51 protein-coding genes (1 of these 51 running past the window's edge) are annotated in these 57671 nt (G+C 73.6%); 28 read left to right on the top strand and 23 right to left on the bottom strand.

What is annotated here, in order from left to right; genetic code table 11:
* Positions 1-515, bottom strand: partial view of a glycosyltransferase gene (locus tag RND61_RS13605; protein ID WP_315878177.1) — the 5' portion only. The gene continues 700 nt to the left of window position 1, outside the view; only the first 515 of its 1215 coding nucleotides appear in the window; it begins with the start codon at positions 513-515; its stop codon lies off the left edge, out of view.
* A gap of 424 nt (positions 516-939) precedes the next feature.
* Entirely contained in the window at positions 940-2118 is a 1179-nt protein-coding gene (locus RND61_RS13600) for a Cmx/CmrA family chloramphenicol efflux MFS transporter (RefSeq protein ID WP_315878176.1), read from the bottom strand.
* A 1155-nt stretch (positions 2119-3273) separates the two neighbouring features.
* On the opposite strand from RND61_RS13600, the gene RND61_RS13595 reads away from it, so the two are divergent.
* From RND61_RS13595 to RND61_RS13565, 7 genes are all read left to right on the top strand, one after another.
* Positions 3274-4146: a HipA family kinase gene (locus RND61_RS13595; RefSeq protein ID WP_315878175.1), complete on the top strand. Its 873-nt coding sequence runs from the start codon at positions 3274-3276 to the stop codon at positions 4144-4146.
* Positions 4143-4526, top strand: a complete 384-nt coding sequence (locus RND61_RS13590; RefSeq protein ID WP_315878174.1) for a DUF3037 domain-containing protein — start codon at positions 4143-4145, stop codon at positions 4524-4526. Before RND61_RS13595 ends, RND61_RS13590 begins: the two co-directional genes overlap by 4 nt.
* Positions 4527-4683: 157 nt before the next feature.
* Entirely contained in the window at positions 4684-5445 is a 762-nt protein-coding gene (gene fabG, locus RND61_RS13585; protein ID WP_315878173.1) for a 3-oxoacyl-ACP reductase FabG, read from the top strand.
* Positions 5446-5462: 17 nt separating this feature from the next.
* Positions 5463-6230: an SDR family oxidoreductase gene (locus tag RND61_RS13580; protein WP_315878172.1), complete on the top strand. Its 768-nt coding sequence runs from the start codon at positions 5463-5465 to the stop codon at positions 6228-6230.
* Between the two features lie 119 nt (positions 6231-6349).
* Positions 6350-7927, top strand: coding sequence for an ABC transporter substrate-binding protein (locus tag RND61_RS13575; protein ID WP_315878171.1), 1578 nt, complete (start codon positions 6350-6352; stop codon positions 7925-7927).
* A gap of 103 nt (positions 7928-8030) precedes the next feature.
* The gene (gene ung, locus RND61_RS13570) at positions 8031-8714 is read left to right on the top strand and encodes a uracil-DNA glycosylase (protein ID WP_315878170.1); all 684 of its coding nucleotides are present in this window, start codon (positions 8031-8033) and stop codon (positions 8712-8714) included.
* A gap of 595 nt (positions 8715-9309) precedes the next feature.
* Positions 9310-9840: a hypothetical protein gene (locus RND61_RS13565; protein ID WP_315878169.1), complete on the top strand. Its 531-nt coding sequence runs from the start codon at positions 9310-9312 to the stop codon at positions 9838-9840.
* A 31-nt stretch (positions 9841-9871) separates the two neighbouring features.
* Here RND61_RS13565 and RND61_RS13560 read toward each other — a convergent pair whose 3' ends face one another.
* On the bottom strand, positions 9872-10324 hold the full coding sequence (locus RND61_RS13560; protein ID WP_315878168.1) for a hypothetical protein: 453 nt from the start codon (positions 10322-10324) through the stop codon (positions 9872-9874).
* Between the two features lie 122 nt (positions 10325-10446).
* Between RND61_RS13560 and RND61_RS13555 the strand changes: the two genes are divergently transcribed.
* Positions 10447-11355 (top strand): Gfo/Idh/MocA family protein, encoded by a 909-nt coding sequence (locus RND61_RS13555; RefSeq protein ID WP_315878167.1) that lies wholly within the window; start codon positions 10447-10449, stop codon positions 11353-11355.
* Here RND61_RS13555 and lnt read toward each other — a convergent pair.
* From lnt to RND61_RS13535, 4 genes are all read right to left on the bottom strand, one after another.
* Positions 11276-12883: an apolipoprotein N-acyltransferase gene (gene lnt, locus RND61_RS13550; RefSeq protein WP_315878166.1), complete on the bottom strand. Its 1608-nt coding sequence runs from the start codon at positions 12881-12883 to the stop codon at positions 11276-11278. The genes RND61_RS13555 and lnt overlap by 80 nt on opposite strands.
* Before the next feature lie 373 nt (positions 12884-13256).
* The gene (locus RND61_RS13545) at positions 13257-13442 is read right to left on the bottom strand and encodes a hypothetical protein (protein ID WP_315878165.1); all 186 of its coding nucleotides are present in this window, start codon (positions 13440-13442) and stop codon (positions 13257-13259) included.
* 73 nt (positions 13443-13515) lie between these two features.
* Complete coding sequence (locus RND61_RS13540; protein WP_315878164.1) at positions 13516-14388, bottom strand: undecaprenyl-diphosphate phosphatase; 873 nt, start codon at positions 14386-14388, stop codon at positions 13516-13518.
* 104 nt (positions 14389-14492) lie between these two features.
* On the bottom strand, positions 14493-15209 hold the full coding sequence (locus RND61_RS13535) for a TVP38/TMEM64 family protein (RefSeq protein ID WP_315878163.1): 717 nt from the start codon (positions 15207-15209) through the stop codon (positions 14493-14495).
* Between the two features lie 325 nt (positions 15210-15534).
* On the opposite strand from RND61_RS13535, the gene tuf reads away from it, so the two are divergent.
* Positions 15535-16713 (top strand): elongation factor Tu, encoded by a 1179-nt coding sequence (tuf, locus tag RND61_RS13530; RefSeq protein ID WP_315878162.1) that lies wholly within the window; start codon positions 15535-15537, stop codon positions 16711-16713.
* Positions 16714-16742: 29 nt separating this feature from the next.
* Positions 16743-17588 carry a spermidine synthase gene (locus RND61_RS13525; RefSeq protein ID WP_315878161.1) on the top strand — a complete coding sequence of 282 codons (846 nt, stop codon included), beginning with the start codon at positions 16743-16745 and terminating at the stop codon, positions 17586-17588.
* A 19-nt stretch (positions 17589-17607) separates the two neighbouring features.
* Here RND61_RS13525 and RND61_RS13520 read toward each other — a convergent pair whose 3' ends face one another.
* Both RND61_RS13520 and RND61_RS13515 read right to left on the bottom strand, forming a co-directional pair.
* Positions 17608-18930, bottom strand: a complete 1323-nt coding sequence (locus RND61_RS13520) for an MFS transporter (RefSeq protein WP_315878160.1) — start codon at positions 18928-18930, stop codon at positions 17608-17610.
* Positions 18931-18996: 66 nt separating this feature from the next.
* Positions 18997-20046, bottom strand: coding sequence for a hypothetical protein (locus RND61_RS13515; RefSeq protein ID WP_315878159.1), 1050 nt, complete (start codon positions 20044-20046; stop codon positions 18997-18999).
* A gap of 94 nt (positions 20047-20140) precedes the next feature.
* Here RND61_RS13515 and RND61_RS13510 point away from each other — a divergent pair, with 94 nt between their 5' ends.
* Positions 20141-20593 (top strand): DUF4442 domain-containing protein, encoded by a 453-nt coding sequence (locus RND61_RS13510; RefSeq protein ID WP_315878158.1) that lies wholly within the window; start codon positions 20141-20143, stop codon positions 20591-20593.
* 178 nt (positions 20594-20771) lie between these two features.
* A complete protein-coding gene (locus tag RND61_RS13505; RefSeq protein WP_315878157.1) occupies positions 20772-21455 on the top strand; it encodes a DedA family protein in 684 nt (227 codons plus the stop codon).
* A gap of 38 nt (positions 21456-21493) precedes the next feature.
* Here the strand turns inward: RND61_RS13505 and RND61_RS13500 are convergent, their stop codons facing one another.
* Positions 21494-22030, bottom strand: a complete 537-nt coding sequence (locus RND61_RS13500; protein ID WP_315878156.1) for a gamma carbonic anhydrase family protein — start codon at positions 22028-22030, stop codon at positions 21494-21496.
* Positions 22031-22170: 140 nt separating this feature from the next.
* Here RND61_RS13500 and RND61_RS13495 point away from each other — a divergent pair, with 140 nt between their 5' ends.
* From RND61_RS13495 to RND61_RS13475, 5 genes are all read left to right on the top strand, one after another.
* Positions 22171-22914, top strand: a complete 744-nt coding sequence (locus tag RND61_RS13495) for an acyltransferase (RefSeq protein ID WP_315878155.1) — start codon at positions 22171-22173, stop codon at positions 22912-22914.
* A gap of 298 nt (positions 22915-23212) precedes the next feature.
* Entirely contained in the window at positions 23213-25741 is a 2529-nt protein-coding gene (locus RND61_RS13490) for a SpoIIE family protein phosphatase (RefSeq protein ID WP_315878245.1), read from the top strand.
* A gap of 6 nt (positions 25742-25747) precedes the next feature.
* On the top strand, positions 25748-26878 hold the full coding sequence (locus RND61_RS13485) for a sugar ABC transporter substrate-binding protein (RefSeq protein WP_315878154.1): 1131 nt from the start codon (positions 25748-25750) through the stop codon (positions 26876-26878).
* A gap of 26 nt (positions 26879-26904) precedes the next feature.
* Positions 26905-27687 (top strand): ATP-binding cassette domain-containing protein, encoded by a 783-nt coding sequence (locus RND61_RS13480; RefSeq protein ID WP_315878153.1) that lies wholly within the window; start codon positions 26905-26907, stop codon positions 27685-27687.
* A complete protein-coding gene (locus RND61_RS13475; protein ID WP_315878152.1) occupies positions 27684-28886 on the top strand; it encodes a sugar ABC transporter permease in 1203 nt (400 codons plus the stop codon). Before RND61_RS13480 ends, RND61_RS13475 begins: the two co-directional genes overlap by 4 nt.
* Positions 28887-28897: 11 nt before the next feature.
* Here RND61_RS13475 and RND61_RS13470 read toward each other — a convergent pair whose 3' ends face one another.
* Positions 28898-29311 carry a CoA-binding protein gene (locus RND61_RS13470; protein ID WP_315878151.1) on the bottom strand — a complete coding sequence of 138 codons (414 nt, stop codon included), beginning with the start codon at positions 29309-29311 and terminating at the stop codon, positions 28898-28900.
* 406 nt (positions 29312-29717) lie between these two features.
* On the opposite strand from RND61_RS13470, the gene RND61_RS13465 reads away from it, so the two are divergent.
* From RND61_RS13465 to RND61_RS13445, 5 genes are all read left to right on the top strand, one after another.
* Positions 29718-30344: a YigZ family protein gene (locus tag RND61_RS13465; protein WP_315878150.1), complete on the top strand. Its 627-nt coding sequence runs from the start codon at positions 29718-29720 to the stop codon at positions 30342-30344.
* Between the two features lie 183 nt (positions 30345-30527).
* Complete coding sequence (locus RND61_RS13460) at positions 30528-31706, top strand: exonuclease SbcCD subunit D (RefSeq protein WP_315878149.1); 1179 nt, start codon at positions 30528-30530, stop codon at positions 31704-31706.
* On the top strand, positions 31703-34774 hold the full coding sequence (locus tag RND61_RS13455; RefSeq protein WP_315878148.1) for an SMC family ATPase: 3072 nt from the start codon (positions 31703-31705) through the stop codon (positions 34772-34774). Before RND61_RS13460 ends, RND61_RS13455 begins: the two co-directional genes overlap by 4 nt.
* 614 nt (positions 34775-35388) lie before the next feature.
* A complete protein-coding gene (locus RND61_RS13450) occupies positions 35389-35796 on the top strand; it encodes a CUE domain-containing protein (protein WP_391653397.1) in 408 nt (135 codons plus the stop codon).
* Positions 35797-37002 carry an MAB_1171c family putative transporter gene (locus RND61_RS13445; RefSeq protein ID WP_315878146.1) on the top strand — a complete coding sequence of 402 codons (1206 nt, stop codon included), beginning with the start codon at positions 35797-35799 and terminating at the stop codon, positions 37000-37002.
* A gap of 37 nt (positions 37003-37039) precedes the next feature.
* Here the strand turns inward: RND61_RS13445 and RND61_RS13440 are convergent, their stop codons facing one another.
* The 3 genes from RND61_RS13440 to RND61_RS13430 are packed head-to-tail and all read right to left on the bottom strand — an operon-like array spanning position 37040 to position 39920.
* Positions 37040-37504, bottom strand: coding sequence for a helix-turn-helix domain-containing protein (locus tag RND61_RS13440; RefSeq protein WP_315878145.1), 465 nt, complete (start codon positions 37502-37504; stop codon positions 37040-37042).
* 27 nt (positions 37505-37531) lie between these two features.
* A complete protein-coding gene (locus RND61_RS13435) occupies positions 37532-38926 on the bottom strand; it encodes an MATE family efflux transporter (RefSeq protein ID WP_315878144.1) in 1395 nt (464 codons plus the stop codon).
* 16 nt (positions 38927-38942) lie between these two features.
* Positions 38943-39920 carry a zinc-binding dehydrogenase gene (locus RND61_RS13430; RefSeq protein ID WP_315878143.1) on the bottom strand — a complete coding sequence of 326 codons (978 nt, stop codon included), beginning with the start codon at positions 39918-39920 and terminating at the stop codon, positions 38943-38945.
* A 224-nt stretch (positions 39921-40144) separates the two neighbouring features.
* Here RND61_RS13430 and RND61_RS13425 point away from each other — a divergent pair, with 224 nt between their 5' ends.
* The gene (locus RND61_RS13425) at positions 40145-40696 is read left to right on the top strand and encodes a PadR family transcriptional regulator (protein WP_315878142.1); all 552 of its coding nucleotides are present in this window, start codon (positions 40145-40147) and stop codon (positions 40694-40696) included.
* A gap of 52 nt (positions 40697-40748) precedes the next feature.
* On the opposite strand, the gene RND61_RS13420 is transcribed toward RND61_RS13425, so the two are convergent.
* The 8 genes from RND61_RS13420 to RND61_RS13385 form a co-directional block, all read right to left on the bottom strand.
* The gene (locus RND61_RS13420) at positions 40749-42197 is read right to left on the bottom strand and encodes an amino acid permease (protein ID WP_315878141.1); all 1449 of its coding nucleotides are present in this window, start codon (positions 42195-42197) and stop codon (positions 40749-40751) included.
* 18 nt (positions 42198-42215) lie between these two features.
* Complete coding sequence (locus RND61_RS13415) at positions 42216-43499, bottom strand: ATP-grasp domain-containing protein (protein ID WP_315878140.1); 1284 nt, start codon at positions 43497-43499, stop codon at positions 42216-42218.
* Positions 43492-44532 carry a hypothetical protein gene (locus RND61_RS13410; protein ID WP_315878139.1) on the bottom strand — a complete coding sequence of 347 codons (1041 nt, stop codon included), beginning with the start codon at positions 44530-44532 and terminating at the stop codon, positions 43492-43494. The genes RND61_RS13415 and RND61_RS13410 overlap by 8 nt, the downstream gene beginning before the upstream one ends.
* A gap of 62 nt (positions 44533-44594) precedes the next feature.
* Entirely contained in the window at positions 44595-44915 is a 321-nt protein-coding gene (locus tag RND61_RS13405) for a hypothetical protein (RefSeq protein WP_315878138.1), read from the bottom strand.
* The gene (locus tag RND61_RS13400; RefSeq protein ID WP_315878137.1) at positions 44912-46648 is read right to left on the bottom strand and encodes a carbamoyltransferase family protein; all 1737 of its coding nucleotides are present in this window, start codon (positions 46646-46648) and stop codon (positions 44912-44914) included. Before RND61_RS13400 ends, RND61_RS13405 begins: the two co-directional genes overlap by 4 nt.
* Before the next feature lie 48 nt (positions 46649-46696).
* Positions 46697-47437: an SDR family NAD(P)-dependent oxidoreductase gene (locus RND61_RS13395; RefSeq protein WP_315878136.1), complete on the bottom strand. Its 741-nt coding sequence runs from the start codon at positions 47435-47437 to the stop codon at positions 46697-46699.
* Positions 47434-48795, bottom strand: coding sequence for an aldehyde dehydrogenase family protein (locus RND61_RS13390; protein ID WP_315878135.1), 1362 nt, complete (start codon positions 48793-48795; stop codon positions 47434-47436). The genes RND61_RS13395 and RND61_RS13390 overlap by 4 nt, the downstream gene beginning before the upstream one ends.
* Positions 48796-48854: 59 nt before the next feature.
* Positions 48855-49520, bottom strand: coding sequence for a cyclase family protein (locus RND61_RS13385; RefSeq protein WP_315878244.1), 666 nt, complete (start codon positions 49518-49520; stop codon positions 48855-48857).
* Between the two features lie 239 nt (positions 49521-49759).
* On the opposite strand from RND61_RS13385, the gene aroF reads away from it, so the two are divergent.
* The 5 genes from aroF (at position 49760) to RND61_RS13360 (ending at position 55729) form a co-directional block, all read left to right on the top strand.
* Entirely contained in the window at positions 49760-50815 is a 1056-nt protein-coding gene (aroF, locus tag RND61_RS13380; protein WP_315878134.1) for a 3-deoxy-7-phosphoheptulonate synthase, read from the top strand.
* Positions 50816-50831: 16 nt separating this feature from the next.
* Positions 50832-51929, top strand: coding sequence for a phenazine biosynthesis protein (locus RND61_RS13375; protein ID WP_315878133.1), 1098 nt, complete (start codon positions 50832-50834; stop codon positions 51927-51929).
* 2 nt (positions 51930-51931) lie between these two features.
* Entirely contained in the window at positions 51932-53410 is a 1479-nt protein-coding gene (locus tag RND61_RS13370; RefSeq protein WP_315878132.1) for an isochorismate synthase, read from the top strand.
* An 81-nt stretch (positions 53411-53491) separates the two neighbouring features.
* Positions 53492-54544 (top strand): zinc-dependent alcohol dehydrogenase, encoded by a 1053-nt coding sequence (locus RND61_RS13365; RefSeq protein WP_315878131.1) that lies wholly within the window; start codon positions 53492-53494, stop codon positions 54542-54544.
* Positions 54545-55207: 663 nt separating this feature from the next.
* Positions 55208-55729 carry a rhodanese-like domain-containing protein gene (locus RND61_RS13360; protein ID WP_315878130.1) on the top strand — a complete coding sequence of 174 codons (522 nt, stop codon included), beginning with the start codon at positions 55208-55210 and terminating at the stop codon, positions 55727-55729.
* A gap of 15 nt (positions 55730-55744) precedes the next feature.
* Here the strand turns inward: RND61_RS13360 and RND61_RS13355 are convergent, their stop codons facing one another.
* Positions 55745-57442, bottom strand: a complete 1698-nt coding sequence (locus tag RND61_RS13355; RefSeq protein WP_315878129.1) for a DUF885 domain-containing protein — start codon at positions 57440-57442, stop codon at positions 55745-55747.
* Between the last annotated feature and the right edge of the window lie 229 nt (positions 57443-57671).

Raw genomic sequence — 57671 nt, 5'->3', positions numbered from 1 at the left:
AACTGGGTGACGGCGTCGGCGAAGAGCCCTTCCGCACGCCTCAGCACATCCCGGCCCGCGGCGAGGTTGCCCTTGGGCCCCAGGCCCTCGGTACTCCGTGCGTTGGGCAGCGGGAACCGTTCGGTGGCGAAGGACGGTGCGAGGTAGGTGCCGATGACGGGGACGCCGAACGCTTCGCCGGCCGTCCGGCTGAGCGGCGCCGGGCCGAAGGCGGTGAGCAGCAGGTCGGCTCCGCCCGCCACGGCCTGGGCCACCCCGTCGGCGAGCCCGTTCGCGTACGCCTTCGTCAGCGCCCGGGTCTCTTCCCGCGACGTCGCCCGGGCCCAGTCCCGGATCAGCCCCTGCGGGTCTCCCGGCACGGGCCGGTAGTCGAGACCGCACCCGCCGACGAGTGCCTCGAAGGAGGGGTGAGCGGCCACGGCGACCTGATGGCCCGCGCCCAGCAGACGTCGCCCCAGGCCCGTGTAGGGCGCGACGTCTCCTCGTGAACCGGCGGTGATGATCAGAATGCGCATGGAACGATCCTCCTCGGCAGATGCCACCCGGCCACCCCCACATGCCGCAGGAGTCCCTCAGCCCACCCGACTGCTGCCCCCCGAGCCGATATGTGCTGCCGTCATTCATGAACGTGCGAACACCTCCACGTCAACGTGCTGCTCAAAGCCGCGTGCGTCCGCCTCGGGGGGCGTGAACGAAGCCAGGTGCCGAACGGGCGTGGCGGCCGGGGCCGGCACGCCCGCGTGGCAACCGGGCACCGGGGCCGGACGAGGCCGTGGGCCGGAGCAGCGCGCGACGGCGGCATGGAGAGGAGACGGCACAGCGGCAGGCGAGTGGCGAGCTCGGCGCGACGGAGCACCGGCCCGGCAGCGGACGGGTGGCTGCGGCAGCGCTCTGCGAGCCTTCGGCGTCCCTCGATGGTCAAGGGGGCGTTCGCATGCGTCACCGGAGTGCTCCGGCGCCTCGGCCGGCCGTGACCACGGTGCGGAGGGGGAACGCGATGAGCAGCGCAACAGTGACCAGGAGCCCGCTTGCCCACAGCGGCCCGAGGTCCCCGGCCGCGGTGCTGAGGGCGGTCGCGGCGATGAGGGGGCCGACGGCGGCGCCGACGTTGAGGGCCGCGGTCGCGTACGAGCCGGCCATGGTGGCGGCTCCCGCGGCCTCGTAGAGGACCCGGGTGATCAGCGTGCTGCCCAGCGCGAACGACAGCGCGCCCTGCACGAACACGAGAGCGAACAGGGCAACCGGCTCGTCGGCCAGCACGGCCAGGGCCGGCCAGCCGAGGAGCAGCACCGGACCGCCGACTGTGATGACCAGGCCGGGGCGCTGGTCGGACAGCCGCCCGGCGACGGTGACGCCGACGAAGGAACCGGCACCGAAGAGCACCAGGACCACGGGGATCCACAGCTCGCTCAGCCCGGCGGTGCCGGTCACCACGGGGGCGAGGAAGGTGAAGCTCGCGAACGTCGCCGCGTTCACCAGCGCGCCGAGCAGCATCACCAGGATCAACCGCGGCCTGGCGAGTTGGGCGAGTTCCGCCCGCAGGGCCGGCCCGTCAGCCGCGTCGCTCCGCTCACGGCGCGCGGGGAGCCCGGTGAGAACGCCAAGGGCGGCGGGCAGGCAGAGCGCGGCGACAGCCCAGAAGGTGGCCCGCCAGCCGAGCAACGCGCCGAGTACCGACCCGCCGGGGACACCGGCGATCGTGGCCACCGTCGTGCCCGACAGCAGGACGGCCAGGGCACGTCCCTTCTTGTCCGGCGGAACCAGCGTGGCGGCGGCCGTCAGAGCAACGGCGAGGGACCCCGCGTTCGCGAGCGCGGCGACGATCCGGGTGGCGAACAGGAGCGGAAAGCTCGTGGTGATGGCGCCCACGGCGTGGGCTGCCGCAAAAGCGAGGACGAACCCCAGGAGGCTGGAGCGCCTGGGCCAGTTGCGGGCGAGCGCGGCCACCAGGGGGGCGCCGACGATCATGCCGATCGCGAAGGCCGAGGTGAGCGTGCCCGCCGTCCCGACGGTGACGTCGAGGTCCGAAGCGATGTCCGGCAAGAGGCCGGCGAGCATGAACTCCGAGGTGCCCATGGCGAAGACCGCCAGGGCGAGCAGATACAGCGGGAGAGGCATCGAGTGGCTCCGAGGTGAGGAGAGGTACGAGAAGGTCGGCTCGTCACCGCGGCCAGCCCCAGCGCACACTCGTCCCACCGCGGGAAGCGGCGCGACGACGGGCTACGAGTTCAGTGGTTCAGGGGGCTGACGGCGTGACCGAAAGCCCCCACCTCGTCCGACTCAGGACTCGACATGGCCCGCACGCTACCCGACCGACGTCCGCCGAGGCACCCCGGTTTCACCGGCAACGGCCTGGGTCAGCCACGTCATGCGCCGCAACAACTGGGCAGCGGGCAGGGGGCAGGGGGCAGGGGACCGGAGCGGCGCGCGCCACGGCGGCACGGCGGGGAGGCGGCGCAGCGGCGGACGGGCGGGGCGGGGAGGCGGCCCGGCAAGCGGCGGGCGGTTCCGCAGCGGCACGGCACCGGTGCGACGGCGGGCGGTCGAGCGGCCCGGCACCGGCCGGCGGACCAGCAAGACCGCCCGACCACCGCGGGCGCCGTCGCCCGCGTCGACCAGGGAAGCCGTACGCGTCCCACCCGGAGTCGACGCCGGTACGGCTGCCGAAGCCGTAGCCCTGGCCGACGCGCGAGCGAGGCACACGAGAGGCGCGGGCCCTGGTGGTCGTCGGGCAGGGATCATGCGCGGGGGCGAGGGCACCCAGTTCTCGTGGCGGGATGAACCGAAGGGCTGGCACCGTCCCCCGCGGACGCGGGGACGACCGCAGCACGGCGAGCCACAGGCACCACTCCAGCGTCGTACCCGTCCCCGTACCCGTGGGGGCGGTCCTTCTCCGCGGGGAGGGCGCCCGGTCCGCGGCGGCCGTCCCGTCCCCGCGGGGGCGGTCCGCCGTGATCACGCGGGGTGCGGTCGTCCCCGCAGCCGTGGGGACGGAGCCGGAGATTCCGTCGTGGCCTCGGCGCGGTGGCCGGGGTGTTCCTCGCTCGTGATCACCCTCGGTTACTATGCTCACTTCGTGCCGGAGGCCGGTAGCAAGGGGCGCAGCGCCCAAGGGGCGCAGCGCCGTCGACGGGCTGCTCGGGGAGCGGGAAGACCGGTGTGCCGGTCGTGGCTCCCCGGACCCCCAGGGGCGTTGACGGGCATCTCCTCCTCCCGCGCCCTCAGAAAGCCGGCCGTGGATTGCAAGGTTGAATAGATGGGTGGCCTGGGAAAGTGCTGGAAGAGGTCGTAGCGACTCGCTATGTCACGCCCCTGCGTGAAGGCGGCTCGCTCCCCGGGATCGTCGAGGCCGACGACCTCGGTACGTACGTCATGAAGTTCACCGGCGCGGGCCAGGGCCGCAAGACGCTCGTCGCCGAGGTGGTCTGCGGTCAGCTGGGCCGCCGGCTCGGCCTGCGCGTGCCCGAGCTCGTCGCCATCCAGCTCGATCCCGTCATCGGCCTGGGCGAGCCCGACCAGGAGGTGCAGGAGCTCCTCAAGGCCAGCGGCGGGCTGAACCTGGGCATGGACTACCTGCCGGGCTCCATCGGCTTCGACCCCCTCGCCTACGAGATGGACCCGGTCGAGGCGGGCCGGGTCGTGTGGTTCGACGCGCTGATCAACAACGTCGACCGGTCCTGGCGCAACCCCAACATGCTGGTCTGGCACGGTGAGCCGTGGCTGATCGACCACGGCGCCACCATGATCTGGCACCACAACTGGCCCGGCGCCCGGGCCTCCGCCGCCAAGCCGTACGACGCCTCGGACCACGTCCTGGCCACGTACGGCCCCGACGTGGCCGCCGCCGCGGCCGAGCTGGCGCCGCGGGTCACCGAGGAGCTGCTGACCGAGGTGACCGCCGACGTGCCCGACGAGTGGCTGGTCGGCGAGCCCGGCTTCGACTCGCCCGACGCCGTGCGACGCGCCTACGTCGAAGCGCTGCTGCCGCGTGCCGCGACCATCCACGAGCGCGTCACCGTGGGGGAGCGGACCGAGCGCATGCCCTCGCGGGCACCCGGCTGGCTGACCGACCACCTCACCCCCTGGCCCCACACCGCCAAGGGCGGCACGACCGTACGAAGCGAGCAGAAGGACAGCGGCGAGTGACCGAGCGGAACGTCTTCGAATACGCCCTGCTGCGCGTCGTGCCGCGCGTCGACCGAGGCGAGTGCTTCAACGCGGGCGTGGTGGTCTACTGCCGCGCCGAGGCCTTCGTGGCCGCGCGGACGCACCTGGACGAGAGGAAGCTGGCGGCGCTCGACCCGCGGGCCGACGTCGCCGGTGTGCGGGCCGCCCTGCACGCCGTGGAGGGCGTCTGCCGCGGCGGCGACGACGCCGGGCAGGCCCGCCGCGAGGACGCGGGGCGGCGGTTCCGCTGGCTCGTCGCGCCCCGCTCCACCGTCGTCCAGCCCGGCCCCGTGCACACCGGGCTCACCACGGACCCGGAGGCGGAGGTCGAACGGCTGTTGGACCTGCTCGTCCGCTGACGCCCCGCGTGATCCCCGGCACCCCGCCCGTGAGCCGTTGACACCGGGTGCCAGGGCTTCTAGCGTCTCGTCCTGCTGAAGGTACTAAGCGGTCGCTCACCACTCCGCCGGGAGCGGGACGAGCGGCCCCAGGGACTCAAGGGCGAGGAGAACCAGCATGTCCACCACCCAGCAGCGCGTGGCCGTCGTGACCGGAGGGGCGCGCGGCATCGGCGCGGCGACCGCCGTACGGCTCGCGGCCGAGGGCCGTGCCGTCGCCGTCCTCGACCTCGACGAGGCCGCCTGCAAGGACACCGTCGACACCATCACCGCGGCCGGCGGCACCGCCTTCGCCGTCGGCTGCGACGTCTCCGACAGCGCCCAGGTGGAGGCCGCGGTCGCCCGCGTCGCCGACGAGCTCGGGGCCCCCACGATCCTCGTCAACAACGCGGGTGTGCTCCGCGACAACCTGCTGTTCAAGATGTCCGAGTCCGACTGGGACACGGTGATGAACGTGCACCTCAAGGGCGCGTTCCTGATGGCCAAGGCGTGCCAGAAGCACATGGTCGACGCGGGCTTCGGCCGGATCGTCAGCCTCTCCTCGTCCTCCGCCCTCGGCAACCGGGGCCAGGCCAACTACTCCGCCGTCAAGGCCGGCCTCCAGGGCTTCACCAAGACCCTCGCCAAGGAACTCGGCAAGTTCGGCATCACCGCCAACGCCGTCGCGCCCGGCTTCATCGTCACCGAGATGACCGCGCAGACCGCCGCGCGCGTGGGCATGGGCTTCGAGGAGTTCCAGGCCGCCGCCGCCACCCAGATCCCCGTCCAGCGCGTGGGCCGCCCCGAGGACATCGCGAACGCGATCGCCTTCTTCACGGGCGACGACGCCGGTTTCGTCTCCGGCCAGGTCCTGTACGTGGCCGGCGGGCCCCTCAACTGAAACGGCGGGTGGACGACATGAACGCCAGCGAACTGCCCGAGCCGACCGGCCGGGTCGCCCTCGTCACCGGCGGCAGCCGGGGCATCGGCTACGGCATCGCCGAGGCCCTCGTCGCGCGCGGCGACCGCGTCTGCATCACCGGACGCGGCGAGGAGGCCCTCAAGGCGGCCGTCGAGCGCCTCGGCCCCGACCGCGCCGTCCACGTCGCCGGCAAGGCCCACGACGAGGCCCACCAGGCGACCGCCGTCGAGCGGACCATGGAGGCCTTCGGCCGCGTGGACTACCTGGTCAACAACGCCGGGACGAACCCCGTCTTCGGCCCGATGGCCGACCTCGACCTCAACGTGGCCCGCAAGGTCTACGAGACCAACGTCATCTCGGCGCTCGGCTTCGCCCAGCAGACCTGGAGGGCCTGGCAGAAGGACAACGGCGGGGCGATCGTGAACATCGCGTCGGTCGCCGGCGTCGCCGCCTCCCCGTTCGTGGGGGCGTACGGGATGAGCAAGGCGGCGATGATCAACCTCACGCTGCAGCTCGCCCATGAGTTCGCCCCGATCGTCCGGGTCAATGCGATCGCCCCGGCCGTCGTGAAGACGAAATTCGCGGAGGCCCTCTACGAGGGCCGCGAGGCGGAGGTGACCGCCTCCTATCCGCTCGGCAGGCTCGGCACGCCCACGGATATCGGTGGCGCCGCCGCTTTCCTCACGTCCGACCAATCGGACTGGATCACCGGGCAGACCCTGGTGGTCGACGGGGGGATTTTCCTCAATGCCGGAGTCGGCTGAGGTGGATTGCGCCTGATTGGCCGCCTAATGCCTCAAGTGCCCCGCCGGTCCCCTGGATTGACCCGGCGGGGCGCTGCGGTATGGTCGGCCGACCATGGCTGAACGAGGAGCGTGTGCACGTGTTCAACCGGACCAGTCTGCAGGCGGCTGCAGCCCTTGCGTCCATATCCCTGCTGGCGGGATGCAGTCTCTTCGCGGGTGATGAAGCCGAGGCGGAAAGCAAGATCGTCGTGGGCACGACGAGTTCTCCGACCACCCTCGACCCAGCGGCCGCGTGGGACAGTTCCTGGGAGCTGTACCGGAACGTCTTCCAGACGCTGCTGAGTTTCCCCACCGGGAGCACGACGCCCCAGCCGGACGCGGCGGACTGCAAGTTCACCGACACCGCCAGCAAGGTGTTCCAGTGCGACCTGCACGAAGGGCTGCAGTTCTCCTCCGGCAGCAAGGTCGACGCCGAGGCGGTCAAGCACTCGATCGAGCGGATCCGCACCATCAACGCGGAGGGCGGCCCCAACGGACTCCTCGGGGCCCTCGACAAGGTCGAGACGAGCGGCGACAAGACGGTGGTCTTCCGGCTCAAGGAGTCGGACGCCACCTTCCCCTTCGTCCTCGCCACGCCCGCCATGTCGATCGTCGAGCCCGCCTCGTACCCGGCGGACAAGCTCCGCGAGGACGGCAAGCTGGTCGGCTCCGGCCCGTACACGCTCGGCAAGTACACCGAGGGCAAGGAGGCCGAGCTGGTCAAGAACCCCACGTACAAGGGGTTCGCCGACCGCAAGAACACCGCCGTCACCATCCGCTACTTCGGTGACTCCGAGGCGATGGTCGCCGCGCTGAAGAACAAGGAGATCGACGCCACCTACCGCGGCCTGACCGCCGAGGAGGTCGTCGACCTGAGCGAGAAGAAGCCCGAGAACGAGGGCCTCCAGATCGTCGAGTCGACCGGCGCGACCATCCACTACCTGGTCTTCAACCCGGACGACCCGCAGGTCGGCAAGCCCGCCGTCCGCCGGGCGATCGCGCAGGTCATCGACCGTGGCGCCCTCGTCGCCAAGGCGTACCAGGGCACCGCCGAGCCGCTGTACTCGATGGTCCCGAAGGGCATCGCCGGGCACACGACCAAGTTCTTCGACCACTACGGCGACCCGGACGTCACCAAGGCGAAGAACATCCTGCGCAAGGCCGGCATCGACCAGCCGGTGAAGCTGACCATCGGCTACACCACCGACCGGTACGGCTCCTCCACGGCCGCCGAGTTCGCCGAGATCAAGCGGCAGCTGGACGCCTCCGGACTGTTCGAGGTGACCCTCGTCGGCAAGCCCTGGAAGGAGTTCCAGGAGGCCTACCAGAAGGGCGAGTACCCGATCTTCGGCCGCGGCTGGTTCCCCGACTTCCCGGACCCGGACAACTTCGTCGCGCCGTTCGTCGGCAAGAACAACGTCCACGCCGCGCCGTACGAGCAGCCGGAGATCACCGACCAGCTGCTGCCCGAGTCGCGCCGCAAGAGCGACCGCGCCGCGGTCACCGAGCAGTTCGAGCGGGCCCAGCAGATCTTCGTCGAGGACGTCCGCCTGCTGCCCCTGTGGCAGGGCAAGCTGTACGTCGCGGCCAGCGAGGAGATCGGCGGCGGCGAGCGCGCCCTCGACCCGCAGACCGTCATGCAGCTCTGGGAGCTGCACCGCAAGACGAGCTGGTAGCGGCTGCGGCTGCGGTTGCCGGACGGAGGTGATGGGATCGGTTGTCAGTGGTCGCAGGTAGGTTCTGTGATCGACAAGCGATCCCACACCGGAGGTTCTCGACGTGACCGACACCGCCATGCTGCCCGAGTCCTGGCGCGGCGTCCTCGGCGACGAACTGCAGAAGCCGTACTTCGAGCAGCTCACCGAGTTCGTCGAGGAGGAGCGGGCCAAGGGGCCGGTCTACCCCCCGCGGGACGAGGTGTTCGCCGCGCTCGCCGCCACCCCGTACGACAAGGTCAAGGTCCTCATCCTGGGCCAGGACCCGTACCACGGGGAGGGCCAGGGGCACGGTCTGTGCTTCTCCGTCCGGCCGGGCGTCAAGGTCCCGCCGTCCCTGCGGAACATCTACAAGGAGATGCACGAGGAGCTCGGCCACCCCATCCCGGACAACGGCTACCTCATGCCGTGGGCCGAGCAGGGCGTCCTGCTGCTCAACGCCGTGCTGACCGTCCGGGCCGGTGAGGCCAACTCCCACAAGGGCAAGGGCTGGGAGAAGTTCACGGACGCGGTCATCAGCGCCGTCGCCGCCCGCCCCGACCCCGCCGTGTTCGTCCTGTGGGGCAACTACGCGCAGAAGAAGCTGCCGCTTATCGACGAGACGCGGCACGCCGTGGTGAAGGGCGCCCACCCGTCGCCGCTCTCCGCGAAGAAGTTCTTCGGCTCCCGCCCCTTCACGCAGATCAACGCGGCCGTCGCCGCACAGGGCCACGAGCCGATCGACTGGCGCATCCCCGACCTCGGCTGAGCGGCGGACCGCCGGGCCGCCCCGGCCCCGGCGCCCGGTGGCAGGAGCCTTTGCGCCGTCGGCGGCCCGTACAGGACGGTGCCGGACAGCGGTGCACCGCGATCGCCGGTGGCCGGCCGGGGCGGTGCCTCTCCACCACTGGCCACCGACCGGGGCGGGGCCTCCCCACCACTGGCCGGGGAGGCCGGGCGAGGACCCGCCACCGCCCGCGCCCACCACGACCGGGCGCGCCGCGCGCCCGCTGAGGGCCTCCCGGCGAGGAGCGCCGTACGGGTGTGTCCGCGGCATCGGTCGTGCCGCCGTACCCGTCCCGACCGTCGCGGGGGTGGCGCTGCGGGCGACGCCACGCCGCCCCGGGGCCGCGTCCGCCGGGGGCCTGCCGGTGAAGGGCGCCGTACGGGTGGTGCCCGCGGTACGTGGTCGTGCCGCCGTACGTGCCTTGGCCGTCGCGGAGGCGGTGGCGCGGGTGACGCCACGCCGCCCCGGGGCCGGAGCCGCGCACGCCGGGGTCCGCGCGGCGGGGTCGGCTGCGTCTGCCCGGGATCGGCCGCCCCGGCGGTTAGCGTCGGGGTACGACGACGAGGGAGGCCGGCACATGGCGGACGACGACGCGGTCACGACCAGCCCCGCGGACGACGGCGCGCTCACGACCAGCATCGGCCAGGCGGCGATGCTGCTGCACGGGGGAGACCGCGAGGAGGCCCGCAACCGGTTCCACGCGCTGTGGGAGCGGCTCGGGGCGGACGGGGACCCCCTGCACCGCTGCACCCTGGCCCACTACATGGCGGACGCCCAGGACGACCCCGACGCCGAACTCGCCTGGGACCTGCGTGCGCTGACCGCCGCCGAAGCCCTCGGCGAGGAGCTCGGCGAAGTACCGGGCGAAGCGCCCGACGGGACGCGGCCCGCCCGCCGCGACACGGCCGCCGCCCTGCGCGCCCTGTACCCGTCGCTCCATCTGAACCTCGCCGCCGACTACCTGGGGCTGCGCCGTCCGCACGACGCGCGCGTGCACCTCGACCGGGCCCGCGCGGCCTCCGCCGCCCTCGGCGGCGACGGGTACGACGCGGGCGTCCGGGCCGCCATCGACCGGCTCGACCGCCGCCTGCGCGAGAGCGGCGCCTGACCCGCGCCGCTGCCGGAACCCCGGCCCGGCGTCAGCGGCGCGCCGCCCCCCGGCACGGGAAGGGCCCGGCACCGCCCGGGCGCCAGGCACCGTGCCGCTCCACCAGCCCGCACACGTCCGGTACGCCGACCGCCGACCGCATCGGCACCGGTACCGGCACCGGCGCGGCCGGGCGCACCGTGAGGCGGGCCCGGGGCCGCGCCTCGGCGCCCTTCGCGCCGCCCTCGTCCGCCCGGGGCCGCACCGCCACCGGCCGGGGGGACGGCACCGCCACGGGGGCGGTGCTCTCCAGCGCCTCGCGCGGACGCTCCTCGGCCACCAGCGGCACCGGCTTCCGCGACGAGTCCCCCGCCGCCGGAGAGGGGGCGGGGCCGGAGTCGGGCGACACCGACACACAGCCCGTCAGCGCCGCCGCCGCCACACCCATCAGGACGCACAGCGCCCCGCCGCTCCCGCCGAGCCTGCCTCTCGCTCTTTCTCGCACCGGCACACTGTGCCGCCCGGGGCGCCCGCGGCACCGTTCGTACCGGCGGTTACCGCACGCATGGGTGAAGTACTCCACACGTATGCTGCGGGGCGGACGGCACCACGTGAGAGGAGACCCCCGTGAAGGTGGGCTGCATCGGGCTCGGAGACATCGCGCAGAAGGCGTACCTCCCGGTACTCACGACCCGGCCCGACGTCGAGCTGCACCTCCAGACCCGCACCCCCGCCACCCTGGAGCGGGTCGCGGACGCCCACCACATCCCGCGGGAGCGCCGCCACACGGACCTCGACGCACTGCTCGCCGCCGGGCTCGACGCGGCGTTCGTGCACGCCCCGACGAGCGTCCATCCCGAGATCGTCACGCGGCTGCTGGAGGCCGGCGTCCCCACGTACGTCGACAAGCCCCTCGCGTACGAACTCGACGAGTCCCGCCGCCTCGTGGAGCTCGCCGAGCGGCGCGGGGTGTCCCTCGCCGTCGGCTTCAACCGCCGCCACGCGCCCGCGTACGCGCAGTGCGGGGAGCACCCGCGCGAGCTGATCCTCATGCAGAAGAACCGCGTCGGCCTCCCCGAGGAGCCCCGCACCCTCGTCCTCGACGACTTCATCCACGTCGTCGACACCCTGCGCTTCCTGCTCCCGGGGCCGGTGGAGCACACCGACGTCCGCGCGCGCGTCCGCGACGGGCTCATGCACCACGTGGTGCTCCAGCTCTCCGGGGACGGCTTCACGGCCATCGGGACGATGAACCGCGTGAGCGGCTCCACCGAGGAGGTCCTGGAGGTCTCGGGGCAGGACGCCAAGCGCCAGGTCGTCAACCTGGCGGAGGTGATCGACCACACGGGCCTGCCGACCGTGCGGCGGCGCGGCGACTGGGTGCCCGTCGCCCGGCAGCGCGGCATCGAGCAGGTCGCGCTCGCCTTCCTCGACGCCGTACGGGCGGGCGAGGTGCTCAGCGCCCGCGACGCCCTGCGGACCCACGAGCTGTGCGAGCGGGTCGTACGGGACTGTCTGGAGCAGGCGTCCGCCTGACCGCCCGCGCCCCGGCGGCGCCCGCCACGCCCGCGAGGACGGCGAGCGCCGCCCACAGGGGCCAGTCGCCGAACCGTACGTACGGCGTCGTCGTGTCGGAGAGCGGAACGTCGTAGACGGCGGCCGCGCCGCGGTCCGTGCCGAGCGGGTCCCCGATCCGGGCGCCGTCCGGCCCGTACACGGCGCTCACCCCGGTCAGCGTCGCGTGCACCACCGGCCGGCCGGTCTCGGCCGCGCGCAGCGCCGCCAGCGACGCGTGCTGCCCGGGCGCCCAGCTCTCCTGGAACGTCGACGTCGCCGACTGGGCGACCAGTACCTGCGCGCCGTCACGCGCCAGGCGGCGACTCATGTCGGGGAACGCCGACTCGAAGCACACGAGCGGACCCACGAGCAGCGTCCGCTCCCCGCCGCCCCCGGCCGCCATCACGACCTGCGCGGTGCCGCGCCGCCGGTCCTCGTCGGCGGCCCGGCCCACCGACGTCGCCCACCCCAGTACGGCCCGCGCCGGGACGTACTCGCCGAACGGCACCAGCCGCATCTTGTCGTACCGGTCCCCGGTCGGGCCGCCGGGGCCCACGAGGACACTGCTCTTGTAGATGCCCGGCAGGTCCGAGCGGCGCGCGTCGACGTTCACCAGGACCTCGGCGCCGACGTGCCGCGACAGCTCCGCCAGCCGGTCGGCGAGGTCCGGCCGGGCCGCCAGGTCGGCGCCGACGCTGCTCTCGCCCCACACGACGAGGTCCGCGTCCCGCCCCGCCAGCGAACGGGTCAGCTCCTCACTGCGGGAGAACCGCGGCCCGGGGCCGTCCGGCCCACCGACCACCCCCGGCTGGACGACCCCGATCCGCGCCGTGCCCACCGGCTCCGGCGGCGACGACCACATCCACGCCGTACCCGTGGCGACCGCGCACACCGCCAGCGCCGCGACCGCGGCCGTACGTACGGGAGGCACCGCCACGAGCAGCGCCACCGCCGTGTTGACCGCCACCACCAACAGCGTCACCAGCCACACCCCGCCCAGCGCCGCCACCCGCAGCGCGGGCGCGACCTGCCACTGACTGGCGCCCAGCAGCCCCCACGGACCGCCCAGCCCCTCCCAGGACCGGACCGCCTCGACCATCAGCCACCCCGACGGCACCACCGCGCACGCGGCGACCGCCCGCCCCCGCGACCCCGACGCCCCCGCGAACGCCCACCGCACCAGCCACCCCCACGGCGCCCACAGCAGTCCCAGGAGTGCCGCCAGCACCAGGATGAAGACGTGCAGGCTCGGCATCAGCCAGTGGTGCACGGCCAGCACGAACCCCGTCCCGCCCAGCCACCCGTCGAGCGCCGCCCGCCGCCCGGTGGGCGCGGCGCGGACCAGCAGCAGCCACGGCACCAGCGCCACGTACGCCAGCCACCACAGGGACGGCTCCGGGAACGCCAGGGCGGGCAGCGCGCCCGCGAGGACGACGGCCGCGCCCCGCCCCCACCGCGACGACCGCGGCCGCGCGGCCACCTCACCGTGTCCGGCTCGCAACCGCATCCGCGCCTCCTCGCCCGGGGGTCTGGAACTCCAGTGTGGCGGAGGAGATCACTCCACGGACAGTGCGCCCGGCGCGCGCCCCGCACTTCCCGGCGCGACGGCGAAGGGCGAGAGCCTGCTCAGGGCCGGTCCGGGGCTTCGGCCACACGCTTCACACGGGGTGTGAAGGGGACACGCGCGGACACCGGTCGCGCGCCCTCCCGCGGGGCGCGCGGGTACGGCACTGTCGTGGGTACGGACCGGGCCGGAAGGCGCCCGGGACCAGGGGCCGCCGGTCGCCCCCCCCTTTTGCCGGCGGCCCCCCTCGGCCTTCTCTCGCCCTTCTCGTGCGGGGCGGCCGTCCGTACGGGACGGCGGGGCCGGGCGGCGGGCGCTACGCGGCGGTGCCGACGTCGCCCTGCTGCGCGGCGGCCCACTTCAGGATGAGGGCCTGGTAGATCCGCTGCTCGTCCGCCGACAGGCGTCCGCCCGAGCGCGCCCACAGCTCGCGGATCGCCCGGTTCAGGGCGTCGGCGTCGGGGACGGTGGGATCGAAGGGGTCGAACGCGGGCTTGGACATGCGACCAGACTAGTGCGCACATCGGACGATCCGCTGTGACCCGCCACGCACCGTGACGATTCCCACGGCGGCGTCAGTGCGTCGGCTGACCCGCGTCGGGGCTGAGGACCCCCAGCCAGATCAGGGCGAACAGCACCAGACCGAGCGCTATCCGGTAGATCACGAACGGCATGAAGCTCTTGGTAGTGATGAATTTCATGAACCACGCGATGACCGCGTAGCCCACACCGAACGCGATGACCGTCGCGAAGACGGTGGGCCCCCACGACACGTGGCCCTCGCCCACGGCCTTCAGCTCGAACACGCCCGAGGCCAGGACGGCGGGGATGGCCAGCAGGAACGAGTAGCGGGCGGCCGCCTCGCGCGTGTAGTTCATCAGCAGACCTCCGCTGATGGTCGCGCCCGACCGGGAGACGCCCGGGACCAGCGCCATCGCCTGGCACAGGCCGAAGACCAGGCCGTCCTTGACGCCCAGGTCCCGCAGCGTCTTGCGCTCCCGCGCCGCCCGGTGCCGGCCGCCCTCCTGCGCGCGGGCCGCCATCCGGTCGGCCACGCCCAGGACGACGCCGAGCACGATCAGGGTCGTGGCGATCAGCCGCAGGTCGCGGAACGGACCCTCGATGTGGTCCTTCAGGGTGACGCCCAGCACGCCGATCGGGATCGACCCGACGATCACCAGCCAGCCCATCCGGGCGTCGTGGTCGGAGCGCATCGACTTGTCCGTCAGTGACCGGGACCACGCCGACAGGATGCGGCCGATGTCCTTGCGGAAGTAGATCAGAACGGCCGCCTCGGTGCCGATCTGAGTGATCGCCGTGAAAGCGGCACCCGGGTCCTGCCAGCCCGCGAAGGCGGCCGTGAGGCGCAGGTGGGCGCTGGAGGAGATCGGGAGGAACTCCGTCAGCCCTTGGACGAGTCCGAGGATGAACGATTCGAACCAACTCATGGGGCCAGGGCCGTCCCGAAATGTGCGTGTGCGGTCGTTGGGGTCGGTGCAGCGTACCGCTTCACGGTGAACGGACGGTGATCATCCGGTGTCGCGGAGCGGTGTCAGGACGCGGGCGCCGACCGCAGCCGGTGCCGCTTGCGCCAGGCCACGACCGCCCCGGCGGCCACGCTGACCACGATGAACCCGGCCGACAGGAGGAAGGCCGGAGAGGTCGGCGCCGCGGCCTGGCTCCCGGCGACCACGTACGCCGCCGTGTTCGGTACGCAGCCCAGCCCCGTCCCCAGGAGGAACGGCGCGTACCCCATGCGCGAGATCGCCGCGCCGTAGTTGGCCGCGGCGAACGGCACCCCGGGGAACAGCCGGATCGCCAGCGTCGACCGGAACCCGTGCCGGCTGAGCTGCCCGTCCGCCGCCTCCGCCCAGCGCCCCCGCAGCAGCGGGCGCAGCGCGTCCCGGCCCAGGGCGCGGCCGAGCGCGAACGCGACGCCCGCCCCCAGGACGGTGCCGGCGACGGCCGCGGCGAGTCCCGCCTGCGCGCCGAAGAGGGCGCCCGACGCCAGGTTCAGCACGGGGCGCGGCACGAACGCGGCGGCGCACAGCCCGTACGCGACCCCGAACAGCACGACGGCGCCCGCGCCGCCGACCTGCTGCGGCCAGCCCCCGTCCGCGAGGAGCCGGTGCGGCTCGTACGCCACGACCACCGCCCCGGCGCCCGCGAGCAGGCAGACGAGCAGCGTCAGCCGCGACCAGGGGGAAAGGAGGACGCGGGAGCGGCGCGGGGCGAAACCGGCCCGGGGCCGGACGGCGGGCTCGAACATCCCGGGAGCGTAACCGACGGCGCCGCGGGCCCACCGTGACCGGCGCCGCACCCCGGGCCGCGTCCCGGGCGGGCGAGCGCGGCCGGGACGCGGAAAACCACTCGACGCGCACGGTCCGCCACGGCAGGATCGTCCGCATGTTCCGGTACGCCTTCCTCGCAGCGTCGTCCGCGGTCGCGGACGCGCCGAAGGCTGCCGCCATCGTCCTGGACGGCGCCCGAAGCTGACCCTTCCCGGATCGTCCGGCGGACCCCGCAGGGGGAGGGTCGGCAAGGCCGAGGGGTCCCCATCGTCGCTTCGAGTTCCGGAGAGGAACCGTCCCGTCATGTCCAAGACGGCCTACGTGCGCACCAAGCCGCACCTCAACATCGGCACCATGGGTCACGTCGACCACGGCAAGACCACCCTCACCGCGGCCATCACCAAGGTCCTCAGCGAGCGCTCCGGCGGCGGCACCCCGTACGTCGCGCTCGACCGGATCGACCGGGCGCCCGAGGAGGCGCGGCGCGGCATCACCATCAACCTCGCGCACGTCGAGTACGAGACCGACACCCGCCACTACGCCCACGTCGACATGCCCGGCCACGCCGACTACGTCAAGAACATGGTGACCGGCGCGGCCCAGCTCGACGGGGCCGTCCTCGTCGTCTCCGCGCTCGACGGGATCATGCCGCAGACCGCCGAGCACGTCCTGCTCGCCCGCCAGGTCGGCGTCGACCACATCGTCGTCGCCCTCAACAAGGCGGACGCGGGCGACGACGAGCTCACCGACCTGGTCGAGCTGGAGGTGCGCGAGTTGCTCACCGCCCACGGCTACGGCGGCGACTGTGTCCCGGTCGTCCGCGTCTCCGGGTTGAGGGCCCTGGAGGGCGACCCCCGCTGGACGGCGTCGATCGAGGCGCTGCTCGACGCGGTCGACACGTACGTGCCGACGCCGGTGCGGTACGTGGACGCGCCGTTCCTGATGCCCGTCGAGAACGTCCTCACCGTCACCGGGCGGGGCACCGTCGTCACCGGGGCCGTCGAGCGCGGCACTGTACGCGTCGGCGACCGCGTGGAGGTGCTCGGCGCCGGCGCGGCGGAGACCGTCGTCACCGGCGTGGAGACGTTCGGCAAGCCGATGGACGCCGCGCAGGCCGGCGACAACGTGGCGCTGCTCCTGCGCGGGGTGCCGCGCGGCGCGGTCCGCCGCGGCCACGTGGTGGCCGAGCCGGGCAGCGTCGTGCCGAGGCGGCGCTTCACGGCGCGGGTGTACGTCCTGTCGGCCCGCGAGGGCGGCCGGGCGACGCCCGTGTCGACCGGCTACCGGCCGCAGTTCCACCTCCGCACCGCGGACGTGGTCGGCGACGTCGACCTGGGCGAGGCGGCCGTCGCCCGGCCCGGGGAGACGGTCACCATGACCGTCGAGCTGGGGCGCGCCGTGCCGCTGGAGCCGGGCCTCGGCTTCGCGATCCGCGAGGGCGGCCGCACGGTCGGCGCGGGCACCGTGAGCGAGCTGCTCTAGCGCCGCGGTCCGGCTGGGAGAATGGGGCGGTGAACGAGCCCGTACCCGTACTCCGCGCCGTCGACGGCGGCACCGCCAAGCTCATGCCGGACATCGACCGGGAGCGGGCCTGGCTGCTGACCGTCGACGGCGCGCCGCAGTCGTACGTCGACCTCGACGACCCGACGCACCTGGAGTTCGAGTACGCGCGGCGCCTCGCCCACGTCGTGGACGCCGCCGCCGGCGAGGGCGCCCCGCTCGACGTCGTCCACCTCGGGGGCGGCGCGCTGACCCTGCCCCGGTACGTCGCGGCGACCCGGCCCGGCTCCCGGCAGGACGTCGTGGAGGCGGACCGGGCGCTGCTCGCGCTGGTCGCGGAGCGGCTGCCCGTGCCGGACGGGTCGGGGATCGCCGTGCACGGCGCGGACGCGCGGGCGTGGCTGGAGGCGGCGCCCGCGCGCTCGGCGGACCTGGTGGTGGGGGACGTGTTCGGTGGCTCGCGGGTGCCCGCGCACCTCACGTCCGTCGAGTACGCGCGCGAGGTGGAGCGCGTCCTGCGGCCGGAGGGGTGTTACGCGGCGAACCTGGCGGACGGGGCGCCGTTCGCGTTCCTCCGCTCCCAACTGGCCACCTTCGCGGCCGTGTTCGGGGAGCTGGCGCTGATCGCCGAACCGGCGGTGCTGCGGGGGCGGCGGTTCGGCAACGTGGTGCTGGTCGCCTCGCACGCGCCGGTCGACACGGCCCGGCTGGCCCGGTGGGCGGTCGCCGACGCGTTCCCCGCGCGCGTGGAGCACGGGCCGGCCCTGGCGCGGCTCACCGGCGGCGCGGCGGTGGTGCGGGACGCGGACGCCGTGCCGTCGCCCGAGCCGCCCGGCGGCGCGTTCGGCATCGGCTGACGGCCGGCGCCGCGAGGCGCTAGGCGGCCGTCCTCCCGGAGGCCGTCTCGGACGCCGCCCCGGTCGGCTCCTGCGGCCGGTCCGCCGGGGCCGGGGCCGGCCCCGTACGGCGCGTCAGGTTCCGCACGTCCGGGACGAGCAGCACCAGCGCCGTCACCAGCACGATCAGCGCGGCACACCCCCACAGCGCCCGCGACCGTCCGAACAGGTCCGCCACCGGGCCCGCGACCGCCGTCGACAGGGGCAGCATCGCGGTCGAGCCGAACCAGTCGTACGCGGCGACCCGCGACAGCTTCTCCTCCGGGATCTCCTGGTGCAGCGAGGTCATCCACGCCACGCCGAACACCTCGATCGCCACCCCGGACACGAACATCACCGCCGCCAGGCCGCCCGCCGGCAGCGGCACGGCCAGCGCCGCCGACGGCAGGGCCAGCGGGAACACGCACAACGTGCCCACCAGCAGCAGCCGGCGCGGCTTCCAGCGCATCATCAGCAGCGCGCCGCCGAGCGTGCCCACGCCGAACGCGGCCAGGGCCAGTCCCCACGGTCGCGCGCCGCCCAGCGACTCCTGCGCGACCAGCGGCCCGTACACGGACTCGGCGGCGCCGACGACGGCGACGACGACGGAGAACTGCGCGACGACCGCCCACAGCCAGGGACGGCCGACGAACTCGTCCCACCCCTCGCGCAGGTCGGCGAGCAGACCGCCCCCGGGGGCCCGCTCGGGGACGTGGCTCACGTCCAGGAACGCCCGCAGCGCGCCCGCCACGGCGAACGCCACCGCGTCGACGGCGAGCACCCAGCCCGGCCCGAACGCGGCGACCAGGGCACCGCCGAGCGCCGCCCCGCCGATGGCCGCGCCGCTCATGGCCATGCGGAACAGCGCGAAGGCGCGGCTCGCCTGCTCGCCGCCGACGCTGGACATCAGCATGCCCTCGGCGGCCGGGTTGAAGAACGCCTGCCCCGTGCCGCACAGCGCGGTCAGCAGCATCATCTGCCACAGCTGTGCCCGGCCGGTGAGCACGAGGGCCGCGAAGACCGCCTGCGAGACGCAGTTGAGGGCGTTGGCGGCGACCATGACGCGGTGCCGGGGCAGCCGGTCCGCGAGGGCTCCGCCGACGAGGAGGAAGAGGACGAGCGGCAGCGTGCGGGCCGCGGCGACCAGGCCCACGTCGCCGCCGTCGCCGCCGGACTCCAGCACCGCGAACGCCGCCGCCACCAGGGCGCCGTGGGAGCCCAGGTTGGTGACGACGGCCGCGGCGGTCAGCAGGACGTAGTTGTGCCCCGCCCACTCCGGGCGGCGGCCGGGGCGGAGGCGGGAGGGGGAGGCGGGGGTCTTCACCCCCGGACTATCTCCGGTGGAGACCCCCGTGGACAAACGGATTGCCCGTCAGGTCCGGCCGACGCCCTACGAAGTGGTCTCGGCCAGCCGGACGGTGCTGAGGATCTTCCGGATCGTCTCGTCCGGCACCTCGTCCTTGATGCCCGTGTTCGCGTACATGACCCAGGAGACGAAGTCGCCCTTGGCGTTCTTGAAGGAGAACGCGAGGGACTTGCCGTCCGTGTCGCACTTGTTCTCGTGCTTCGTGTTGAGGGCGGTCGCCGTGGCGACGTGGCCGCTCAGACCGGACTTCGTGGTGTACGGCACGGCCTTGGTGATCTTGACGGTGCCCTTGGGCTCGGTCTGCGCGTACCCCGCCCACACCCAGCTGCCGGCCTCGTTGTACGCGGCCTCGGCGGTGTCCTTCGCGCCCTGGCCGCCCTTCGTGCCGGCCGTGGCGAGGCTCCACTTCTCGGCGGTGCCGTCCTTGTCGTCGTCGTACGTGCACCACTCGCTCTTGTAGCGGCCGGGTGCCGACATGGTGACGACGGGCGATCCGTCGCCGGCCTTCTCGTCCTCGAAGCCGGTGGCCATGCCCGAGCCGAGCGCCTCCCAGTCCGGCGGGATGTCGAAGAGGGTGTCGCGCTTCGGGTTGTGGACGACCTTCCAGCCGGGGACGGACGGCTTGGGCGCCGCCGAGCCGTCCCGCGGGTTGCCGGAGGGCGACTGCGCCGGCTGCTCGACCGGCGCCGACGGCGCGGACGCGCTCGCGGACGGCGACGAGCCGCCCCGGGCGGCCGGCTGCTCCTCGTCCCCGCCGAGGACCAGGTAGCCGGTCAGGCCGGCGGCGGCCAGGACGACGAGGGCCGCGACGGCCGCGACGACCGCGGTCCTCTTCCCGCCGCCGTCCGGCGGCACCGGCGGGCCGGGCGGCTGCCCGGGCACCGCGTACTGCGGCACGGTCGGCTGCTGGTACGGGTTCTGCTGCGGATACCCCGCCTGCGGGTAACCGGGCTGCTGGTACCCCGGCTGCTGGTAGGGGTTCGGCTGCTGGTACCCCGGCTGCTGATAGGGGTTCGGCGCGTTCTGGTCCTGCGGGTTCTGCTCGCCCCCGGGCGGCTGCTGTCCTGGCCACATGGGCTGTAACCATAGAGGGGAGGGGTGACGGGTGCCACGTCCGGTCCCGTGCGGAGGGTTCACGCCGAAACTACTGCCTGGTAACTTCGGGCGCATGTCCGACACGATGCCGAACATCGGCGAGATGCTGCTGGCCACCGTCCCCATGGCCAGGACCCTGAACCTGGAGGTCGTCGAGGCGACCGCCGAGCGCGCCGTGCTGCGCCTGCCCGACCAGGAGGACTTCCACAACCACGTCGGCGGCCCGCACGCCGGCGCGATGTTCACGCTCGGCGAGTCGGCCAGCGGCGCCGTCGTCATCGGTGCCTTCGGGGACCAGACGGGCCGCGCCGTCCCGCTCGCCGTCAGGGCGGAGATCGGCTACAGGAAGCTCGCCATGGGCGCCGTCACCGCGACCGCCACCCTGGGCCGCCCCCGCGAAGAGGTCGTGGCCGAGCTGGACGCCGGGCGGCGCCCCGAGTTCCCCGTCCGCGTCGAGATCACGCGCGAGGACGGCGCCGTCACCGGTGAGATGACCATCACCTGGACGCTGCGCCCCCGCGCCTGACCGGCCCGGCCCGTCGTAGGTCCGCCGCCCCGTCGTACGGCCCGCCCGGCGCGGGCAACCCCGCCGGGCGGGCCGGCGTCTCCTCCCGTGGCCCCGGCCCGCGCACGGGCCGGGCCTCCCCGTGACCCGGTAGGCTGCCTGGCCCCAGAGGTCACTCGTCGATACGGAGGAACCGGCGTTGCACGTCCAGGAGTGGCTCGAGACCGTCCCCGCGGTCAGCATCTACATCCTGGTGGGTGTGGTGATCGGGCTGGAAAGCCTCGGCATCCCGCTGCCGGGCGAGATCGTCCTCGTCAGCTCCGCTCTCCTCGCCTCCCAGCACGGGGACATCAACCCGTACGTCCTGGGGGCCTGCGCCACGGCGGGCGCGATCATCGGCGACTCGATCGGCTACGCCATCGGCCGCAAGGGCGGACGCCCCCTGCTGGCCTGGCTCGGCGGGAAGTTCCCCAAGCACTTCAGCGAGGCCAACATCGCGATGGCCGAGCGGTCGTTCGAGAAGTGGGGCATGTGGGCCGTCTTCTTCGGCCGGTTCGTCGCCCTGCTGCGGATCTTCGCCGGGCCGCTGGCGGGCGTGCTGCGCATGCCGTACTGGAAGTTCCTCGTCGCCAACGTCTTCGGCGGCATCCTCTGGGCGGGCGGCACCACGGCGGTGGTCTACTCCGTGGGCGTCGTCGCCGAGGCGTGGCTGAAGCGGTTCTCCTGGCTGGGCCTCGTCCTCGCCGTGGCGGTGGGCGTCACCTCGATGCTCGTCCTGAAGCACCGCGCCAGGAAGGCGACCGAGAAGGCCGAGGCCGAGCGCGCCGCCGCGGCCGCCGGGCCGCACCACGACCCCGTCCCCGCCGCGGCCGCGGCCGACTGACGGGGACGGCGCCGGGGCGTGCGCCGCGGGGGTACCGGTCAGGTCCCCGCGGCGTGCGCCTCGCGGTGTGCCCGGGCCAGGTCCCCGTACATCGCGGCGTTCACCTTGATGCCCTGGCGCTCCTCGTCCGTCAGCTGCCGCCTGACCTTCGCGGGGACGCCCGCGACGAGCGAGCCGGGCGGGACCCGCATGCCCTGCGGGACGAGTGCCTGCGCGGCGACGAGGGAGCCCGCGCCGATGTGCGCGCCGTTGAGGACCGTGGCGCCCATGCCGATCAGGACGTCGTCCTCCACCGTGCAGCCGTGCAGGACGGCGTTGTGGCCGACCGACACGCGCTCGCCGACCGTCACCGGGAAGCCGGGGTCGACGTGCACCGTGCAGTTGTCCTGGACGTTGCTGTCCGCGCCGAGGACGATCGGACCGCAGTCCGCGCGCAGCACGGCGTGGTACCAGACGCTGGACCCCGGCCCCATCACGACCTCGCCGACCACGACGGAGGTGGGCGCGGCGAAGGCGGTCCTGGCCACCTCCGGTTCCTTGCCGCCCACGGCGGTGATCAATGGCCGTTCCGTCATTCCGTCGCTCCCTCGTGCGCTGGGGTTCGTCGTCGCGCCCGGGGGAACCGTAGGCCACCGCGCGCGCCGCTTCGTCGGTGGGGCGAACATCACAGCGTCGCGCACTGACCGGCGGTCGACCCGGCCACTACCGTGGCCGGGTGCCCAGGAACAGAAACATGTTCTCCTTTTCGCCGCTCGCCGCGTGGCGCCGCCGCGTGCTCTCCGCCGCGGTGCACCGCGGCTGGCGCTGGGTGCAGGAGACCGGTTCCGTCACCGCCGACCGCCCCGGGCCCCTGAGGTTCCGCCGGATCGGCGCCGGCACCCGGCTCGCGTTCCCGCAGGGCACGGTCTTCGGCGAGGCGTGGATCGAGCTGGGGGAGTGCTGCATCATCGGCGAGCAGGTGACGCTCAGCGCCGGCATGCTGCCCGGCCTCGACCTCGGCCCCGACCCGGTGGTGACCCTCGGCGACGGCGTCGTCCTCGGGCGCGGCAGCCACGTCGTGGCGGACGCGCCGGTGGCCATCGGCGCGAACACGTTCTGCGGGCCGTACGTCTACATCACCTCGACCAACCACAGCTACGACGACCCGCACGAGCCGATCGGCCGCCAGTGGCCGCGCTCGGCGCCCGTCGAGATCGGTCCCGGCTGCTGGCTCGGCACCGGCGCGGTGGTCCTCCCCGGGGCCAGGATCGGCCGGAACGTCGTGGTCGCCGCCGGGGCGGTCGTCCGCGGCGAGGTGCCCGACCACGCGGTCGTCGCCGGGGCGCCGGCCCGCGTCGTACGCCGCTGGGACCCGGAGGGCGGCTGGCAGCCCCCGCTGCGCACGCCCCCGCCCGTACCGATCCCGGAGCACGTCACCGCCGCGCAACTGGCCGCGCTGGCACACGGGGAAGGGCGCTGAGCGGAGCGGCACCGGCCCCCGCCGCCCCGGTCGGCCGCGGGACCCGCGCCCGTCGCCCCGCCCGCCGACCAGCCCGTCGCCCCGCCCGCCGACCAGCCCGGCGCCACCCCGCCGGACCGTCTGACTGGCCCCTCTCCTGCACGGACGCCCAGTATGGAGGGTGAGGTGTGATGGCGAAGTGTCCAGCGAAGGCGGCGCCGCGGCTGGGGCTCCGGGACCGCGGGCCGACCTCGCGGGCGGAGCCCCCGGCACCGTGCGGCCGACCGACACCGGCCGCCCCGCGGCCGGGCGCGCGCCGATGTTCGCCGGAGCCACCCTGGCCGCCGTGTACGTCCTCAGCGAGGGCGGCCACGAGCTGCGCCTCGCCGGACCGGTCGAGGACTCCGGGGCGCTGCCCGGCTGGCCGGGCGGGTACGCCGTGTCGGGGCGCTCCGCCGTCGCCGACGCCTTCCGCGGCGGCCGACCCCTGTGGCCCACCGCCGCCGAGCTCGCCGCCCGCCGGGAGGACGTACCCGCGGCCCTCGCGCCCGACGCGGCGCTGGGCGTGCTGCCCGTCGGCACGGACGACCGGCGGCTCGGCTGCCTGATCGTCGTCGACGACACCGGCCGGGGCTTCGACACCGACCGGCGCGGCTTCATGGAGCTGTACGCCGAGCAGGTCGCCGCCCGCCTGGAGGCGGGCGGCGGGCCGGGGACGGCCTACACGGTCGCGAGCGGCGCCGGCGGGACCGTGCCGCCGGGGTCGGTACCGCGTCGGGAGGGCTCGCAGGTCGCGTACCAGCTCATGCCCGGCCAGGCGCTGGACGCGGAGCGGGTCGGGGCGTTCACCCTCGAACTCCGCACCGGGCGGATCAGCGCCGACGCGCGGATGCTCGAACTCGTCGACATCGCCCCCGGCGGCTTCGACGGCCGGGTCGAGACGCTCCTCGCCCACGCCGTCCCCGACGACCTGCCCGCGCTCATGTCCCTGGTCGAACCGGGCAAGAACACCTCGGTGGGCCGGGAGCTGGAGTTCCGCGTCCGCCGGCCCGCCGGCGACCTGCGCTGGCTGCGGCTGCGCTCCCGCGTCCTCGACGACCCCGCCGGCCGCCCCGAACGGGTCCTCGGCATCGTCGTCGACGCGTCGTCGCTGCGCCCCGGCACCGACGAGGTCTCCCTCGTCCAGCGGCTGTCCGCGTCCCTGGCCGCCACGATGACCGCCCGCGACGTCGCCCGCGTCGTCGTCGAGACCCTGCGCGACCCCCTCGTCGGCGCCGACCGCGTCGCCGTCGCCGGCCTGGAGGCCGACCGGCTCGTCGTCACCGCCCTGGACCCGCCCGAGCCCGGCGCCTGGCCCGGGATCTGGCGCTCCGAATGGCGTTCGGAGTGGCCCGACACCCCACTGCGCTCCCTGCCCACGCTCGCGGCCGCGCTCCGGGAGGTCCGCGTCGGCCTGGTCCCGGCCGGCGCCGAACTCGAACCGGCGCTCGCCGGGGTCGGACCCGGCGGCCTGGCCCTCCTGCCGCTCCCCGCCGAGGGCCGCGTCATCGGCGCCTGCCTGGCCGGCTGGGACGAGCCGCACGAGTTCGGCGCCGAGGAGCGGTCCCTGCTGACCGCCACCGCCGGCCTGGCCGGGCAGGCCCTGCGCCGCGCCCACGCCTTCGACGCCCGGCACGAACTGGCCACCACCCTCCAGCGCAGCCTGCTGCCGCGCAGGCTCCCCGAGCTGGCCGGAGGAGTGGCCGTCGCCCGCTACCTGCCCGCGACGGCCGGCCTGGAGGTCGGCGGCGACTGGTACGACGTGATCCCGCTCTCCGAGAGCCGGGTCGCCCTCGTCATCGGGGACGTCCAGGGGCACAGCGCCGGAGCGGCCACCATCATGGGCCAGATCCGTACCGCCATCAGGGCCTACGCGGTCGAAGGACACCCGCCCGACGTCGTCGTCTCGCACGCCAACCGGCTCCTGGTCGGCATGGAGACCGACCTCTTCGCCACCTGCTGCTACGTCGAACTCGACATGGAGGAGGGCGACACCTGGTTCGTCCGCGCCGGACACCTCGCCCCGCTGCTGCGCCACCCGGACGGCACGGCGGAGGAGGTCGCCACCGAGGGCGGCCTCCCCCTCGGCGTCCTCGCGGACGCGGACTACCCCATCACCGCCGTCGGCCTCACCCCCGGCACGGTCCTCGCGCTGCTCACGGACGGACTGGTCGAGTCGTCCAGCCTCCACCTGGAGGACGGCATGCTCCGGATGCGCGCCCTGCTCTCCGGCGCCGACCCGGCCGACCCCGGGCGCGTGGCCGACCGGATCCTCGGCGACGGCACCCGCCGCGACGACGACGTCGCCCTGCTGCTCATGCGCTACGACGGGATGGGCACCCCGCCCATCCGCGCCGGCTGGACCGTGTGGCGGCTGCCCGACGCCGTCATGCACGCCCGCCGCTTCACCGCCCGCACCCTGCGCGGCTGGGGCGTCGCCGAGGAGGCGGACACGGCGCTGCTCGTCGTCTCCGAGCTCGTCACCAACGCCCTGGTGCACACGCAGGGGGCCGTACGCCTCGATCTGACGCTCGCCGGGGACAGGCTGCGGACCGCCGTCACCGACGCCTCGCCCCGGGCCCCCGCCAAGCCCGTGGCGGCCGACTGGGAGTCCACCGGGGGCCGCGGACTGTTCCTGGTGGAGGCCGTGTCGGAGTCGTGGGGATCGGTACCGGTCAGCGGCGGCAAGCAGGTGTGGAGCGAGCTCGCCGTCGCCCGCGGCCCCCGCCCGGACACCGCCGCCGCGGCTGCCGGCGCCGCCCCGGCCACCGGCCCCCTCCCGTACGGCTCCGGACGCGAAGGAGGGTGAGGAGGAGTGTTCCGTACGAAGCAGCGCGGGCGCGACCGCCCGCGCACCGCCCCCGCCGCGGCCGCGGCGGCGCTCGCCGTCGCGCTGGTCGGCTGCGGCACCGCCGAGCAGGCGCACCTGGAAGGCGGCCCGAGCTCCACGCGCACCGAGTTCACGCCCCGCATCGGACTGCTGCTGCCCGACACCCACACCGCCCGCTGGGAGAGCTTCGACCGGCCGCTGATCGAGGCGAGGATCCGCCAGGTCTGCCCGGGGTGCACCGTGGACCACGCCAACGCGCAGGGCGGCGTCGCCACCCAGAAGCAGCAGCTCGACTCCATGATCACCGCGGGGGTCGACGTCCTGGTCCTCAACCCCGTGGACTCCCGGGCCCTCAGCCCCTCGGTGGCCAAGGCCGCCGACGCGGGCATCCCCGTCGTCTCGTACGACCGCCTCGCCGACGGGCCGGTCTCCGGTTTCGTCTCCTACGACGGCCGGAAGACCGGTCGCCTCCAGGCCGAGGCGCTGTTGCGGGCCATGGGCGCCGAGGCGGACGGCGGGCGGATCGTCATGGTGAACGGCGACCCGGCCGACCCGAACGCCATCGCCCTGGAGCGGGGTGCGCGCGAGGTCCTGGACGGCAGGGTGCGGATCGCCAAGGCGTACGACACGGACCGCTGGCGCCCCGAGATCGCCCACGCCCGCATGTCCGGCGCCGTCGCCGCGCTCGGCGCCGGGAGCATCGACGGCGTGTACGCCGCCAACGACGGGCTCGCCGGCGGCGTCGTCTCCGCGCTGAAGGCCAACTTCGTCGAGCCGCTGCCGCCGGTCACCGGGCAGGACGCCGACCTCGCCGCCATCCGGCGGATCGTCGCCGGCGAGCAGTACATGACGGTGTACAAGCCGTTCGAGCCCATGGCCGACGCCGCCGCCGAGATGGCCGTCGCGCTCGGCCGCGGCGACCCGCCGGACGCCATCGACCCGGAGGGCGGCGACGAGGCCACCGTACGGGGCGTGCCGGCCGTCCTGTTCGACCCGGTGCCCGTCACCGCGGACACCGTGCGCGACACGGTCGTCAGGGGCGGGATGTACACGATCGCGCAGATCTGCACCCCGAAGTACGCGTCGGCGTGCGCGAAGGCCGGACTCACCGTGTAATCGGGCGGAGAAGGAGGTGGTCGTCGGTGCCGGTCCCACCCCTGCTGGCCCTGCGCGGCATCTGCAAGCGCTTCGGCGCCGTCGAGGCGCTGGCCGACGTGGAGCTGGAGGTCGGGGCCGGGGAGGTCGTCGCCCTGATGGGCGACAACGGCGCCGGGAAGTCCACCCTCGTCAAGGTGATCGCCGGGGTCGCCCCCGCCGACGAGGGGACCATCCGGTGGGAGGGCCGCGCCGTGAGGATGAGACGCCCCCACGACGCCCATGCCCTGGGCATCGCCGCGGTCTTCCAGGACCTGGCGCTCTGCGACAACCTCGACGTCGTCGGCAACCTGTTCCTCGGCCGCGAGCTGCGCCGGTCGGGCCTCCTCGACGAGGTCGAGATGGAACGCCGGACCCGCGACCTGCTGGGTTCGCTCGCCGTCCACGTACCCGACCCGCGGGCCCGGGTGGCGACCCTGTCGGGCGGGCAGCGGCAGACCGTCGCGATCTCCCGCTCGCTCGTCGGGGAGCCGCGCCTGCTCCTCCTCGACGAACCCACCGCCGCCCTCGGCGTCCAACAGACGAGCCGCTTCCTCGACCTCGTCGAGACGCTCCGCGACCGGGGCACCGGCGTCCTCCTGATCAGCCAGAACATGGGTGACGTCAAGGCCGTCGCGGACCGCGTCGCCGTCCTCCACCTCGGCCGCAACAACGGCTTCTTCGACGTCAGCACCGCCTCGCAGGAACAGATCGTCTCCTCCGTCACCGGCGTCACGAGCTTCCCCGGCACCGTCCGCCGCGCCCCGCACGCGCGCGGGGGAGAGCGGTGACCGGCCTCCGGCGGGCCCTCAGGAGCGCCGCCGGGGCGGCCGGGCGGCGGCTGGGCACCGGCGAGGTGGGCGTCCTGCCCGTCGTCATCGGGGTCCTCGTGATCTGGACGGTCTTCCAGCTCCTCAACGGCAACTTCCTCGCGCCGCGGAACCTGTCCAACCTCAGCGTGGACATCGTCGGCACCGGGATGATCGCCGTCGGCATCGTCTTCGTCCTGCTGATCGGCGAGATCGACCTGTCGGTCGGGTCCGTCAGCGGCCTCGCCGCGGCCCTGTTCGCCGTGCTCCACGTGCGGCACGGCGTGGCGGAGTGGCCGGCCGTCGTGATCGCCGTGCTCTGCGGCGCGGCGATCGGCTCCCTGCACGGCTTCCTCGTCGCCCGCGTGGGCGCGCCGTCCTTCGTCGTCACCCTCGCCGGGCTCCTCGGCTGGAACGGCCTGATGCTGTACGTCCTGGGCACCAGCGGCACGCTCAACCTCGACGAGGACGGCCTGGTCGGCAACCTGACCGGCCACTACTTCCACGAGGTCGCCGCCGCGTACGGCCTGGCGGCGGTCGGCTCCGTCCTGTGCTTCCTCGTGTACCACCGGGACCGGCGGCGGCGCAGGGCGGCCGGCCTGCCGCACCGGCCGCTGACGGAGATCGCGGTGCGGACCGGTGCGGTGGCGCTGGTCGCCTTCTCCGCCGCGCACGTGCTCAACCGGTTCCAGGGGCTGCCGCTCGCCCTGCTCGCCTTCCTCGTCGTCGTCGGCGGCCTCGACCTGGTGCTGCGCCGCACCCGGTACGGGCGGAAGGTGTACGCCCTCGGCGGCGGTGGCGGCGAGCCGGCCCGGCGCGCCGGGATCGACGTCGTCCGCGTGCGGGTGTCCGTCTTCATGCTGTCGGGGACCATGGCCGCGATCGGCGGGCTGTTCCTCGCCTCGCGGATCACGTCGGTGGGCCAGACGTCCGGGTCGAGCCTGCTGCTGATGAACGCGATCGCCGCGGCCGTGATCGGCGGCACCAGCCTCTTCGGCGGCCGCGGCACCACCTGGTCCGCCCTGCTGGGCATGCTCGTCATCCAGTCGATCGCCTCCGGGATGTCCCTGCTGGGCATCCAGTCGGCCGTCCAGTTCATGATCACCGGTGGGGTGCTGCTGGCGGCCGTCGTCATCGACACGGTGGCGGGGCGCACCCGCAAGGAGCACGGCCGGGCGTAGGGCCCGGCGCCTCAGCCGAGCCCGAGGGCGGGGATCTCGATCGCGGGGCACCGGTCCATGACCATGTCCAGCCCCGCCGCCCGGGTCCGCGCGTACGCCTCCTCGTCGACGACGCCGAGCTGGAACCAGACCGCCTTGGCGCCCTTCGCCACCGCCTGGTCCGCGATGTCCCCGGCCAGCCCGCTGTGGACGAAGACGTCGACGACGTCCACCGGGAACGGGACGTCCGCCAGCGTGGCGTACCCCCGCTCGCCGTCCACGGTCTCCGCCTTCGGGTGCACCGGCACGACCCGCTTGCCGAACCGCCGCAGCACGGCCGCCACGCCGTACGCCGCCCGCGACCGGTTCGTGGACAGGCCGACCACGGCCCAGGTGTCGCCGGACTCGGTGAGGATCCTGCGGATGGTCTCCGTATCGCCGTACACGTGCCGTCTCCTGCCTGCCTGGGGGCTCTCTCCGTGCGGTCAACCAGCGTGCGGCGCCCGGCATTCCGGAGGATCCGCCACACGCGTGACACGGAGAGCGTGGCCATCCGTTCACGGGCGGCCCCACTGCCCGATCCGCGCCGTGCCTCCCGGCCGCGGCCCGCCGGGAGGCCCCCGCCGTGCCCGCCCCGCCCCGGACCGGACCGCGAGGGGCCCCGGTCCGTACGCCCTCCGGGAGGCGGCCACGCGACCCGCCGCCCGCCCGGGACGGCGGCGCTCCGCACGATCCTCACCGGCGTGAGCAAGCGCGCCCCCCGCCCGGGACGGCGCACGGCGCCGCCTCGCCGGGCGGGCCGCCCGGGACGCCGCGGAGGGGGCCGCGCCGGGGCACGGCTAGGGTGGCGGGATGCAGGAGCAGTACCTGACGGTGACCCGCGAGGGCGTGCACGAGACCGAGATCAACCGATCGCGCTTCCTCTGCGCGCTCGCCCCCGCCGCGACCGAGCAGGAGGCCCAGGACTTCGTCGCCCGCGTCCGCCGCGAACACCCCACCGCCACCCACAACTGCTTCGCGTACGTGATCGGGGCCGACGCCGCCGTCCAGAGGGCCAGCGACGACGGCGAACCGGGCGGCACCGCCGGCGTGCCGATGCTCCAGATGCTGCTGCGGCGCGACGTGCGGTACGTCGCCGCCGTCGTCACCCGCTACTACGGCGGCGTGAAGCTCGGCGCCGGCGGCCTCATCCGCGCCTACGGCGGCGTCGTCGGCGAGGCCCTCGACGCCCTCGGCACCGTCACCCGCCGCCGGTTCCGGATCGTCACCGTCACCGTCGACCACCAGCGGGCCGGCAAGCTCCAGAACGACCTGCGCGCCGCCGGCCGGTCCGTCCGCGACGTCCGGTACGCCGACGCCGTCCGCATCGAGGTCGGCCTGCCCGACGCCGACGTGGACGCCTTCCGCGGCTGGCTCGCCGACGCCACCGCCGGCACGGCCGCGCTGGAGCTCGGCGGCGAGGCGTACGGCGACGGCTGACCGCCCGCCCGCTCCCCGCCGCGGCGCCCCGCCCGCCGCCCCGTCCGCCGCCGCGGTGCGCCCGCCGCCCGCCGCCCCGCACCGGCGCGCGGCGCACCTCCGCGCGGATGGCAGACTTGCCTAGGCCCGGGAGGCGGACGAGCGGCACGGCGGTACAACGGCACAGGGGGGCGGAGCGGAACCGTGAGACTTCTGCACACATCGGACTGGCACCTGGGCCGGTCCTTCCACCGCGTCAGCCTCCTCGACGCCCAGGCCGCCTTCCTCGACCACCTCGTCGCCACCGTCCGCGACCACGAGGTGGACGCGGTCCTCGTCGCCGGTGACGTGTACGACCGCGCCGTACCGCCGCTCACCGCCGTGGAGCTGTTCGACACGGCCCTGCACCGGCTCGCCGACGCCGGCGTGACCACGGTGATGATCTCCGGCAACCACGACTCGGCCCGCCGCCTCGGTGTCGGCGCCCGCCTCATCGAGCGCGCCGGCGTCCACCTGCGCACCGACCCCGGCGGCATCGGCACCCCCGTCGTCCTCCCCGACCCGCCCCACGGCGACGTCGCCTTCTACGGACTTCCCTACCTCGAACCCGCCCTCGTACGGGAACGCCTCGGCGCGCCGAAGGCCGGCCACCAGGCCGTGCTCGCCGCCGCCATGGACCGCGTCCGCGCCGACCTCGCGGCCCGCCCGGCCGGCACCCGCTCGGTCGTCCTCGCCCACGCCTTCGTCGCCGGAGGCGAACCCAGCGACAGCGAGCGGGACATCACCGTCGGCGGCGTCGCCTCCGTACCGGCCGGCGTCTTCGACGGCGTCGACTACGTCGCCCTCGGCCACCTGCACGGCGCCCAGGCCCTCACCGACCGCGTCCGCTACTCCGGCTCGCCCCTCGCCTACTCGTTCTCCGAGTGGCGGCACCGCAAGACCATGTGGCTCGTCGACCTCGCCCCCGACGGCGGCGTCACCGCCGAGCGGGTCGACTGCCCCGTCCCGCGCCCCCTCGCCCGCATCCGCGGCCGCCTCGACGACCTCCTCGCCGACCCGGCCCTCGACCGCCACGAGGACGCCTGGGTCGAGGCCACCCTCACCGACCCCGTGCGCCCCGCCGAGCCCATGACCCGGCTCGCCCGGCGCTTCCCCCACACGCTCAGCCTCGTCTTCGACCCCGAGCGCGCCGACACCGCCGACGACCTCCTCTCCTACGCCCGCCGCCTGCGCGGGCGCACCGACCAGCAGATCGCGGAGGACTTCGTGACCCACGTCCGCGGCGGGGCCGGGCCCGACGCCCACGAGCGGGCCGCCCTGCGCAGCGCCTTCGCCGACGTCCGCGCCGACCTCGCCGTGCGCGAGCGGGAGGTGGGCGGGTGAGGCTCCACCGGCTCCGCGTCACCGGCTTCGGCCCCTTCGGCACCACCCAGGAGGTCGCCTTCGACGCGCTCTCCGCCGCCGGCCTGTTCCTCCTCCACGGCCCGACCGGCGCCGGCAAGACCTCCGTGCTCGACGCGGTCTGCTTCGCCCTGTACGGCTCCGTCCCCGGCGCCCGGCAGGCGCCCGGCGCCTCGCTGCGCAGCGACCACGCGCCCGCCGGCACGGCCACCGAGGTCGTCCTCGACCTGACCGTCGCCGGCCGCCGCCTGGAGATCACCCGGCGGCCCGCCCAGCCCCGCCCCAAGAAGCGCGGCAGCGGCTTCACCACCGAGAAGGCCCAGTCCTGGCTGCGCGAGTACGACCCCGACGCCGGCGCCTGGAACGGCCTGAGCCGCTCCCACCAGGAGATAGGCGAGGAGGTCGTCCAACTCGTCGGCATGAGCCGCGACCAGTTCTGCCAGGTGGTCCTGCTGCCCCAGGGGGACTTCTCCCGCTTCCTGCGCGCCGACGCCGAAGCGCGCGGCAAGCTCCTCGGCCGGCTGTTCGGCACCCGCCGCTTCGCCGCCGTCGAGGAGCGCCTCGCCGAACTGCGCCGCGCCGCCGAACAGCGGGTCCGCGAGGGCGACCAGCGGCTCCTCGCCCTCGCGCACCGCATGGCGCAGGCCGCCGGTGACGCCGCCGCCGGCTGGCCCGCACCCGACGGCGGGCCCGGCGACCCCGGCCTCGCCGACGCCGTCCTCGGCTGGGCCGCCGTCGCCCGCTCCGGCGCCCGCGAGGCCCTCGACACCGCCGAACTCGCCCTGGCCGCCGCCGAGGCCCGGCGGGAGGCCGCCCGCCGCACCCTCGACGAGCGGCGCGACCTCGCCGCCCTCCGCGAACGGTACGAGGACGCCCGCCGCCGCGCCGCCGCCCTGGAGGAGCGCAGGGCCGAGCACGACGCCTGGCGGGCCCGCCTCGACCAGGCCCGCGAGGCCGAACGGGTGGCCGGGCCGCTCGCCCTGCGCGACGAGGCGGAGCGCGAGCACCGCGCCGCGGGCGCCGCCCGCGACCGCGCCCGTGCCGCCCTCCCCGGCGACCTCGCCGACGCCGGGCCGGACCTGCTCGCCCGCCTCGCGCGGACGCGGCGCCAGGAGCTCGGCGGCCTCGACTCCGCCCGCCGCGCCGAACAGCGCCTCGTGGAGATCGCCCGCGAGCGCGCCGACCTCGACCGGCAGGCCCGCGCCGACGACCAGGCCCTCCAGGACGCCGCCGACTGGCTGGCGGGCTGGGACGCCGCCCGGAGCGCCCTCCTCGACCGGGTCGACGCCGCCCGCGAGGCCGCCGCCCGCGCCGAGCACCTCCTCGGACAGCTCGCCCCGGCCCGGCGCCGCCTGGCCGCCGCCCTGCGTCGCGACGCCCTCGCGAAGGACGCGGCCGCCGCCGAAGCCCGCCTGGCGACCGCCCGCGAACAAGCCGGCACCGCCCACGAGACCTGGCTCGACCTGCGCGAACGCCGACTGCGCGGCATCGCCGCCGAACTCGCCGCCCACCTGGAGGAGGGCGCCCCCTGCGCGGTCTGCGGCTCCGCCGAGCACCCGTCGCCCGCACGGCCCACCGCCGACCACGTCGACCGCGCCGCGGAGGCCGGCGCGTACGAGGCGCACGTGCGCGCCGCCGAGGCGCGCACCGCCGCCGAACGGGACCTGGCCGCCGTACGGGAAGCCCTCGCCGCCGCGGCGGCGGAGGCCGTCGAGGAGCCGCCACCCGGCGTTCCCGGCGCCGGGGCGGGCCCGGACGGGGACCGGCCCGCCCCGGCCGCCGCCGCGCTGGAGGACCTCGTCGCACAACTGGAGCGCGAGCACGCCGAGGCGCGCGGACTGGCCGCCGACAGCCACCCCGCGCGCGAAGCGCTGGAGCGGGCCGAGGAGGAGCACACCCGGCGCGTCGAGGAACGCCGGCAGGCGGAGGTGCGCGCCGCCGCCCGGGCCTCCCGGCGCGAGACGCTCGACCAGGAGCAGGCGGCCCGCGAGGCCGACCTGGCCCGGGTCCTCGGCGACGGCGGCGGCACCGTCGCCCGCCGGGCGGCCGTCCTGGAACGCGAGGTGGCCGTCCTCGACGCCGCCGCCGACGCCGTACGGGCCGCCGAGGCCGCCGCGCAGCGGCTCAAGGAGGCCGACGCCCGGCTCGCGGACGCCGCGTACCGGGCCGGGTTCGCCACGCCGGACGCCGCCGCGGCCGCCCTCCTCGACGACGCCGCGCGGCGCGACCTGCAACGCCGTGCCGACGCCTGGCAGGCGGAGGCCGCCGTGGTCGCCGACCGGCTCGCCGAGCCCGCCGCGCGCGCCGCCGCCGAGGGGCCGCCCGCCGACGTCGCGGCCGCGTCCGCCGCCCACGAAGCCGCCGAGCGCGCCGCCCGCGCCGCCGCCACGGCGCTCGCCGCCCACCGCGACCGGTGCGCCGAACTCGACCGGCTCTCCGCGCGCGTGGCGGACGAGGTCCGTGCGCTGGGCCCGCTGCGCGTCGAGTACGACCGGGTGGCCCGGCTCGCCGCGCTCACCGCGGGGACCTCCGCCGAGAACGAGCGGCGGATGCGCCTGGAGTCGTACGTCCTGGCCGCCCGTCTCGAACAGGTCGCCGCCGCGGCCACCGCACGGCTGCAGCGCATGTCGTCCGGCCGCTACACCCTCGTCCACTCCGACGCCCGCAGCGGCGGCAAGCGCGCCGGTCTCGGCCTGCACGTCGTCGACGCGTGGACCGGCGCCGAGCGCGACACGGCGACGCTCTCGGGCGGTGAGACGTTCTTCGCCTCCCTCGCCCTGGCGCTGGGCCTCGCGGACGTCGTCACCGACGAGGCGGGCGGCGTCCGGCTCGACACGCTCTTCATCGACGAGGGGTTCGGCAGCCTCGACGACCAGACGCTCGACGAGGTCCTGGACGTCCTCGACTCGCTGCGCGAACGGGACCGCAGCGTCGGCATCGTCAGCCACGTCCCCGACCTGCGCCGCCGCATCCCCACGCAACTGGAGGTCGTCAAGGGGCGCGACGGCTCCCGCGTGCGGCTCAGGACGGGCGAGGGCGCGGGCGCCTGACCGAGGGGGCCGGCGGCCCACCGGGCGGGGCGGTGGCGACGAGCACACGGCACCCGCCGCCACCGGCCGTGGAGCGGCCCGTAGGCCCGAAGGCGCGCCCGAAAAGCCCTCAATGCCGCAGAACGGCGACTTCTCGGTTGCTTCCGCGCCCGCACGACCCCGGAAGGCCGACACGGCCACGAGCTGAGTCAAGTAGATATCAAGACTAGATGCTCGAAGGGGCGGACGAGATACTTAAAGAGGTTCCCAAACCTCCACCCTGTCTGGTTCAGTACCCCCGCAGCGGGTAGGGTCGCTCGATGGCACACCGCAACTGGCTGGGCACATAAAGGGGGACACTTGCTCGTCATGCGTGACTCGATACTCATGTGCGCGAATTTCCGCACGAGGTGTGAACTCGCAGTTATCACTTCGGAAATAGAGTGCAAGCATCAGCAGAAGTCGGTGACCAGCAAGTGACGACGTACACGCCGAAGAATTCCCGCTACTTCAAGCGTCTGCGACGAGCGTGCGAAGCGAAACTCTCCACCATGCACGGAGAGGAGGAAAGAGACGTCCTCTCCCTTCGGGCCAGGCTCAGTGCACTGCGCGGCAAATCCATACACCTCATCCCCATGGCGATACCGGGCTATTCGGTGAACGGCATGTGGATATCCACCAACATGGGCGACTTCGTTATTTATGAGGCCCGCACCACGCGCGCCCACCAGGAGCACATCATCGCCCATGAGCTCGCCCACATCCTCTGCGGGCACCAGGCGGTGGACAACGCGGAGAACGGCGTGCTCCGGCAGCTCTTCCCCGACATCGCGCCCGAGGTCGTACGGCGCGTGCTGCTGCGCACCAGGTACTCCGACAGCAATGAGCAGGAAGCGGAGATGATGGCCTCCCTGCTCCTCGCCCGGGGCCGGCAGTCCAGCGAGGCCACTCCGCCCCTGCACTCCACGGACGGCGAGGTCATCTCGCGGCTCAGGGCGGCCATCGCGATGGACCAGTCGGCTCAGGCCAACGCGGTGCGGTGAATGCTCTACACCCTTTTCTCGTGGGCCTGTGCGATCGCGACCCTGGCGGCGTTGCTGTACCGGCTCCCGGCGCTTCTTTCGAACCCGAGGAATCTGGCGCTGTCGGCCCTGTGCGCCTACTTCCTGTTCAACTCGATCGCCTATTTTGTCGACCTGGACGTCTTTCGGGGGCATTTCACCGCCTTACTTGGTTTCCCGAACGCCACCACCATCGTCGTCCAGGTCTCGGTGGTCATCCTCACCGCCGCACAGCAAATCACCGTGGTCAATCTGACGCTCCCGCCGCTGGAGGCGAAGCGTGCCACACGGTGGCTCGCGGCCGGATTCGGTGTGGCAATAGCCGTACTCGTTCTGTTCTTCGTCTCCGTTCATCCGCACAAGGAGGCCAACGCCCAGGAGGCGATTTACCTCAACCTGCAGGACCCGGGGTACGCCCTCTACTTCACTTACTATTTGGCCGTCTGTGCCGCGGGGAGGTTCCAGACGGTCGTCTTCGCCTTCCGGTACGCGCGGACCATACCCGAATTCTGGCTGCGCCTCGGAATGTGGCTCGTCGCCGGCGGTTCAGCGCTCATTCTGGTCTATTGCGGTGTCCGTTACTGGCAGATTGCCGCCCTCCACACCACAGCGATCGTAGGCCCCTGGAAATCCCTCTTCTGGCTCATTGCAGACACGGGGACACTGATGCAGATCGTCGGCTGGACGATCCCCTTGTGGGGTCCGAGGCTGGAGATGATCGGTCGCTGGCTCGACGGCTATCGCAGCTATCTGCAGCTCGCTCCGCTGTGGCAGGCGGTGTACAGGGCGGCACCCGCCATCGCCCTGGAGAACCCGTCCGCCCGTCGTTTCGCGTGGATTCCGCCCAGGCCGCTCGACTACCACTTGTACCGTCGCGTCATCGAGATCAGGGACGCCGAGCTGATGCTCCGCCAGGCGGCGGACCCGATCGCCCTGCACCGTCTGGACCAGGCGCAGGGGTTACCCCATGAAGCCCTGTGCGAGGCGGTGGTGCTGCGCTCGGCGCTGCGGGCCGACCTCGGCGCGCTGCAGCGGGCCGACGCGTCACAGCAGGGGCGGTCGGTCCGTCAGCGGACGCCCGACCTCGGCCTCCGCCAGGAGATCGCCACCCTGATCCGGGTGTCGCGGGCCTTCCAGGCGCTGGACGAGCGCGTCGGGGCTCCTACGACGGGATTCCGGCAGGGATGACCTCCTCGCGGTTGCGTCCTCTCCGGCGGGCGCGCCCTTACAGGCCGGTGCCGGGCTCGTCGTCCGACAGGCCCTCCAGCTTCCGCAACTGGTCGATCATGCTGTGCAGCGCCTGCCGGCTGGACTCGGACAGTCCCGTCGACCGCAGGGCGATGTCACGCGCGTCGGATTGCTTCAGGGCTTCCAGCAGGCTCAACTGGTCATCGATCTTCCGCGATTCGTCCTCGTCGAGGAAGTAGGCCGCGCTGACCCCGCAGTACTGCGCGAGCGCCTCCAAGTGGCGCATCGTGGGATTCGTCTTGCGGCCCGTGCGCAATTGCCAGACGTAGGTCGCGCTGATCGTCTTCTCGCCCGCGGCGATATTGATCGCCGTCGCGACTTCCTCATTGGAAGGGGGACGCTGTCCGGAGGGTGCTGTGACGGTGAGCAAGTGTTCGAGCTTCTCCGCGAGGCTTCTCGGCTTTGAAGTCACTTCGTCCCTGTGATCGCTCGCCTCAGTCATGGCCCCCCTTCCCCTTTCGCGTCCCTGTCAGTTGTCAACTTTAGCTACCCGCGGCTCGGCTCGGCCACGCCTGTCCATGACGGACTCGTCCGCTCCCACCAGGCGCCGAAAGAGCAGGACCGTCATGACGTACTGGGCCGCCGTACCTATGATCATGGACAGCCACACGCCTTGTACGTCGAGGGCCGACAGAGAACTCAGCGCATAGGCTAGCGGAAGCTGCACACACGCCCCGAGCACGGTGACCCAGAACAGCGATCGGGCCTGCCCGCTGCCCATGAACACGCCACCCAGTCCGACCACCCCGGCGAGCAGGATCAGGTACGGCAGGAGGTACCAGAGCAGGATTTCACCCGAGTCGACGACTGACGACTCCTTGCTGAAGAAGCCCATGACCACTCGTCCGCCGAGTGCGAGGACCAGTCCGGCGCCGGCACCCACCGCCGTGGCGAGCAACAGGCTCTGCCGCCCGATGACCCGGTCCGCGTTCTGCCCGGCTCCCCGGGCGCGGGCGGCGAGGATGCTGCCGGCCTGGCGAAAGGCGTAGAAGGCCATGGTGACGAAGAGGATCAGCTTGATGCCGATGCCGTAGGCGGCGAGCGGGTCCTCGCCGAACCTGGCGACGATGCCCACGAGCGTGGCGCTGATGCCCATGCGGAGTACGAAGTCCCCGGACACCGGCAGCCCGACGCCCAGGATGCGACGCAGCGCGGCGGTCCAGCGCAGGGCGGTGGTCTCGCCACCGGTGTCGCCGAGGCGCTTGCGCCGCAGCAGTACGAGGCTCACGCCGAGGGCGACCGCCCGGCCCAGCATCATGCCGAGCGCGGCACCTTGGACGCCCATCTCCGGCAGGCCGCCGACGCCGTAGATCAGCAGCGGGTCCAGGACGAGGATGCAGGCGTTGGCGAGGATCGCCATCCGCATCGGCGTCCGGGTGTCCCCGGTGCCCTTGAAGATGCCGTCGACGACGTTCTGGGCGAAGAAGACCGCCATGCCGGGGAAGGCGATGGCGAAGAAGTCGACCGCCAGCCGGTGCACCTCCCCACCGCCGCTGCCCACCAGCAACTGTGCCACCTGGTCGCGGAGCAGGAATCCGCCCACGGCGACGACGGGCGTGATGACCAGCCAGAGGACCCCGGCCGCCCGGATCGCCACCGGCAGTTCCGACCGCCTGCCGCCTCCGATGGCGTCCGCGATCAGTACCGTCGTCCCGACGTTGGCCATGAGGATGACACCGAGCAGCACGTTCTCCAACGTGCTGGCGATGGCCACGGCACCCACCGCCGCCTCTCCGAGACGGGCCACCCAGACGGTGTCGATGATGCCGGCGACCACCCCGGAGAGCAGTTCCAGGTAGACCGGCACGCCCAGCCCCAATAACGCTCGACGGGTGGCGACCGGGCTGAGCGGTCCGCCTTCCACGGGTGTCTCCCGGTTGTCAGGAGTGCTGGACAACGGCCACGACCTTTCCGACGGCTCGGTTGGCTTCCATGTGGTGGTGGGCGGCTGCGACTTCGGCGAGCGGGAAGACGCGGTCGACCAGGACCCGGCGGCCACCCTCGTCGATTGCGTGGAGATGCTCCTGAAGGGCCCGCCGCGCCCAGTCGCCGCTGTTGACGGAACTGCTGGAGAAGGTCGTCAGTGTGGCTCCGGAGGGGATGTCCTCCAGCGGCTCGAACCGGGGGATGATCCAGTCGTCGGAGACGATACCCGAGTTGCACACCCGGCCGCCGGGCGCCAGCAGGCGCAGGGAGTCGAGGACCGTGACACCGCCGACCAGGTCCAGTACCCGGTCGGCGCCGTCGGGCCAGATGGCGCGGACGCCCTCGCCAAGGCCGCCGCCCCGGTCGACCAGGACGTGGTCGGCGCCGTGCCGGAGCAGTTTCGGTGCCTTGCCGGGATCGCGCGTCGTGGCCGTCACCTCCACGCCCCGCTCCGCTGCGAGGGCGAGGGCCGCCATGCCGACGGAGGAGGTGGCGGCGCGGATCAGGAGCCGGTGACCGGGTCGCGGCTCCAGGGCCTCCAGGGAGCCGTAGGCGGTGAGGAAGGACTCCGGGACGGCCGCGAGGACGTGCCACGGCAGGCGCGAGGTCACGGGCATGAGCTGGGCCGTGGGCAGCAGGGCGTACTGGGCGTAGCTGCCGTCGAACTGCCGTCCCATGCCGCCCATGGCGGCCGCGACCGTGGTGCCCGCGAGCAGGTCCGGGTCGGAGGAGGACTCCACGACCCCGACGCACTCGATGCCCAGAACGCGGGGAAACCGCACGGTGGGCGAGAGCCCGCGGCGTGTGAACAGCTCCGAACGGTTCAGTCCGAACGCCATCACGCGGACGAGCGTCCAGCCGTCCCGCGGCTCCGGACGGGGGAGTTCGCGTTCGTGGAGCACGTCGGGGCCACCGGGGTGCTCCACCACCATCGCTCGCATCGTCGTGCAGCCGGACACACACGCCCCTCTCTCTTCCCGCGCCTTCTCTTCCCAGCCGCGGGCGGGGCGGCTCCGTCGTTCCCGGCCTGGCGGTGAAGGCAGACTAACTCGATTCGTGTCACTCTAATAGAGGTAGTCGAGACTTTCGCTCAACGTCCACCGAACGACACGCCGCCCGTCGCCCAGACAGGGCGCCCAGACAGGGAAGGAAGACCGTGCTGACCCTCTCGATCCTCGGCTTTCTGGCAGAACGCCCCCTGCACGCCTACGAGTTGCGTCGCCGCATTTCGGATCTGATCGGCCACAACCGGCCGCTGAGCGACGGGGCGCTGTATCCGGCCATCGCCAGGCTGCGCAAGGCCGGGCACGTGGAACGCCGGGCCGAACCGGGCGACAGCGCCCCGCTGCGGCAGGTCCTGCGGATCACGCCCGCGGGCCGGGCGGAGCTGCTGCGCCGGCTGAGCGAGCCGAAGGAGACCGAGATCACCGACGGCGGATCCTTCTTCACCCTGCTGGCCTTCCTCAGCCAGGTGCCGGATCCCGAGCGGCAGGCGGCCGTCCTGCAACGGCGACTGGACTTCCTGGCCAGGCCGGGCAGCTTCTTCACCCGATCCGGCGCGCCGGTGCGCATCAAGGAGGAAGAGGACCGTTACCGCCGGGGAATGCTGATCATGGCCAGGGCGGCGCAGCGGGCGGAGCGCGCCTGGTTGAGCGAGATGCTCGAAGAACTGCGCGGAGCGGACGCGGCCGTCGAGCCGCGCTCGTGAAGGGGCGGGGGTGCGCACGCGGTCGGCCGTCCGCACCCCCGTCGCGCTGGGCTCAGTCCGCTCGGGACGCCGACCGGCGCCGCTGCCGCAGCACCCCGACGGCGAGGACCACGGCGGTCAGGATCCCCGTGCCCACCACCTGGGGGCGGGTGCCCCGGTCGGCGGCGAGCAGCACGAGGACGATCCCCATCGCGAGCAGCGCCAGCACCGTCAGGGCGGGGTAGCCCCAGACCCGTACCGTGAGCCGTTCCGGCGCCGTGCGCTCCAGTACGGCGCGCAGGCGCAGTTGCGTCGCCGCCACGGCCATCCAGACCACCAGCGCGATCGCTCCCACGGAGTTGAGCATCCAGAGGAACACGCTGTCGGGCCACTGGAAGTTCAGCAGCACCGAGACGAACCCGAAGGCCACGGAGGCGAGTACGGCCAGGCGCGGCACGCCGTTGCGGGAGAGCCTGCCCAGCACGCCCGGGGCCGCCCGCCGCTCGGCGAGGGAGTAGACCATGCGCGAGGCGGCGTAGAGGTTGGCGTTGAGGGCCGAGAGCAGCGCGACCAGCAGCACGACGTTCATGAGCTGGGCGGCGCCGGGCACGCCCACCCGGTCCAGCACCGCGACGAACGGGCTCTGGCCCACCCGGCTGTCGTTCCACGGGAGCACGGTCACGATGACGGTCACGGAGCCGACGTAGAACAACATCAGCCGCCACACGACGCTGCGCATGGCCCTGCTCAGCCCGCGGGCGGGATCCTTGGTCTCCGCCGCCGCGAAGGTGACGACCTCCATGCCGCCGAACGAGAAGACCACGACGAGCAGTCCCGACAGCACCCCGTGCCAGCCGTGCGGGAGGAACCCGCCGTGGCCCGTCAGGTGGGACAGTCCGATGGCCTTCCCACCGGGCAGCCACCCCATGACCGCCGCGGCGCCCAGCACGAGGAACGCGACGATCGCGGCGACCTTGAGGGCCGCGAACCAGAACTCGAACTCGCCGAAGGTGCCGACCGCCACCACGTTGGCCACCGTGAAGACGGCCATGAAGAGGAGGACCCACGCCCAGGTGTCCACGGCCGGCACCCACCCGTGCACGATCACGGCCGCGCCCGTGGCCTCGATGGCCACGACCACGACGATCATGCACCAGTAGAGCCACCCGACGGTGAACCCCGCCCAGCCGCCCCAGGCCCGCTCGGCGTGGGAGGAGAACGAGCCCGCGGACGGCAGGGCCACCGACAGCTCGCCCATCATCCGCATGACGAGCACGGACAGCAGACCGGCCAGCACGAAGCTGATGAGGATGCCGGGCCCGGCCACGGCGATACCGGCTCCGGAGCCCACGAAGAGCCCGGAGCCGATCGCCCCTCCGAGGCCGATCATCGTCAGGTGCCGCTGCCGCAGCGGGGCGGAGAGCTCCGCGTCCGGCGTGCGCGCGGCCCGGGCCGTCGCGTCGACCGGCTCGTCGCCGAGGACGTCCGTGTCCGTACGCGGTCCATCTGTCTGACTCGTCATCGCTGTGGGCTCCCGGGGTCAGTCGGTGTAGACGGGTTTGAGCACCTTCTCGGCGCCCTCCAGCGCCGAGAGGACCTGCTCGCGGCTCTCGCCCCGAGCGAGGATCAACGCGAAGCAGGAGACCGGGTTCTCCGGGTACTTGATGACCACGTGGTCACCCGGCTTGGCCATCCAGCGCACCCCGATCACACCCGGGATCTCCATGACCTCCTCGACGCCCGTGAAACCGGCGATCTCCCCGCTGCGGTCGGCCAGCAGCGGCGAGAACCCGGCGGGGGTCGGCTGCTCCTTGGCGGTGAAGTCCAGCGGCTCCCCGAGCACCGCCCGCAGGTACTCACGGGGGCCCCACACGCCGGTCGATTCCCGGATCGACTCCTGGACGAAGGCGGTGGTGCCGCCCAGACGCCCGTTCACCTCGATGATCTTCGGGCCCCCGTCGGTGAGCCGCAGTTCCACATGGGCTCCGCCGACCGTCGCGCCCAGTGCCTTCAGCGCGGCGACGGCGGTGTCGAGCAGCAGGGCCTGCTCGTCTCGTGACAGGGCCGACGGAGTGGCGTACGCGCCCTCGATGAAGTGCGGTTCCGCGAAGGGGTACGGCTTGTCGTGAATGGCCAGCAGGCGGTACTCACCGCCTCCGTACACGAGGTCCACGGCGAACTCCTCGCCCGATACGTACTCCTGTATCAGCACGCCGTCCGCCTGCGGATAGGCGTAGATATGGGCGACGTTGGGAACGGAGTACGCGCCGTCGTGGAAGGCGTCGGGTTCGAAGAGCCCGGTGATGTTGTCGAACGCCGCCTTCAGCTCCGTCTCGTCCGACACCTTGGTCACGCCCTGACTGGACGCGCTGGCCTGCGGCTTGAGGACCAGGGGGAAGCCCAGTTCGGCCGCGGCCTCCTGGGCTTCGGCGAAGGTGGTGGCCACCCGGGTTCCGGGGGTGGGCACCTTGGCCTCCGTGAGCCGCTGCCCGGTCAGGAACTTGTCGCGCATGGCGCGCACCGCCTCCGGCGAGTTGCCCGGCAGGCCCAGTTCGGCCGCGACCCGGGCCGCCACGTGCAGGGAGCCCTCGTGGAAGGTGGCCACGGCGTCGACGCGGCCGTCGCGCGCGAGGTGGCCGCGGACCGCGGCGAGCACCGCCTCTTCGTCGAACTCGTCCACGGCCAGGTGGACGTCGTAGAGGCTGTCGTCCGCCGGGGGCGTCGCGGCGGCGAGCACCACTTCCAGGCCCATCTCGTGCGGGGTGCGCAGCAGGTCCGGGTTCTGGGAGGCCGCGATCATCAGCAGTACGCGGGATTCAGGCATGAGTTCTCCGTTGGTTCCGTTCGTCGGTGTCCGTGGGCCGGGGGCGGTGCCGCAGCCGCAGAGTGCCGGAGGCGAGGTCGAGAGCACGCCGGCAGGCCACCGCGTCCTCACCGACCGCGACGGCGAAAAGCACCCGGGAGGCGGGGCCCCGTTCGCCGGCGCTGTTCCCCGCCGCGATGGGGTGGATCTCCCAGATGCCGCCCGGCAGCTCATGGACGTCCAAGTCTGCCGCAGCGAAGGGGTGTTCAGGTTCCGAACCGGTGAAGCGCACTGCGGCAGCGCCGTTCCGGCGCGGGGTGGGATCGGGTTCGGCTCCCGCGGCGAGGTCGGCCCAGACCATCGGGCAGTCGATCCCCGTGGCGAGTGAGCCGGCGCGCAGCAGGGGGTCCGTGCCGAGCAGACCGAAGACGCGCGAGTACGCGGCCTGCCTGCCGGCGCCCCGCCCGGCCACGTGGACCTCGGTGGCGGTGAGGCCGCCGCGGACGCCGGGTTCCCGGTGCGCGGCGCGGACCGCCCCGGCGACGCCCCCGTGGCGCAGCAGCGGATCGGCGGCCTCCACCACGTAACCGCTGTCCCCGGCTTCCCCCTCCGGACGCGCCACGAACAGGGGGGAGGGCACGCCGTCCACGACCGCGCTGACGACCACGGCCGTCAGCGCGGTGCCGGGAGCGGACCCCCCGAACGGTGTGGACGGCGTGTCCCCGCGGGTGGCCGCGGCCCGGCGGCGCACGACCGTCCACAGGGCCGCCGTGGGCAGACCGGCACCCTCCGCGAGGGAGAGCGCCCGGTCCGCGGCGGCCTCCTGAAAGGTGACGACGCCCCTCGCGCCGGACGGGACGACGGCCTGCCCGCCGCCCCCCGCGGGCACGGACAGCAGACGGTAGCGGCGTTCGATGCGGTGCCGGGTCCAGCCGCCGTGGTCGTCGCTCTCGTCACCCACCAGGAGGAGGGTCGGGCGGCCGTCCGCCACGGGGACGTTCTGCCGGGGCGGAGCGTCGTGGCACACGTTCGGTGCGAGGGCCTTCGAGGCCATGGGGGAGGAGCCTCCTTCGCGTCGTACCAACGGGACCGTCGGCCGGTGTGCCGTCTCGTGCTTCACCCTCTGCGGCCGGCGGACCCGGCGACCGCCCGCTCCCGCCGCCGGTCCGCCAGGGCCCGTACCGACACGGTGGTGGCGATCACGGAGGCCCGCATCGCGCCGAGGGCCTCCCTCGCCAGCTCCACGGCCTCGTCCCCGCCGTCGTCCGCGTCCAGCCCGGCCTCCTCGGCCGCCTGCGCGATCAGCGCGGCTCCTTCGACCGCCGAGACGATGGCCGAGTCCAGGGGATCGCGCCGGTCGACCGCGTCGAGCAGCTCGTCGAGCACCTGGTCGAGCAGGCGCTTGGTCGCGGCGGACCGGCCCTGCGGCGCCCTCATGCCAGGGGCCGCCGACTCGGGTGCCGCTCCGGGAGCTCACGGCCCGGCTTGGTCAGCAGCAGATCGCCGATGTAGAGGTGGTCGAGCTCGGTGTTCAGGAACGTCCTGACGGCGTCCGCGGGCGTCTCCACGATGGGCTCACCGGCGTCGTTGTACGAGGTGTTCAGCACCAGCGGCACCCCGGTGAGCTCGGCGAAGTGCGAGATCAGCTCGTGGTAGCGCGGGTTGACGTCCGGCTCGACGGTCTGCACCCGCGCCGTGCCGTCCACGTGGGTGATGGCCGGAACCTGCGTCCGGAGGCCCTCCCGGACCTCGGGCACGAGCAGCATGAACGGGCTGTCCCCGTGCATCTCGAACCACGCGTCCGCTTCCTCGCCCAGGACCGAGGGCGCGAACGGCCGGAAGACCTCGCGGTGCTTGACGACCTCGTTCAGGTAGTCGCGCACCTCGGGGTGGCGCGGATCGGCGAGCATGCTGCGGTGGCCGAGGGCCCGCGGACCGATCTCCGAACCGCCCTGGAACCAGCCGACCAGACGGTGCTCGGCGAGGAGCGCGGCGACCTCGGCGACCGTGGCCCGGCGCGACTCGACCTTCTCGCCGGCCGCCCGCACGGCCTGCTCGATCTCCTGGTCCGAGTAGTGGCGACCGGTCGATCCCGAGCGCACGGGGTGCCGCTCGGTACCACCCGCGATCGAGTAGTACCCGTAGTAGGCGGCACCGATCGCGGTACCCGCGTCACCGGCCGGCGGCAGGATGTAGACCTCGTCGAAGGGGCCCTCGGCGACGATCCGCTGGTTGGCGACGGAGTTGAGGGCGACGCCGCCGGTGAGGCAGAGCTTGCTCCGGCCGGTCACCTCGTGGGCGTACCGGGCGAGCTCCAGCATCGCCTCCTCGGTCTCGGCCTGGATCTTGTAGGCGACGTCCTTGGCGAACTGGTGCTGCCAGGAGCCCTTCTGCTTGGCGTCGTAGCCGTCACCGTCGGAGGCGTACCAGGAGTCCCACGCCTTCTCCATGTCCTCCGTACGAATCACCACGTTGCCCTCCTTGACGGTGAGCAGCCGCTGCCATTCGGGCCGGGGCCGGCCGTAGGGAGCCAGTCCCATGGTCTTGCCGGCCTCGGTGTAGCCGCCGCAACCGAAGTCGCCGAAGGTGGGGTGGCCCCAGCGGGTGACGAATCCGAGCTTCGCGGAGAAGAAGCTGTAGAAGAGCCCGAGCCCCACCTCGCTCCAGTCCTCCGGGAAGGTCTCGGCGTGAACCCGCCGCAACGAGGTGCCGTCGCCGTCGAAGATGGTGTGCTTCTCGATGCGCCCGGTTCCCGGCACCTTGCTGCCCACGCCGTCCACGACCAGGACCGCCGCCTCGTCGAAGGGGGAGGCGAGGTAGCCGGCGTAGGCGTGGGTGAGGTGGTGCGACGGCATCGGCAGGCTGTGGACCTTGCTCTTGTCGCGGATCGGCAGCTCCCGCAGGATCCGTTCGCGGGCCTCGTCGCCCAGCGGCCGGTTGCCGACGACCACGTCCACGTCGTCGATGCCGATGCCGGCCGCGTCCAGGCAGTAGGTGATCGCCTTCATCGGCAGGACCTTCGACAGCTTCTCGAAGTGCCCGTGGATGATGAAGCCCTCGGAGTGCTTGAGCCGGTCCAGTCGCTCCTCTTCGACCGCCGCCACGATCCGTCCGTCCCGCAGCAGGCATGCGGCACGGTCGTGGCTCAGGTTGATGCCGAGTACGTACATGTCACAGTCTCCATATCGTTGGCGATGCCGAGAGTTTCCGATGGACCGTCAGATGAAGTGGCGTCCGGCGTCCACGACGAGGGTCTGTCCGGTCACCGCCGTCCCGGGGCCCAGCAAGAAGGCGGCGGCGTCCGCGACCTCCAGGGGGTCGACCAGCCGGCGCATGGCGGTGGTGCGGATGATGCCGTCGAGGACCGGGCCGTCCAGCGAGGAGGTCATCAGCGAATCCACCGGCCCGGGCGCGAGGGCGTTCACCCGGACGCCGTGGACCCCGAGGTCCCGGGCGGCGCTACGGGTCAGCCCGATCAGGCCGGCCTTGCTCGCGGCGTACTGCGGCCCGAACGCGCCGCCGGTCAGGGCGGCGACGCTGGATACGTTCACGACCGAGCCGCCGTCCTCGCGCAGTGCCGGCAGCAGTAGCTGGATCAGCCGGAACGGGGCGGTCAGATTGAGCCGCAGGGCCTGCTCCCAAGCCTCCAGGCTGATCGTCTCGAACGGCTCCGGCCGCGACCCGCCGGCGTTGTTCACCAGCCCGTCCACCGACGGCCACCGCCGCAGGACCTCGGCCGCCAGCCGTTCGGGGCCGTCCGGCTCCGAGAGGTCCGCCGCGACCGCGAACGCTTCACGACCCGCCTCCCGTGCCGTTTCGAGGACCGGGTCGAGGGCGGCGGAGCCGCTGCGGTACTGGAGGGCGAGGTCGGCACCGAGCTGGAGGAACCTGCGGGCCATGGCCCTGCCGAGGTCCCCGGAGGCCCCGGTGACCACGATGCGTTTGCCCTGGAGTGTCATGCGCTCTCCTCGCCCGGTACCGCGTAGCCGCGTACCACCTTCAGGAACTGGCCGATGTAGCCCTCGTGAGGCAGGTACGGATCGCGCCACCAGCCGGGGACGCGCCCGTGGACGACCGTGTGGATCGACGGCGTCCGCAGTGCCTCCTCCGCCAGGGCCGGATCCGTGCCGATCAGCGTCACGGCCAGCGAGTCGCGCAGCGGCGCGACCCCCTCGGCCGCGCGCCACGGCGCCACCCAGACGCAGGGGAAGGGGAGTTCGGTGCGCAGACCGGGGTGGTCGGACCGGTCCACGCACACCACGGCGGGCCGCAGTGCGGCCGCGTCGCCGTCGACGAGCGGTGTCGGGTCACCGTCGTAGTACGCCTCCGTCAGGTCCGGTGCGCCGTCGGCGGCAGCGGCGAGCGCCTGCCGCAGGGCCAGGGCCTCCTTGAGCCGCCGGGCCGGCAGGGCGGCGTCCGGATCGGTCACCGGCAGTACGGGCAGTGCCGCCAGCCGCTCGGCCAGCGCGGCGGCGAGCGCGCGGTGGTCGCCCGAGGTGAGGACGACGCTGGTGTTGGTGCAGCGGACCCCGCCGTCCTCGGCGATCTCCCCCACGAGGTGGTCGAGGAGGCCGTCGTCGACGGGGGCGTCCACGAGGATCTTGCTGCGGCCGGGCCCGTGGACCAGGACGCGGCTGTCGCCGCGCAGCCGGGCCACCATGGCCTCGCCGCCGTACACCAGCGCCAGGTCCGCGGCGGTGATGAGCGTGTCGGCAGCGGAGTGCGAGCCGGGCAGCAGGCTCAGCAGACGGGCGGGGAGCCCGGCCTGGAGCAGCGCCCTGACCAGCCGCAGGGGCGTGATCGGATCGCGTGCGCCCGGACGCACCGCGACGCCGTAGCCCAGGGCGACGGCCTTCAGCCAACCGAGGTGGGTGGTCGGGTGGTTGCTCGGCGCGATCACGCCGAGCAGGGAACCCCGCCGGACCCAGCGGGCCGGTCGGCCCGGGGCGGCGCCGACGGGCCGTTGCTCGCCGACCACATCGGGCAGCAGCCCGCACTCGTGCTCCAGCCGGGCCAGCGTGCGGACCGGGACGCCGATGGGTACCCCGGAGGCCAGGGACTGCTGTCGGCAGTAGTCCTCGGGGGTCTGCCCCGCGATCGTCTCCGTGGCGAAGATCCGGCCCGCCTCGGCCAGCACCGAGGCCAGTTCCTCGGCGTCGGGCTCCGGAACCGCGTGCATGGCCTTGGCGGTCAGCCGGGTCAACAGGGGAGGGGCCTCGTGGACGGTCGCCAGGGCCGCTCCGGTGACGGAGTGCAGCACGTGCGTGTCGCGCGAAGTGCTCTCAACGCCTTGGCGAACTAGGGGTATGGACAACACGTCAGTCATTTCCTCCGATGCGGGCCGTCACCGACCGGGGCTCAGCACACGGACACCCGTCAGACGGGCCAGCCCTCGAAGACGACCGCTCGCACCGGAGCCGCCTCGACACCGGCGATCTTGATGGGGAGCGCCATGAGGTGGGCGACGGGCACGCTGATCTGGTCGAGGTTCTGGATGTTCTCCAGAATCGGGATGCCGGCCGCGAGCAGCCGCCGGTGCACCTGGCCGCTGCGGTCGTCGGGGCGTTCGGTGATGCAGTCCATGCCGACGAGCACCGCGTTGTTGTCCGCCGCCCAGTCGGCGGCGGACACGGTGAGGTAGGGCGGGTTGTCCCAGTAGTCCTCGCGCCCCAGGTAGCGGTTGGGGTGGTCGGTGCGGATCAGCAGGCGGTCCCCCGGCTGCCACACCTCGTGCAGCGCCTTGTCCAGGTCCTCGCCGGTGACCGGTTCGAGATCGCGCTTGTGCGAGAGATCGGCGATGCAGACCCGGCCGACGAACGTCTCCAGCGGGACCTCGTCGATCTTCTCGCGGTCCTCGTAGAAGTGGAAACCGGACTCCACGTGGGAGCCGTTGTGCGGGAAGAGCTGCAGGTCGGAGAAGGTGCGCCCGGTCTTCGACGGGTCGGTCTCGGGGCTCATGGCCCGCCGCACGCCGAACTTCGGGTACCAGGGCGCATCGTACGAGGGCATCCCGTCGTACCAACCCTGGCTGATGTCGATCATCTTCACTTGCGCCTCCCATAGGCGGTGCGTGCCGGCCGTTCCCCGGCCGGAGGGGCACAGCGATTTGAGCACCATTAACGTGAGTTGACAACCCCCATTGACACGCCTGGTTCGGCGATGGAGGATCGGCCCGTTCGCAAGAGCCCTGTCGAGGCGCGGCGCGGGATCGTCCCCCGCTCTCCGCTCCCCCTGTGAGCAGCGCCGGACAGCCCGCGCAGACAGCCCCATGGAAGGCATCCATGATTGTGGTGATGAGCCGAGAGGCAACGCAGGACCAAGCCGAAAAGGTGGGCACGCTACTCAGGGAAAACGGCTTGCACCCCGTGTTCGGGGCGGCAGGGAGCGCCACGGTACTGGTCGCGGAGGAGCCCGGAACCCGTGAACTGGCGTCCGCCGTGCAAGCCGCGGGCGGTGTCGACCGCGTGGTGCTGCCCCCCGGTCCGCAGAGACTGACCAGCCGCCACTTCTTGCCGCAGGACACCCGAGTGGCCGTGGCCGGGGCGGACGGGCCGGTCATCGGCGGCAGGGGATTCGTGGTGATCGCCGGTCCATGTGCGGTGGAAAACCAACAACAGATGACAACCGTCGTGGATGCCGTGGTGGCCGGCGGTGCCGCGATGCTGCGGGGTGGCGCGTTCAAGCCGCGCACCTCGCCCTACAGCTTCCAGGGACTGGGAGTCGCGGGCCTGGCACTGCTGGCCGAGCAGCGCAGCCGCACCGGTCTGCCCGTGGTCACCGAGGTCGTCACGCCCGAGGACGTGGAACGGGTCGCCGAAGAGAGCGACATGCTCCAGATCGGCGCGCGCAACATGCAGAACTTCACCCTGCTGCGCGAGGCCGGCAAGTCCGGCCGGGCGGTCCTGCTGAAGCGCGGCATGGCGGCCACCGTCGAGGAGTGGCTGCTCGCCGCCGAGTACCTCATGCACATGGGCAACGGGGACGTGGTGCTGTGCGAGCGGGGCATCCGCTCCTACGAGCGCAGCACGCGTTTCACGCTGGACCTGAGCGCGGTCGCCGAGGCGAAACGCCTCACCCACCTGCCGGTGGTCGTCGACCCCAGCCACGGCACGGGCCGTCCGCACCTCGTCCGGCCCATGTCCCTGGCCGCCGCCGCCTGCGGCGCGGACGGCCTGCTGATCGATGTCCACACCGATGCGCGAGCCGCCCTGTGCGACGGGGCCCAGGCACTCGACGGTGCCCAGTTCGCCGACCTCATGGAGCAGCTCAAGCCGGTCGTGGAAGCCGTCGGGCGCACTCTCGCCCAGCCGCGTTCCCCCTACCTGACCCAGGTCTGACCCCCGGAGGCAGAGGATGTCCAAGGACACGTTCGAGCCGTTCACCGCCGATCTCTCCCCGGACGACTTCGTCCAGGCCGCGATGGAGTGGCACTTCTCCCCCTCCACCGGATCACCGTTCTGGGTCAAACGGGCCGCGGAGCTCCCCTTCGACCCGCTGCGCGACATCCGGACCTGGGCCGACCTCGACCGCTTCCCCGACGTCAGCGAGGAGTGGCGGGACGTTCCCGTCGACGCCCTGGTGCCCGCGGGCATCGACCGGTCCGCGTGGGACTTCCAGGTCTTCGACAGCGGGGGCACCACCGGCCGGCCCAAGCGCATCGTGGAGTCGCACTCCCGGCGCGCCGGCGTCCACTGGGTGAGCACGGTCCTCGAAGAGCACGGCGTACCCGGTGAGGGCGCCGGCCACTGGCTGCACATCGGGCCCACCGGACCGCACATCGTGGGCCGTTCGATAGGTCTGCTCGCCCACATGCGCCGGACCTTCTGCCACTACATCGACTTCGACCCGCGCTGGGTCAAGCAGCGGGCGAAGCAGCGGCAGGCCGACGACGTGGTCCGCTACGTCCAGCACATCCTCGACCAGGCCCTCGACATCCTGCGCACCCAGCCCGTCGCCGTCCTCTTCGCCACGCCACCGGTCCTGGAGGCCATCGCCGCCCGCGACGAGGTACTCGACCTGGTCCGCAGCCGCGTCCGCGGCATCATCTGGGCCGGCACGAGCATCGGTGCCGAGACGCTCCACCTCCTGGAGACCGAGGTCTTCCCCGACGCGGCGGTGGTCGGCCTCTACGGCAACACCATGATGGGCATAGCCCCCCAGCGGCCCAGAACCCCGGACGACGGCGGGGAACGGTGCGTCTTCGTCCCGTACCACCCCTTCAGCCGCGTACGGCTGGTGGACCCGCAGGACACCACCCGGGAGGTGGCCTACGGCGAGCGGGGGCAGGCGAGGATCAGCCTGCTCTCCCGGGACCTGCTGCTGCCGTGGACGCTGGAGCGCGACTCGGCGCTGCGCATCGAGCCCACGGCCGCCTACCCGCAGGACGGCGTGGCCGATGTCCGGCCGCTGGCCACGGAAGCCACCTCCTCCGTCGTGGAAGGGGTGTACTGACCGTGCCCGCTCTGTCCGGGGCCACCGCCCTGCCCCTGCTCGGGCACGCCTCCCAGGACGACCTCCTCGACGTGTGCCGGCGCGCCGCACGGGCCGCACGGCGACAGCGGCGCCCCGTTCTCGCCAGTTGGGCCACGCGGTTGCGCCACGTCGACCCCATCGCCCTGTGGAGCCACGGCCGCGTCCATACCGACAGGTCCCTGCTGTGGCAGTCGGCATGGGACCGCGGCTCGCTCGTCGCGCTCGGCACGGCGCACGATCTGACGGCCCACGGCGACAGCCGCATCCCGGCGACCCGGAAGTCCTGGGAGCGACTGCTCCACGACTCGGTGACCGGCGGACACCCCGGTGACGACCTGCCCACCGGCCAGGGCCCCCTCCTGGTCGGCGGCTTCTCCTTCGCCGCCGCGGACGCCGCCGCCGCGGCGGAGTCGCCGGCCACTCCGTTGCCCGAAGCACTGATGTGGGTGCCGGCCCTGCAGGTGCGCGGCTCCGCCGCCCTGTACCCGATGGCGGAACTGCGCCTCAACGCCGTCGTCCACCCGGACGACGACCCCGAGCAGACCGCCAAGTCCCTGGTCCACTTGGCCGAGCAATGCGTGCCCGAGGAAACCGCCACCCGCGCCGACGGCACACCGCCACCGTCCCGCACGTCTCCGGCCTTCCGTGACCTGCCGCCGGCCGAGCAGTGGAAGGACCTGGTCGGGCAAGCCGTCGACCGCATCCGAAGCGGCGCTTTCGAGAAGGTGGTCCTCGCCCGCGAGGTCACGGTGACCACTGACGTGCCCTTCGACCTTCCGGCGGCGCTGGAGAGGCTGCGCCGCACCTACCCCGATGCCACGCTGTTCGCCGTCGGACACGGCGCGCGCACCTTCATCGGTGCCACCCCCGAATACCTGGTGCGCCTGAGCGGCGGGAACGTGCACGCCCTCGGTCTCGCGGGCACCGCCCCCCGCGGTGCGACAGCCGGACTCGACGCCGAACTCGAGAAGCAGTTGACGGACAGCGCCAAGATCCAGCACGAACACGACGTCGTGGTGCGCGTGCTCGTCGACGCCCTGCACCCCACGTGCGCGCACGTCGAAGCGGGAAGCGGGCCGACCGTGCTCAAACTGGCGAACGTCCAGCACCTGGCCACGGTGGTGGAGGGGCGCGGCATCCGGCCCGGCCTGGGGATCCTGCACTTCGTCGAACGCCTCCATCCCACGCCCGCACTCGGCGGACACCCGCGCGAGGAGTCCCTCGGCTGGCTCAAGCAGAACGAGGGCCTCGAACGCGGGTGGTACGGAGGCACCATCGGCTGGACCGACACCTCAGGGCAGGGCGAGTTCGCCGTCGCCATACGCTGCGCGCTGGTCCGCGACAACACCGCCTCCCTTTACGCGGGCTGCGGCATCGTCGCCGATTCCGACCCGCAGGAAGAGTACGAGGAGACGCTCGCGAAGCTGCGCCCGATGCGCCAGGCCCTCGGGTTGGAGTGACCTCCGGCGCCTGCCTTCCCCCACCGGCCGGGCGCGGTCGGGCCCACCGTAGCTTCCCCGAACCCGAGAGAGAGCAGACCGATGCTAGCTGCCGTGTACCACGGGCAACGCGACGTCCGCGTGCAGGAATGGCCCGATCCACCGCCGCCGGCGGCACACGAGATCCAACTGGAGGTCCTGCGGGCCAGCATCTGCGGGACCGACGCGGACGAGTTCGCCACGGGGCCGCACTTGATCCCCCTCACCGCCCCGCACCCCGCCAGCGGCCACGTCGGCCCGCTGGTCATCGGCCACGAGATGGTCGGGCGGGTGGTGGAAGTCGGCGCGGAGGTCACCGGGTTGGCCGTCGGCGACGTGGTCGTGCCGGGTTCCGGCGTCTCCTGCGGGACGTGCCGGTGGTGCCGCGCGGGACGGACCAACCTCTGCGCCGGGTACTACACGGTGGGGTTGCACGTGGACGGCGGTCTCGCCCAGCGGGTGAACGTGCCCGCGCGCATCAGCCGTTCCGTCGGGAACTGCCCGGCGGACGTCGCCATCATGGCCCAGCCGCTCGCCGTCGCCCTGCACGCGGTACGGGGCACCGGGGCCGAACCGGGTACGAGGGTCGCGGTGATCGGGCTGGGCGGCATCGGCTCGCTGGTCGTGGCCGCCTGCACCGCGTGGGGCATCGAGACCATCGGCGTCGACGTCTCGACGGCACGCCTGGAGATCGCCGGGCGGAGCGGCTGTTCCCTCCTCATCGACGCGTCCCGGCAGGACGCCGCCACCGCGATCCGGCGGGCCACCCGCGGCGACGGCGCGGACGTCGTCATCGAGACCTCCGGCGTCCCCCAGGGCCTCGGAACCGCGATGAGAGCGGTGAGCCGCGGCGGCCACATCCGGCTGGTCGGCCTGCACCGCGACCCGTCGCCCCTGGACCTGACCAGGCTCGTCCTCGACGAGATCCGGATGTCGACGTCGAAGGTGCACATCTGTGACCAGGATCTGCCGGAGGCGCTCGCCTTGCTCGACGACCATCCGCAGATCGCCTCCACGTCGCTCGACGCGGTCATCGGCCTGGAGGACGTCGTGCCGGCCGGGCTGATGCGCATGGCGGCCGGTGACGCCGCCGGGAAGGTGGTCGTCAAGCCCTGACCCCACTCGGGGAACGGCCGGGCGGGTCCGGAGTCCCCGCTGCGCACGACGGGTGAAGGGCGCGGGGCGGGCGGCGTACGAGAGCCGCGGCTGCCTCTCCCCGCGGCCGGAGGAAGAAGGCCCGGCGATGCGCCCGGCCCCTCCTCGCGCCCCGAGCCGCTCGCCGTCCTTTCGGCGGCGAGCGGCTCGGGCCGTCCGCGTGCCCGCGCCGGTTCCGTCGGAGGGATCCACGGCCGCCGGGTCGGTGCCGGTGGGGCTCGGTCGGATTCGTACGGGCGCGGGGACGTCGTGGTGGCAGGTGGGGCAGGCGCCGGTCCGGGTGGTGAGGTGCGCCCGCGGGCCGCGGACGGTCCGGCGGGGGCTCGTTCCTGTGCCGTGCCTTCCGGATCCCGCACCGGTCGTCGCGGGGCGCGGAAGGCGCGGGCGGCGGGCGGACCCCGGGCGACGGAGCGATGCCGGTCCCTCCAGGCGCGGCCTTCGAAGCGGGCCGGTCGCAGGGCCTGTCACGGGGGCTGCCGCGGGGCCCGGAGGACGCGCCGGCCGGGGGTGTCCGGCGAGAGTCCCGTCACACGGACGGGGAACAGAGGGGGTTTCCCGGCAGGACGGGGGAACGGCCGGGGATCACCACTTCACCGAAATGATCATCAGCCGTAGATTCTCCGCATGAACACGAACCCCGAGAACGCCACGGCCCCGACGACCCCCGCCGCGGCCACCCGCGCCGCCCACCCCGTGCTGCGCGTGCCGCCCGCCGCGCCCGCGGCGGCCGCCGCCTACTTCGCCGCGAGCCTGGCGTTCCACACCGACCCCTCCGACGTCGCCGCCGCCCTCGCCGAGGACGGCGACCCCGGGTTCGTCGTCCTCGACTCCCGCTCCACCGAGGCGTGGGACCAGGGGCACGTCCCCGGCGCCGTCCACCTGCCGACCGCGCTCATCCCCGAGCAGGCCGAGCGACTGCTCGACAAGGCCGTCCCGGTCGTCACCTACTGCTGGGGCCCCGGCTGCAACGGCGGGGCCCGCGCCGCCCTCGCCCTCGCCGAACTCGGCTACCGGGTCAAGGAGATGCTCGGCGGCTTCGAGTACTGGGTCCGCGAGGGGTTCCCGTACGAGACGTGGGAGGGCCGGCGCAGCCGGGACGCCGACCCCCTCACCGCGCCCGTCGCCGCCGGCGACTGCGGCTGCTGACCACGCGGGCGGGCCTCAGAGCCGGGACAGCTCGTCGACGAGGTCGTCCAGGCCGAGCGGGCCCTGGGAGAGCGCCGCCATGTGCCACTTCTTCGCGTCGAACGCGGCACCGTGCGCCTTGCGGGCGTTCTCCCGGCCCAGCAGCCAGGCCCGCTCGCCCAGCTTGTACCCGATGGCCTGCGCCGGCATCGACAGGTAGCGGACCATCTCGCTCTCCACGTACGCCGGCGGGCGGCTGCTGTGCCGCTGGAAGAAGTCCTGCGCCAGCTCCGGCGTCCACCGCTCGCCCGGCCGGAACGGCGAGTGCGCCGGGATCCCCAGGCCGAGGTGCATGCCGATGTCCACGATCACCCGGCACGCCCGCATCATCTGCGCGTCCAGGTAGCCCAGGCGCCGCTCCGGGTCGGGCAGGAAGCCCAGCTCGTCCATGAGCCGCTCCGCGTACAGCGCCCAGCCCTCCGCGTTGGCGCTCACCATCCCGACGGTCGCCTGGTAGCGGGAGAGCCGGTCCGCGACGTGCGCCCACTGCGCCAACTGGAGGTGGTGGCCCGGCACGCCCTCGTGGTACCACGTCGACACCAGGTCGTACACCGGGAAGCGCGTCTCGCCGTTGACGGGCAGCCAGGTCCGGCCGGGGCGGGAGAAGTCCTCGGAGGGGCCCGTGTAGTACGGGGCGGCGGCGCTGCCGGGGGGCGCGATGCGCGACTCGACGCGCCGTACCCGGTCGGCGAGTTCGAAGTGCGTCCCGTCGAGGGCGTCGATCGCCTCGTCCATCAGCCCCTGCAGCCAGACGCGGGTCTCCTCGACGCCCTCGATGTGGGTCCCGTGCTCGTCGAGGTGGGCCAGCGCCTCCCAGGGGCCGGCGCCGGGGAGGATCCGGGCGGCCTCCTTCCGCATCTCACCGAGGATGCGGTGGTACTCGTCCCAGCCGTACGCGTACGCCTCGTCCAGGTCGAAGTCGGTGCCGTTGTGGTAGCGCGACCAGCGGGCGTACCGCTCGCGGCCCACCGTGTCCGGGGCGCCCGCCACGGCCGGCGCGTACACGTCGCGCATCCAGTCGCGCAGCTCCGCGACGGCCGCGGTCGCGCCGCGCGCCGCCGTGTCCAGCTCCACGCGCAGCGCGGAGGGCCCGGCCGCGGCGAACTCCTCGAACCAGCCGCTCCGGCCCCCCGTGCCGCCGCCGGACCACGCGGTGAGCTGGTCGACGAACGTCGCCGTCGCGCGCGGGCCGCCCGGCAGCCCCCGCTCCAGGCCGAGCGCCAGCGACTCGCGGTACCCGTCGAGCGCGGCCGGCACGGCCCGCAGCCGCTCGGCGACGGCCGCCCAGTCCTCCTCCGTCTCCGTGGGCGTCACGGTGAACGCCATGCGCACGCTGTGCGCCGGGGACCGGAGGTTGCTGACGGTGCGCAGGCCCTCCTGCGCCTCGTGGACGGCCAGTTCGGCGGTGAGCCGCTCCCGCAGGAGCCGCCCGCAGCGGCGCTCCACGTCGCTGTCGGCGCCCGGCACCAGTTCGGCCTTGTCGAGCCGGGCGAGCGTGTCACGGGCCAGGGAGGCGAGTTCCTCCTGGCCGGCGGGGGAGAAGTCGGGCAGGAGCGCGTAGCTCTCCCGTACGCCCAGGTACGTGCCGGTGACCGGGTCGAGTTCGACGAGGGCGTCCACGAAGGCGTCCGCCACCTGGCGGGGAAGAGCGCTGCTGGGGGGGATGTCTGGCATGGCCCCATCCTCGTACGCGGCCGATGCCGGCGTCATCTCGTTCGATCACAGTCGGCTGACAAATGAGCGCCTTGTGGACACCGTCGCCGGCCCGCGGTCCGCGGCGGTGGCGCGGGGGCCCGCGCGGTGCCGGTCCCGGGCCGGCGCGGGGTGCCACCGCCATGTGCGCCGGGTGGTTGTCGCGACCTGTGGCGAAGCGTCCGACCGGTCGGACGCGCCGGGGGCGGGG

The sequence above is a fragment of the Streptomyces tamarix genome (assembly GCF_032423885.1).
Classification (GTDB): Bacteria; Actinomycetota; Actinomycetes; order Streptomycetales; family Streptomycetaceae; genus Streptomyces; species Streptomyces tamarix.
This window is presented reverse-complemented; position numbering and strand designations above follow the sequence as displayed.

Coding starts and splice junctions, on each gene's coding strand:
- aroF (WP_315878134.1), top strand. CDS start 49,760: ATGATTGTGGTGATGAGCCGAGAGGCAACGCAGGACCAAGCCGAAAAG.
- RND61_RS13515 (WP_315878159.1), bottom strand. CDS start 20,046: ATGTGGCCAGGACAGCAGCCGCCCGGGGGCGAGCAGAACCCGCAGGAC.
- tuf (WP_315878162.1), top strand. CDS start 15,535: ATGTCCAAGACGGCCTACGTGCGCACCAAGCCGCACCTCAACATCGGC.
- RND61_RS13360 (WP_315878130.1), top strand. CDS start 55,208: ATGAACACGAACCCCGAGAACGCCACGGCCCCGACGACCCCCGCCGCG.
- RND61_RS13450 (WP_391653397.1), top strand. CDS start 35,389: ATGGCGATACCGGGCTATTCGGTGAACGGCATGTGGATATCCACCAAC.
- RND61_RS13500 (WP_315878156.1), bottom strand. CDS start 22,030: ATGACGGAACGGCCATTGATCACCGCCGTGGGCGGCAAGGAACCGGAG.
- RND61_RS13400 (WP_315878137.1), bottom strand. CDS start 46,648: ATGTACGTACTCGGCATCAACCTGAGCCACGACCGTGCCGCATGCCTG.
- RND61_RS13545 (WP_315878165.1), bottom strand. CDS start 13,442: ATGTCCAAGCCCGCGTTCGACCCCTTCGATCCCACCGTCCCCGACGCC.
- RND61_RS13375 (WP_315878133.1), top strand. CDS start 50,832: ATGTCCAAGGACACGTTCGAGCCGTTCACCGCCGATCTCTCCCCGGAC.
- RND61_RS13405 (WP_315878138.1), bottom strand. CDS start 44,915: ATGAGGGCGCCGCAGGGCCGGTCCGCCGCGACCAAGCGCCTGCTCGAC.
- RND61_RS13355 (WP_315878129.1), bottom strand. CDS start 57,442: ATGCCAGACATCCCCCCCAGCAGCGCTCTTCCCCGCCAGGTGGCGGAC.
- RND61_RS13420 (WP_315878141.1), bottom strand. CDS start 42,197: ATGACGAGTCAGACAGATGGACCGCGTACGGACACGGACGTCCTCGGC.
- RND61_RS13385 (WP_315878244.1), bottom strand. CDS start 49,520: ATGATCGACATCAGCCAGGGTTGGTACGACGGGATGCCCTCGTACGAT.
- RND61_RS13540 (WP_315878164.1), bottom strand. CDS start 14,388: ATGAGTTGGTTCGAATCGTTCATCCTCGGACTCGTCCAAGGGCTGACG.
- RND61_RS13600 (WP_315878176.1), bottom strand. CDS start 2,118: ATGCCTCTCCCGCTGTATCTGCTCGCCCTGGCGGTCTTCGCCATGGGC.
- RND61_RS13465 (WP_315878150.1), top strand. CDS start 29,718: ATGCAGGAGCAGTACCTGACGGTGACCCGCGAGGGCGTGCACGAGACC.
- fabG (WP_315878173.1), top strand. CDS start 4,684: ATGTCCACCACCCAGCAGCGCGTGGCCGTCGTGACCGGAGGGGCGCGC.
- RND61_RS13430 (WP_315878143.1), bottom strand. CDS start 39,920: ATGGTGGTGGAGCACCCCGGTGGCCCCGACGTGCTCCACGAACGCGAA.
- lnt (WP_315878166.1), bottom strand. CDS start 12,883: ATGCGGTTGCGAGCCGGACACGGTGAGGTGGCCGCGCGGCCGCGGTCG.
- RND61_RS13395 (WP_315878136.1), bottom strand. CDS start 47,437: ATGACACTCCAGGGCAAACGCATCGTGGTCACCGGGGCCTCCGGGGAC.
- RND61_RS13410 (WP_315878139.1), bottom strand. CDS start 44,532: ATGGCCTCGAAGGCCCTCGCACCGAACGTGTGCCACGACGCTCCGCCC.
- RND61_RS13580 (WP_315878172.1), top strand. CDS start 5,463: ATGAACGCCAGCGAACTGCCCGAGCCGACCGGCCGGGTCGCCCTCGTC.
- RND61_RS13415 (WP_315878140.1), bottom strand. CDS start 43,499: ATGCCTGAATCCCGCGTACTGCTGATGATCGCGGCCTCCCAGAACCCG.
- RND61_RS13445 (WP_315878146.1), top strand. CDS start 35,797: ATGCTCTACACCCTTTTCTCGTGGGCCTGTGCGATCGCGACCCTGGCG.
- RND61_RS13565 (WP_315878169.1), top strand. CDS start 9,310: ATGGCGGACGACGACGCGGTCACGACCAGCCCCGCGGACGACGGCGCG.
- RND61_RS13490 (WP_315878245.1), top strand. CDS start 23,213: ATGTTCGCCGGAGCCACCCTGGCCGCCGTGTACGTCCTCAGCGAGGGC.
- RND61_RS13440 (WP_315878145.1), bottom strand. CDS start 37,504: ATGACTGAGGCGAGCGATCACAGGGACGAAGTGACTTCAAAGCCGAGA.
- RND61_RS13365 (WP_315878131.1), top strand. CDS start 53,492: ATGCTAGCTGCCGTGTACCACGGGCAACGCGACGTCCGCGTGCAGGAA.
- RND61_RS13510 (WP_315878158.1), top strand. CDS start 20,141: ATGTCCGACACGATGCCGAACATCGGCGAGATGCTGCTGGCCACCGTC.
- RND61_RS13535 (WP_315878163.1), bottom strand. CDS start 15,209: ATGTTCGAGCCCGCCGTCCGGCCCCGGGCCGGTTTCGCCCCGCGCCGC.